The organism is Mycolicibacterium duvalii (genome assembly GCF_010726645.1).
GTDB lineage: Bacteria > Actinomycetota > Actinomycetes > Mycobacteriales > Mycobacteriaceae > Mycobacterium > Mycobacterium duvalii.
The window spans coordinates 4,717,285-4,774,160 of sequence record NZ_AP022563.1 but is presented as its reverse complement, the minus strand read 5'-3'; the positions used below and the strand labels follow the sequence as shown (position 1 = coordinate 4,774,160).

Annotated in this window: 55 protein-coding genes and 1 pseudogene (2 of these 56 only partly in view); 29 read left to right on the top strand and 27 right to left on the bottom strand. The window is 69.0% G+C overall.

Going from position 1 to position 56,876, the window contains the following annotated elements; genetic code table 11:
* Positions 1 to 310, bottom strand: the beginning of a protein-coding gene (locus tag G6N31_RS22585; RefSeq protein WP_098005256.1) for a lysophospholipid acyltransferase family protein. The gene continues 467 nt to the left of window position 1, outside the view; the window shows 310 of its 777 coding nt (coding positions 1–310); the start codon lies at positions 308 to 310; its stop codon lies off the left edge, out of view.
* A gap of 106 nt (positions 311 to 416) precedes the next feature.
* Between G6N31_RS22585 and G6N31_RS22580 the strand changes: the two genes are divergently transcribed.
* The 3 genes from G6N31_RS22580 (at position 417) to G6N31_RS22570 (ending at position 8,342) form a co-directional block, all read left to right on the top strand.
* A complete protein-coding gene (locus tag G6N31_RS22580) occupies positions 417 to 1,979 on the top strand; it encodes an MBL fold metallo-hydrolase (RefSeq protein WP_098005257.1) in 1,563 nt (520 codons plus the stop codon).
* Positions 1,976 to 2,317, top strand: coding sequence for a hypothetical protein (locus G6N31_RS22575; RefSeq protein WP_098005258.1), 342 nt, complete (start codon positions 1,976 to 1,978; stop codon positions 2,315 to 2,317). Before G6N31_RS22580 ends, G6N31_RS22575 begins: the two co-directional genes overlap by 4 nt.
* Positions 2,318 to 2,522: 205 nt before the next feature.
* Positions 2,523 to 8,342 (top strand): cadherin-like domain-containing protein, encoded by a 5,820-nt coding sequence (locus G6N31_RS22570; protein ID WP_163722320.1) that lies wholly within the window; start codon positions 2,523 to 2,525, stop codon positions 8,340 to 8,342.
* Positions 8,343 to 8,351: 9 nt separating this feature from the next.
* On the opposite strand, the gene serS is transcribed toward G6N31_RS22570, so the two are convergent.
* The gene (gene serS / locus G6N31_RS22565) at positions 8,352 to 9,608 is read right to left on the bottom strand and encodes a serine--tRNA ligase (RefSeq protein ID WP_098005267.1); all 1,257 of its coding nucleotides are present in this window, start codon (positions 9,606 to 9,608) and stop codon (positions 8,352 to 8,354) included.
* 116 nt (positions 9,609 to 9,724) lie between these two features.
* On the opposite strand from serS, the gene G6N31_RS22560 reads away from it, so the two are divergent.
* The 3 genes from G6N31_RS22560 to G6N31_RS22550 all read left to right on the top strand — a co-directional run bounded on the left by G6N31_RS22560 (position 9,725) and on the right by G6N31_RS22550 (position 11,752).
* Positions 9,725 to 11,122, top strand: a complete 1,398-nt coding sequence (locus tag G6N31_RS22560) for a septum formation family protein (protein WP_163722319.1) — start codon at positions 9,725 to 9,727, stop codon at positions 11,120 to 11,122.
* A gap of 3 nt (positions 11,123 to 11,125) precedes the next feature.
* Positions 11,126 to 11,476, top strand: coding sequence for a metallopeptidase family protein (locus G6N31_RS22555; RefSeq protein ID WP_098006753.1), 351 nt, complete (start codon positions 11,126 to 11,128; stop codon positions 11,474 to 11,476).
* Positions 11,477 to 11,545: 69 nt separating this feature from the next.
* The gene (locus G6N31_RS22550) at positions 11,546 to 11,752 is read left to right on the top strand and encodes a hypothetical protein (RefSeq protein ID WP_098006755.1); all 207 of its coding nucleotides are present in this window, start codon (positions 11,546 to 11,548) and stop codon (positions 11,750 to 11,752) included.
* On the opposite strand, the gene G6N31_RS22545 is transcribed toward G6N31_RS22550, so the two are convergent.
* Complete coding sequence (locus tag G6N31_RS22545; protein WP_098006761.1) at positions 11,732 to 12,424, bottom strand: histidine phosphatase family protein; 693 nt, start codon at positions 12,422 to 12,424, stop codon at positions 11,732 to 11,734. The two genes, G6N31_RS22550 and G6N31_RS22545, sit on opposite strands and share 21 nt — an antisense overlap.
* Complete coding sequence (gene pheA / locus G6N31_RS22540) at positions 12,421 to 13,359, bottom strand: prephenate dehydratase (RefSeq protein ID WP_098006757.1); 939 nt, start codon at positions 13,357 to 13,359, stop codon at positions 12,421 to 12,423. Before pheA ends, G6N31_RS22545 begins: the two co-directional genes overlap by 4 nt.
* Before the next feature lie 116 nt (positions 13,360 to 13,475).
* Between pheA and G6N31_RS22535 the strand changes: the two genes are divergently transcribed.
* From G6N31_RS22535 to G6N31_RS22520, 4 genes and pseudogenes are all read left to right on the top strand, one after another.
* Positions 13,476 to 14,249, top strand: coding sequence for a DUF2470 domain-containing protein (locus tag G6N31_RS22535; protein ID WP_098006763.1), 774 nt, complete (start codon positions 13,476 to 13,478; stop codon positions 14,247 to 14,249).
* A gap of 10 nt (positions 14,250 to 14,259) precedes the next feature.
* A complete protein-coding gene (locus G6N31_RS22530) occupies positions 14,260 to 15,027 on the top strand; it encodes a CPBP family intramembrane glutamic endopeptidase (RefSeq protein WP_098006759.1) in 768 nt (255 codons plus the stop codon).
* A gap of 18 nt (positions 15,028 to 15,045) precedes the next feature.
* Positions 15,046 to 16,299, top strand: a complete 1,254-nt coding sequence (locus G6N31_RS22525) for an LCP family protein (RefSeq protein ID WP_244962247.1) — start codon at positions 15,046 to 15,048, stop codon at positions 16,297 to 16,299.
* Positions 16,298 to 16,525 (top strand): annotated as a pseudogene (locus tag G6N31_RS22520) (ferritin-like domain-containing protein); the annotation flags it as partial. The gene G6N31_RS22525 and the pseudogene G6N31_RS22520, both read left to right, overlap by 2 nt.
* A 14-nt stretch (positions 16,526 to 16,539) precedes the next feature.
* Here the strand turns inward: G6N31_RS22520 and G6N31_RS22515 are convergent.
* The 3 genes from G6N31_RS22515 to G6N31_RS22505 form a co-directional block, all read right to left on the bottom strand.
* A complete protein-coding gene (locus tag G6N31_RS22515; protein WP_098006441.1) occupies positions 16,540 to 17,361 on the bottom strand; it encodes a glycerophosphodiester phosphodiesterase in 822 nt (273 codons plus the stop codon).
* Positions 17,362 to 17,365: 4 nt separating this feature from the next.
* Positions 17,366 to 18,421: a DUF4328 domain-containing protein gene (locus G6N31_RS22510; protein ID WP_098006443.1), complete on the bottom strand. Its 1,056-nt coding sequence runs from the start codon at positions 18,419 to 18,421 to the stop codon at positions 17,366 to 17,368.
* A gap of 61 nt (positions 18,422 to 18,482) precedes the next feature.
* A complete protein-coding gene (locus G6N31_RS22505; protein ID WP_098006445.1) occupies positions 18,483 to 18,833 on the bottom strand; it encodes a rhodanese-like domain-containing protein in 351 nt (116 codons plus the stop codon).
* A gap of 395 nt (positions 18,834 to 19,228) precedes the next feature.
* Here G6N31_RS22505 and G6N31_RS22500 point away from each other — a divergent pair, with 395 nt between their 5' ends.
* Positions 19,229 to 19,384 (top strand): hypothetical protein, encoded by a 156-nt coding sequence (locus tag G6N31_RS22500; RefSeq protein ID WP_163721968.1) that lies wholly within the window; start codon positions 19,229 to 19,231, stop codon positions 19,382 to 19,384.
* On the opposite strand, the gene G6N31_RS22495 is transcribed toward G6N31_RS22500, so the two are convergent.
* Positions 19,371 to 19,679, bottom strand: a complete 309-nt coding sequence (locus G6N31_RS22495) for a S24/S26 family peptidase (protein ID WP_098006487.1) — start codon at positions 19,677 to 19,679, stop codon at positions 19,371 to 19,373. The genes G6N31_RS22500 and G6N31_RS22495 overlap by 14 nt on opposite strands.
* 100 nt (positions 19,680 to 19,779) lie before the next feature.
* Between G6N31_RS22495 and sodN the strand changes: the two genes are divergently transcribed.
* From sodN to G6N31_RS22475, 4 genes are all read left to right on the top strand, one after another.
* Complete coding sequence (gene sodN / locus G6N31_RS22490; RefSeq protein ID WP_098006447.1) at positions 19,780 to 20,202, top strand: superoxide dismutase, Ni; 423 nt, start codon at positions 19,780 to 19,782, stop codon at positions 20,200 to 20,202.
* Positions 20,203 to 20,369: 167 nt separating this feature from the next.
* Positions 20,370 to 20,903, top strand: coding sequence for a peptidase (locus G6N31_RS22485; protein ID WP_098006449.1), 534 nt, complete (start codon positions 20,370 to 20,372; stop codon positions 20,901 to 20,903).
* Between the two features lie 250 nt (positions 20,904 to 21,153).
* Entirely contained in the window at positions 21,154 to 21,870 is a 717-nt protein-coding gene (locus G6N31_RS22480; RefSeq protein ID WP_098006489.1) for a TMEM165/GDT1 family protein, read from the top strand.
* 419 nt (positions 21,871 to 22,289) lie between these two features.
* A complete protein-coding gene (locus G6N31_RS22475) occupies positions 22,290 to 22,685 on the top strand; it encodes a helix-turn-helix domain-containing protein (protein ID WP_098006451.1) in 396 nt (131 codons plus the stop codon).
* Between the two features lie 6 nt (positions 22,686 to 22,691).
* Here G6N31_RS22475 and G6N31_RS22470 read toward each other — a convergent pair whose 3' ends face one another.
* The 3 genes from G6N31_RS22470 to G6N31_RS22460 are packed head-to-tail and all read right to left on the bottom strand — an operon-like array spanning position 22,692 to position 25,254.
* Entirely contained in the window at positions 22,692 to 23,900 is a 1,209-nt protein-coding gene (locus G6N31_RS22470; protein WP_098006453.1) for a hypothetical protein, read from the bottom strand.
* On the bottom strand, positions 23,897 to 24,388 hold the full coding sequence (locus G6N31_RS22465) for an ImmA/IrrE family metallo-endopeptidase (RefSeq protein WP_098006455.1): 492 nt from the start codon (positions 24,386 to 24,388) through the stop codon (positions 23,897 to 23,899). Before G6N31_RS22465 ends, G6N31_RS22470 begins: the two co-directional genes overlap by 4 nt.
* Before the next feature lie 59 nt (positions 24,389 to 24,447).
* Entirely contained in the window at positions 24,448 to 25,254 is an 807-nt protein-coding gene (locus tag G6N31_RS22460; RefSeq protein ID WP_098006457.1) for a hypothetical protein, read from the bottom strand.
* A gap of 200 nt (positions 25,255 to 25,454) precedes the next feature.
* Here G6N31_RS22460 and G6N31_RS22455 point away from each other — a divergent pair, with 200 nt between their 5' ends.
* From G6N31_RS22455 to rraA, 5 genes are all read left to right on the top strand, one after another.
* Positions 25,455 to 26,111, top strand: coding sequence for a DUF6474 family protein (locus G6N31_RS22455; protein WP_098006459.1), 657 nt, complete (start codon positions 25,455 to 25,457; stop codon positions 26,109 to 26,111).
* Positions 26,108 to 26,647, top strand: coding sequence for a copper resistance CopC family protein (locus G6N31_RS22450; RefSeq protein WP_098006461.1), 540 nt, complete (start codon positions 26,108 to 26,110; stop codon positions 26,645 to 26,647). The genes G6N31_RS22455 and G6N31_RS22450 overlap by 4 nt, the downstream gene beginning before the upstream one ends.
* Entirely contained in the window at positions 26,644 to 27,567 is a 924-nt protein-coding gene (locus G6N31_RS22445) for a CopD family protein (protein ID WP_234815491.1), read from the top strand. Before G6N31_RS22450 ends, G6N31_RS22445 begins: the two co-directional genes overlap by 4 nt.
* A 76-nt stretch (positions 27,568 to 27,643) precedes the next feature.
* The gene (locus tag G6N31_RS22440) at positions 27,644 to 28,081 is read left to right on the top strand and encodes an Rv3852 family protein (RefSeq protein WP_098006465.1); all 438 of its coding nucleotides are present in this window, start codon (positions 27,644 to 27,646) and stop codon (positions 28,079 to 28,081) included.
* A 12-nt stretch (positions 28,082 to 28,093) separates the two neighbouring features.
* Positions 28,094 to 28,579 (top strand): ribonuclease E activity regulator RraA, encoded by a 486-nt coding sequence (gene rraA / locus G6N31_RS22435; protein WP_098006467.1) that lies wholly within the window; start codon positions 28,094 to 28,096, stop codon positions 28,577 to 28,579.
* A gap of 11 nt (positions 28,580 to 28,590) precedes the next feature.
* On the opposite strand, the gene G6N31_RS22430 is transcribed toward rraA, so the two are convergent.
* The gene (locus G6N31_RS22430) at positions 28,591 to 30,066 is read right to left on the bottom strand and encodes a flavin-containing monooxygenase (RefSeq protein WP_098006469.1); all 1,476 of its coding nucleotides are present in this window, start codon (positions 30,064 to 30,066) and stop codon (positions 28,591 to 28,593) included.
* Positions 30,067 to 30,142: 76 nt separating this feature from the next.
* Here G6N31_RS22430 and G6N31_RS22425 point away from each other — a divergent pair, with 76 nt between their 5' ends.
* Together G6N31_RS22425 and dinB are read left to right on the top strand one after the other, a co-directional pair.
* Entirely contained in the window at positions 30,143 to 30,784 is a 642-nt protein-coding gene (locus G6N31_RS22425; RefSeq protein ID WP_234815492.1) for a TetR/AcrR family transcriptional regulator, read from the top strand.
* 24 nt (positions 30,785 to 30,808) lie between these two features.
* The gene (dinB, locus tag G6N31_RS22420) at positions 30,809 to 32,020 is read left to right on the top strand and encodes a DNA polymerase IV (RefSeq protein WP_098006473.1); all 1,212 of its coding nucleotides are present in this window, start codon (positions 30,809 to 30,811) and stop codon (positions 32,018 to 32,020) included.
* A 12-nt stretch (positions 32,021 to 32,032) separates the two neighbouring features.
* Here dinB and G6N31_RS22415 read toward each other — a convergent pair whose 3' ends face one another.
* Positions 32,033 to 33,037: a PHP domain-containing protein gene (locus G6N31_RS22415; RefSeq protein WP_098006475.1), complete on the bottom strand. Its 1,005-nt coding sequence runs from the start codon at positions 33,035 to 33,037 to the stop codon at positions 32,033 to 32,035.
* 132 nt (positions 33,038 to 33,169) lie between these two features.
* Between G6N31_RS22415 and G6N31_RS22410 the strand changes: the two genes are divergently transcribed.
* Together G6N31_RS22410 and G6N31_RS22405 are read left to right on the top strand one after the other, a co-directional pair.
* Positions 33,170 to 33,547: an ArsR/SmtB family transcription factor gene (locus tag G6N31_RS22410; protein ID WP_098006477.1), complete on the top strand. Its 378-nt coding sequence runs from the start codon at positions 33,170 to 33,172 to the stop codon at positions 33,545 to 33,547.
* On the top strand, positions 33,544 to 35,181 hold the full coding sequence (locus tag G6N31_RS22405) for a SulP family inorganic anion transporter (RefSeq protein ID WP_163722317.1): 1,638 nt from the start codon (positions 33,544 to 33,546) through the stop codon (positions 35,179 to 35,181). Before G6N31_RS22410 ends, G6N31_RS22405 begins: the two co-directional genes overlap by 4 nt.
* 1 nt (position 35,182) lies before the next feature.
* On the opposite strand, the gene G6N31_RS22400 is transcribed toward G6N31_RS22405, so the two are convergent.
* A complete protein-coding gene (locus G6N31_RS22400; protein WP_098006479.1) occupies positions 35,183 to 35,752 on the bottom strand; it encodes a TIGR03086 family metal-binding protein in 570 nt (189 codons plus the stop codon).
* Between the two features lie 52 nt (positions 35,753 to 35,804).
* On the opposite strand from G6N31_RS22400, the gene G6N31_RS22395 reads away from it, so the two are divergent.
* On the top strand, positions 35,805 to 36,662 hold the full coding sequence (locus G6N31_RS22395; protein ID WP_098006481.1) for an LLM class F420-dependent oxidoreductase: 858 nt from the start codon (positions 35,805 to 35,807) through the stop codon (positions 36,660 to 36,662).
* A 435-nt stretch (positions 36,663 to 37,097) separates the two neighbouring features.
* Here G6N31_RS22395 and G6N31_RS22390 read toward each other — a convergent pair whose 3' ends face one another.
* From G6N31_RS22390 to gltB, 3 genes are all read right to left on the bottom strand, one after another.
* Complete coding sequence (locus G6N31_RS22390; RefSeq protein WP_163722078.1) at positions 37,098 to 38,471, bottom strand: IS30 family transposase; 1,374 nt, start codon at positions 38,469 to 38,471, stop codon at positions 37,098 to 37,100.
* A 132-nt stretch (positions 38,472 to 38,603) separates the two neighbouring features.
* On the bottom strand, positions 38,604 to 40,070 hold the full coding sequence (locus tag G6N31_RS22385) for a glutamate synthase subunit beta (protein ID WP_098004301.1): 1,467 nt from the start codon (positions 40,068 to 40,070) through the stop codon (positions 38,604 to 38,606).
* Entirely contained in the window at positions 40,063 to 44,673 is a 4,611-nt protein-coding gene (gene gltB / locus G6N31_RS22380; protein WP_098004312.1) for a glutamate synthase large subunit, read from the bottom strand. Before gltB ends, G6N31_RS22385 begins: the two co-directional genes overlap by 8 nt.
* Before the next feature lie 656 nt (positions 44,674 to 45,329).
* Here gltB and G6N31_RS22375 point away from each other — a divergent pair.
* A complete protein-coding gene (locus G6N31_RS22375; RefSeq protein ID WP_098004300.1) occupies positions 45,330 to 46,130 on the top strand; it encodes a PaaI family thioesterase in 801 nt (266 codons plus the stop codon).
* A 4-nt stretch (positions 46,131 to 46,134) separates the two neighbouring features.
* On the opposite strand, the gene G6N31_RS22370 is transcribed toward G6N31_RS22375, so the two are convergent.
* The 7 genes from G6N31_RS22370 to G6N31_RS22340 all read right to left on the bottom strand — a co-directional run bounded on the left by G6N31_RS22370 (position 46,135) and on the right by G6N31_RS22340 (position 51,861).
* On the bottom strand, positions 46,135 to 46,686 hold the full coding sequence (locus G6N31_RS22370; RefSeq protein ID WP_098004299.1) for a Dps family protein: 552 nt from the start codon (positions 46,684 to 46,686) through the stop codon (positions 46,135 to 46,137).
* Between the two features lie 74 nt (positions 46,687 to 46,760).
* On the bottom strand, positions 46,761 to 47,672 hold the full coding sequence (locus G6N31_RS22365) for a DNA-3-methyladenine glycosylase family protein (RefSeq protein WP_098004298.1): 912 nt from the start codon (positions 47,670 to 47,672) through the stop codon (positions 46,761 to 46,763).
* 39 nt (positions 47,673 to 47,711) lie between these two features.
* A complete protein-coding gene (locus G6N31_RS22360) occupies positions 47,712 to 49,082 on the bottom strand; it encodes an NAD(P)/FAD-dependent oxidoreductase (RefSeq protein WP_098004297.1) in 1,371 nt (456 codons plus the stop codon).
* A 1-nt stretch (position 49,083) separates the two neighbouring features.
* Complete coding sequence (locus G6N31_RS22355) at positions 49,084 to 49,902, bottom strand: class I SAM-dependent methyltransferase (RefSeq protein ID WP_098004296.1); 819 nt, start codon at positions 49,900 to 49,902, stop codon at positions 49,084 to 49,086.
* On the bottom strand, positions 49,899 to 50,912 hold the full coding sequence (locus G6N31_RS22350) for an NAD-dependent epimerase/dehydratase family protein (protein ID WP_098004295.1): 1,014 nt from the start codon (positions 50,910 to 50,912) through the stop codon (positions 49,899 to 49,901). Before G6N31_RS22350 ends, G6N31_RS22355 begins: the two co-directional genes overlap by 4 nt.
* Complete coding sequence (locus tag G6N31_RS22345) at positions 50,909 to 51,415, bottom strand: nuclear transport factor 2 family protein (protein ID WP_098004294.1); 507 nt, start codon at positions 51,413 to 51,415, stop codon at positions 50,909 to 50,911. Before G6N31_RS22345 ends, G6N31_RS22350 begins: the two co-directional genes overlap by 4 nt.
* A 44-nt stretch (positions 51,416 to 51,459) precedes the next feature.
* The gene (locus tag G6N31_RS22340; RefSeq protein ID WP_098004293.1) at positions 51,460 to 51,861 is read right to left on the bottom strand and encodes a hypothetical protein; all 402 of its coding nucleotides are present in this window, start codon (positions 51,859 to 51,861) and stop codon (positions 51,460 to 51,462) included.
* A gap of 84 nt (positions 51,862 to 51,945) precedes the next feature.
* Between G6N31_RS22340 and msrA the strand changes: the two genes are divergently transcribed.
* A complete protein-coding gene (gene msrA, locus G6N31_RS22335; protein ID WP_098004292.1) occupies positions 51,946 to 52,461 on the top strand; it encodes a peptide-methionine (S)-S-oxide reductase MsrA in 516 nt (171 codons plus the stop codon).
* A 48-nt stretch (positions 52,462 to 52,509) separates the two neighbouring features.
* On the opposite strand, the gene G6N31_RS22330 is transcribed toward msrA, so the two are convergent.
* Positions 52,510 to 53,850, bottom strand: a complete 1,341-nt coding sequence (locus G6N31_RS22330; protein WP_098004291.1) for a cytochrome P450 — start codon at positions 53,848 to 53,850, stop codon at positions 52,510 to 52,512.
* A 109-nt stretch (positions 53,851 to 53,959) separates the two neighbouring features.
* Between G6N31_RS22330 and G6N31_RS22325 the strand changes: the two genes are divergently transcribed.
* On the top strand, positions 53,960 to 54,565 hold the full coding sequence (locus tag G6N31_RS22325; RefSeq protein WP_234815375.1) for a TetR/AcrR family transcriptional regulator: 606 nt from the start codon (positions 53,960 to 53,962) through the stop codon (positions 54,563 to 54,565).
* On the opposite strand, the gene G6N31_RS22320 is transcribed toward G6N31_RS22325, so the two are convergent.
* On the bottom strand, positions 54,542 to 55,111 hold the full coding sequence (locus G6N31_RS22320; RefSeq protein ID WP_098004289.1) for a TetR/AcrR family transcriptional regulator: 570 nt from the start codon (positions 55,109 to 55,111) through the stop codon (positions 54,542 to 54,544). The two genes, G6N31_RS22325 and G6N31_RS22320, sit on opposite strands and share 24 nt — an antisense overlap.
* 64 nt (positions 55,112 to 55,175) lie before the next feature.
* Between G6N31_RS22320 and G6N31_RS22315 the strand changes: the two genes are divergently transcribed.
* Positions 55,176 to 55,853 carry a class I SAM-dependent methyltransferase gene (locus G6N31_RS22315; protein ID WP_098004288.1) on the top strand — a complete coding sequence of 226 codons (678 nt, stop codon included), beginning with the start codon at positions 55,176 to 55,178 and terminating at the stop codon, positions 55,851 to 55,853.
* Here the strand turns inward: G6N31_RS22315 and mmpH are convergent.
* Positions 55,850 to 56,876, bottom strand: the 3' portion of a protein-coding gene (gene mmpH, locus G6N31_RS22310; protein ID WP_098004287.1) for an MMP endo-(1,4)-3-O-methyl-alpha-D-mannosidase. 38 nt of this gene lie beyond the right edge of the window; the window shows 1,027 of its 1,065 coding nt (coding positions 39–1,065); the start codon falls outside the window, past its right edge; its stop codon occupies positions 55,850 to 55,852. The two genes, G6N31_RS22315 and mmpH, sit on opposite strands and share 4 nt — an antisense overlap.

Here is a 56,876-nt window from a genome sequence, read left to right as displayed (position 1 = left end):
ATGCCTCCTCGAACGATGCGGCGCCGCTGTCGCGGTCAACCTCGATGTGGCGCAGGCTGCGCATGATCGGGCCGGTGATCTTGTGGTCGAAGACCTCGCGCTTGGCCATGAACCGCACCTTGCGGCCCAGGCCCTGCCGGTAGGCGGGCAACCCCGCGAAGGTGAAGTCGAAGTAGCTGGTGTGGTTGATCGCGATGACGGCCCCGCCGCTGCGCGGCAGGTTCTCCACTCCGGTCACGGTGAACTTGAGCCCTTGTACCCGCCACGCCAGGCGAGCGAGTTGGATCACTGTGCCGTATACCGGTTCCACAGCCCCTCAGCGTAGTGCTCGCGCGCGCGGCGTTGCGCCGGACCGACCGACCGGCTGCGCGCGGCTAAGCTGCTTACCGGTACCGCAGTCACCGGGAAGGATCTTTGTGCAGGTCACAAGCGTTGGACATGCAGGCTTCCGGATCGACACCAGGGCCGGGAGCATCCTGTGCGACCCGTGGGTGAACCCCGCGTACTTCGCGTCGTGGTTCCCGTTTCCGGACAACAGCACCCTGGATTGGGCGCAGCTCGGCGACGTCGACTATCTCTACGTCTCCCACCTGCACAAGGATCACTTCGATCCGGAGAACCTGCGCGACCACGTCAACAAGGACGCCGTGGTGCTGCTGCCCGACTTCCCGGTGCCCGACCTGCGCCGGGAGCTGGAGAAGCTTGGATTTCACCGCTTCTTCGAAACCACCGACTCGGTCAAGCACCGCGTCAGCGGGCCCAAGGGTGACCTCGATGTGATGATCATCGCGCTCCGGGCACCCGCGGACGGTCCGATCGGGGACTCGGGGCTGGTCGTCGATGACGGTGACACCGTCGCGTTCAACATGAACGACGCGCGCCCGGTCGACCTCGACGTGCTCCACGCCGAGTTCGGTCAGATCGACGTGCACATGCTGCAGTACTCGGGCGCGATCTGGTACCCGATGGTCTATGACATGCCCGCCCGCGCCAAAGAGGCGTTCGGCACCCAGAAGCGCCAACGGCAGATGGACCGCTGCCGCCAGTACATCGCCCAGGTCGGGGCGCCGTGGGTGATTCCGTCGGCCGGGCCGCCGTGTTTCCTGGATCCTGAGCTTCGCGATCTCAACGACGACCACGGCGATCCCGCCAACATCTTCCCGGACCAGATGGTGTTCCTGGGCGAGATGAAGGTGCACGGGCACGACGGCGGGTTGTTGATGATCCCCGGGTCGACCGCCGACTTCACCGGGTCAGCGCTGAACTCGCTGACCCACCCGCTGCCCGACGACGAAGTCGAGGCGATCTTCACCTCCGGCAAGGCCGACTACATCGCGGCCTACGCCGACCGCATGGCCCCGGTGCTCGCCGCCGAGAAGGCGCGCTGGGCGCCGGCGGCCGGCGAGCCGTTGCTCGAGCCGCTGCGGGCGGTCTTCGAGCCCATCATGCTGGCCAGCGACCAGATCTGCGACGGCATCGGTTATCCGGTCGAATTGCGGATGCGGGGCGGCGGCCATGACGAGACGGTGGTACTGGACTTCCCCAAACGGGTTGTCCGCGAACCCATCCCGGACGAGAAGTTCCGCTACGGGTTCGCGGTCGCACCGGAGCTGGTTCGCACCGTGCTCCGCGACCAGGAGCCGGACTGGGTCAACACCATCTTCCTGTCCACCCGGTTCTCGGCCTGGCGGGTCGGCGGCTACAACGAGTACCTCTACACATTCTTCAAATGCCTGACCCCGGAACGGATCGCCTACGCCGACGGCTGGTTCGCCGAAGCGCACGACGACAGCGCGTCGATCACCCTGGACGGCTGGGAGATTCAGCGCCGCTGCCCGCACCTGAAGGCCGATCTGTCCAAGTTCGGCGTAGTGGACGGCACGACACTGACCTGCAACCTGCACGGGTGGCAGTGGAACCTGACCAATGGCAGGTGTCTGACCACGAAGGGCCACGAGCTGCGGTCGGAGAAACTGTGACCGGTACGCAGGCCTTGTATTACGACGACGGACGCATCCAGCTCGACAAGGAAGCACTGACGTTGCGGCGCTACGACTTTCCGTCCGGTACGTCGCGCATCATCCCGCTGCGCAACATCCGTGGCTACGCCACCGAACCGCTGGGCACCCTCCTGCACCGGTTCCGGGTCTGGGGCACCTCGGATCTGCGGCGCTGGCTGCCGCTGGACATGACCCGCCCGTGGAAGTCGACGCTGGTGACGCTGGACGTGGCCGGTACCCGCCTCAAGCCGGCGTGCACCCCTGCCGACCCCGACGAGTTCATCCGGGTGCTCGACGAACTGCTCGCCGCGCGGTAGTCCCGGCCGCCGGCACACCGCAAAGCCACACCTGAACAGCCGGTCGGAGTGACCCGCAGGAAATTGTCGCTCCGGCAGTTATAGGGAAATCCCTGATTACTCGGACCGCGCCCGCACCTAGCGTCGGTACCGCAGCCGGTTCCTGACACATTTCGTGGCCAGGACGGGCTTCGGCATGTTCATCGACGTGAATGGCGGGGACGCAATGAGTGCGACACGTAATGACCGGCTGTATCCGAGTGCCGTCCCGGGCGGAGCCCACATCGGACGGGTGGGCGCGCTGGCGGCCGCTCTCGGCGTGGGAGCGGTCCTGTTCGTCCTGCCCTGGTCCGCGTCGGCCGACACCGGTGAATCCACGACCTCGGGGGACAGCAGCTCGGCGTCGGCGTCGACCGCTTCGGCGGGCTCCCCGTCCAAGCGGAGCCGAGACGGCGGATCCACCACCCAGCGTTCCCTGACCAGGACGTCAGCCGGTACCGCGGACGCGCAGACGGACGACTCTGACGAGCCTGATCTCGAGGCCGAGGGGGAGCTCGAGGTCGAGGTCGAGGAGGTCGATGACGAGGTCGAGGTGGAGGCCGAGGTGGAGGTCGAGGTCGAGGTCGAGCCCACACCGGCACGTACCGAGCGTTCCCGCCGCGCCCCGGCCTCATCCGGCGCGGCGCCGATCGGGACCCGCGGTCGGGACGACTCCGAGGTCGAGCGCACCGCGGAGTCGGAGGTGCCGGCCGACAGCTCACCACCCGCGCCCGCGCCACGTTCGGCATCGGTGAGCCTGTCCTCGCCGGAGGGCCGGATGGACAGTCGGGTTACGGCCGAGCGGGCCCCGGTCAAGGCGCTGCAGGCTGCGCCGGGCACCTTCATCGGCGTCGCGTCGTCGATGTTGACCACGGCCATGGCGCCGTTGACCACCTCGACGCCGCCCGCGGGGCCGTCGGCCACGCCGATCATGTGGGGCGTGCTGTCGTGGCTGCGCCGCGAAATCGAGGACACCTTCGCCAACTTCAGCATCTCCGTCGGCGGCCGCCAGCTCGTGCAGAACGGCACCGCCTACGCCACCTCAGACGGGTTCGGATCCTTCGCGATCGCGTTCGGCGAGAACGCGGTGGCCACGGCGTCGGGTCTGTTCAATGCGGTCGTGGTGCGCGGTGAAAACAGCACCGCCACCTCGGAGGGCAACTTCACCCGGGTGCGGGTCCGCGGCGACGACAACACCGCCGGGGCCTCAGGAGCGGGCAACCGAACCTCCGTCTACGGCGCCGAGAACTCCGCCACCGCCGGCGGCCACCACAACACCGTCTACATCCGAGGCAACGCCAACACCGCCGACGCTCCGGGCATCGCCTACAACACCGTTCGGATCATCGGTGACGGGAACACCGCCGTAGGGTCGGGCTACGGGAGCTCCCTGCGGGTTCGCGGTGACGGCAACGAGGTCGAGAGCGCCGGGGTCGGTAACCGCGCCTCGATATGGGGCACCGACAACGACGTCGAGCTCGCCGGCCTGGACGGCCCCGCCGCAGCCCGGGTGATCGGCCACCGAAACGGGGTCACTGCCGTCGCCGACGACGGCCGGGCCCGTGTCGTGTTGACCGGCAATGACAGCGACGCCACCGCGCTGGCCACCGACGGCTCGCGAGCCGAGATCACCGTGCGCGGCGACGAGAACAGCGCCGCGGCGACGGCCGACCAGGATTCGACCGCGCGGGTGCGCATCGTCGGCGACGGAAGCACCGCGGTCGCCAATGCCGGTGCAGACGGCTACGCTGCGGCGCAAATCACCGGCGACTCCAATGTGGCCTCCAGCGAGGCCGTCGGTGCGACCTCGATCGCCCGGATCGTCGGCGATAACAGTGCCGCCAGCGGCAACGTGACCCAGGCCCGTGCCGAGGCCACCATCCTCGGAGACGGCAACGCCGCCGAGGCAAACGACGGCAAGGCCGTGATCGTCGGTGACAGCAACTCGGCCACCGCCACCGGGCCGGGTAACGTCGCCCGGATCTGGGGCGACACCAACAGCGCCACCGCGCAAGGCGAGGACAACACCGCGTTCGTCTGGGGTTCGGAGTCGATCGCGATCGCCGGTCCCGGCACCGACAACACCGCGATCGTGCTGGGCGACAACCTGGTCGCGAACACCGGTCCCGGCGACGGCATCACCGTCTACGGCCGACCGTTCGACCCCGACAACCAGGCTCCGGTCGCCGGCACCCCCGGCGAGCAGACCGTGACCCCCGAAACCGGTTCTGTCACCGGCACACTCGGCTTCACCGACCCCGACGGCGACGAACTGACCTACACCGTCACCGACGGACCCGACAACGGCACCGTCACCTTCGACCCCGAAGCCGGCACCTACACCTACACCCCCACCACCCGGCCCGCAGCGGGCGAACCCAACGGCGAAGACATCTTCACCGTCAGCGCCTCCGACGGTCAGGCCACCGCAACGGTCACCATCGACGTACCGGTCGCGGCCCTTCCCGAACCCGGCAACCAGGCTCCGGTCGCCGGCACCCCCGGCGAGCAGACCGTGACCCCCGAAACCGGTGCTGTCACCGGCACACTCGGCTTCACCGACCCCGACGGCGACGAACTGACCTACACCGTCACCGACGGACCCGACAACGGCACCGTCACCTTCGACCCCGAAGCCGGCACCTACACCTACACCCCCACCACCCGGCCCGCAGCGGGAGAACCCAACGGCGAAGACAGCTTCACCGTCGCAGCCACCGACCCCGCCGGCCTGTCCGCCGGCACCGAGATCACCGTCCCGGTCACCGCCGTCACCGACGACCTGCCGAACACTGTCGTCGGCACGGTCGACGTCGGCGAGAACCCCAACGCGGTGAGCGTCACCCCAGACGGCACCCGCGCCTACGTCGTCAACGGCGGCAATCTGTTCAACGAGGACAACGCCTCGGTCACCGTCATCGATGTGTCCGATCCCGACAATCCCACAGTGCTGCAGACGATCCCGTTCGAGATCTACGGACCGGACGACATCGAGATCAGCCCGGACGGCCTTCGTGCCTACGTCGCCTACGACAACGTCGTCGGCGGCAACGGCCACCTGCTGGTCATCGACACCGACCCCACCAGCGCCACCTACAACACTGTCGTCGGCGAACCGATCGAGGTCGGCGACGGGCCCACCGATATCGAGTTCACTCCCGACGGCAACCGCGCCATCATCCTCAACCAGTCCAGCCTTGACGTGGTCGTCGTCGACACCGACCCCGACAGCCCGACGTTCCACACCGTGATCGGCAGCCCGATCAGGGTCGCGAACTCCTCGCCGCGGGCCATGGCGCTCACCCCCGACGGCAACCGGGCCTACATCACGATCCCCAGGTTGGGTGCTGACACCGTGGCAGTACTCGACATCAACCCGGACAGCACGGGTTACGGCACCCTGATCGAGGCCGGGATCGCAGTCGGGGACACCCCCAGCGACATCGCGATCTCGCCCAACGGCGCGCGCGCCTACGTCGTCAACGCGGGCGACGACACCGTCTCGGTCATCGACACCAACCTGTTGAGCGCCACCTACAACACGGTGATCGGCGACCCGATTCCGGTCGGCGACCTTCCGCAGGCCATCGCATTCACCCCGGACGGCACCCGCGCCTACGTGGTCAATGCTTTCGACGGCGAGGTGGTCGTCATCGACACCGACCCGAGCAGCGTCACCTTCAACTTCGTGATCGGCGACCCGATCGACGTCGGAGCCCGGCCGGACGCGCTGGCGGTCGACGCCGACGGCACCCACCTCTACGTCGTCAACGACAACGACGAAACCGTGTCGGTAATCTACCTCGGCGCGCCCACGAACCCTTTCAACAACGCCCCCAGCGCGGAGGACGACACCTTCGTCACCAACGAGAACACGGCGCTCATGGGCGATGTGCTGGCCAACGACACCGACTCCGACATCGACAGCCTCACTGCGCAACTCGTCAGCGGACCCGGAAACGGCACCCTGTCCTTGAGCGCCGACGGCACCTTCACCTACACACCTGACGCGGGCTTCGCCGGCACCGACAGCTTCACCTACACGGCCAGCGACGGCGACCTGACCGATACGGCGACGGCGACCATCACGGTCACCGCGGTAGGTTCCGACCCTGTCGCGCTAGGGACGGTCGCACTACCGGGCGAAGCCGTCGGGCCGCTGGTGATCGGCGCGGATGGCCTGGCCTACCAGACCGCCGAAACCGACGAGGCCACCCACGTGACGATCGTCGACCCGGCCGACCCGACCAGCGCCACCACCATCGAACTGCCTGGGACTGCAACGGGCCCAGTGCAGTTCGGCGCTGACGGCACCGCCTATCAGATCAGCGACAGCGGCGATGGAACCTATGTGGCCGTGATCGACCCGGCCGCGCCCGCCGACGCCACCATCCTCGAGGTTCCCGGTGACTTCGAGCACACCGTGTTCGCCGGCGACATCACCTACCTGGTCACCGGAACCGGAAGCACCACCACCCACGTGACGGTCATCGACCCGGCCGACCCCACCGACGCCTCCACCGTGGACCTGCCCGGTCAACCCGCCGACCCGTTGGTGCTCGGGCCCGACGGCCTCGTCTACCAGACCACCCGCAGCGTCTCGGGAAATGATGACGTCACCCACGTGACAGTCATCGACCCGGCGAACCCGACAACCGCCACCACCGTCAATCTGCCCGGATTCTCCACCGAGCCGGTGGTTTTCGGTCCCGGCTTCGGCTATCAGACCACCTCCGCCGGTAGCTTCTCGACGGGTGACATCACTCATGTGACGCGGTTCGATCTGGGCAGCCTCGCCAGTCCCACCACCATCACACTGGCCGAATATCCCGATGGATCGGTGGTGTTCGGCCCGGACGGCACCGGCTACCAACTCCACGGCGACTTCGACGCGTCGTATGTAACGGTCATCGATCCGCAGGACTTCACCAACCCGACCACCGTCGAACTACCCGGTGATCATGTGGGAGAGGTCGCCTTCGACAGCAACGGTGCCGCATATCTGACCAGTAGGACCGGAACCACCGCGACTCATGTGACGGTGATCGATCCGACCGATCCGGGCAGCCCAACCGACATCGATGCGCCCGGAATGCCGGACGAGTCGGTGAGGTTCTTCCCCAACGGCACTGCCTACCAGTTCAGCGAAACCCGCACCCCGGGCACCGACGAGTACGTCACGCATCTCACCGTGATCAATCCGGCCGATCTCGCCGACTACACCACCGTGGACCTGGCCGGCGAGTCAATCCTGCCCAGCGTTGTCGCCGCCGACGGCACTGTCTACCAACGCCTTCGGACCGGCGACGGCACCGGCACCGACATTTTCCGCGTGGCGGTGATCGACCCGGCCGACCCCACCGACCCCACCGTCATCGAGCTACCCGGTTACCCGGTCGGTGAGCTGTTGATCGGTAGCGACGGCACCGCGTATCAGACGAGCTACTCCGGCGGAGAGGACAACGTCTACACCGTGCATGTGACGATCATCGATCCGAACGATCCCGCCACTCCCGCGACCGTGGAGCAGACCCAGTACGACCCGTTCTTCGAATACTCGCTCACCAACGGCTATGACCCGGGTCTACGGGTCGGGACGGACGGCACGGCCTACCTGACCACCACTGCCACGGACGTCGACGGCATCGACTACCCGGTGGTGACCCGGGTGACGGTCATCGACCCGACCGATCCCGCCAACGCCATGACCGTCGACATCGCGGGGAATCCGGACGGCGCGGTGGTCACCGCCGCCGATGGCACGGCCTACCAGACCGTGGGCACCAACACCAGTGACTTCATCCCCACGTTCTTCACCCACGTGGTGGTGATCGACCCGAACGACCCCGGCAACCCCGTTGTCGTCGACGTGTCCGGTTCCGCGGTAGGGCCGGTGACGGTCGGCACCGCCGGCGTTGTCCATCAGTTCACCGAGGCCGTCGAAAACGGCTCACGCACACTGCGATTGACCACCATCGGCGTCGCAGGTGCCGCCCTGGAGGTCTGACCGGCCCGGTCAGCGCGGCGCCAGCACATCCGTCCCGACATAGGGCACCAGCGCTGACGGCACCCGCACGCTGCCGTCGGGCTGCTGGTGGTTCTCCAGGATGGCCACCAGCCATCGCGTGGTGGCCAGCGTGCCGTTCAGCGTCGCCGCGGTCTGCGGTTTGCCGCTGTCGTCGCGGTAGCGCACCGACAGACGCCGCGCCTGGAACGTGGTGCAGTTCGACGTCGAGGTCAGCTCGCGGTAGGTGTGCTGCGTCGGCACCCATGCCTCGCAGTCGTACTTGCGCGCCGCCGAGGAACCGAGGTCGCCGGCGGCGATGTCGATCACCCGGTAGGGCACCTCGATGGCCGCCAGCATCTGGCGCTGCCAGTCCAGCAGCCGCTGGTGTTCGGCCTCGGCCTGCTCGGGCCGGCAGTAGACGAAGCCCTCGACCTTGTCGAACTGGTGCACCCGGATGATGCCCCGGGTGTCCTTGCCGTAGCTGCCGGCTTCCCGGCGGAAACACGTCGACCAACCGGCGTAGCGCAGCGGCCCGGCGGACAGGTCCAGGATCTCGTTGGCGTGGTAGCCGGCCAGCGGGACTTCCGAGGTGCCGACCAGATAGAGGTCGTCGGCCTCGACCCGGTAGACCTCGTCGGCGTGTGCGCCGAGGAAACCGGTGCCGGCCATGATCTCCGGGCGCACGAGCACCGGCGGGATCATCAGCGTGAAGCCGTTCTCGACGGCCGTGCGCACGGCGAGCTGGAACAGGCCGAGCTGCAGCAGCGCGCCGGGGCCGGTCAGGAAGTAGAACCGCGAGCCCGACACCTTGGCGCCGCGTTCCATGTCGAACAGGCCCAGCGATTCGCCGAGCTCGACATGATCTTTTGGATTCTCCAGCGCGGGCGGTTCGCCGACGGTGTCGAGCACGACGAAGTCGTCCTCCCCGCCGGCGGGGACCCCGTCGATGATGACGTTCGAGATGGCCAGGTGCGCGGCGGTGTAGGCCTGCTCGGCATCCAGCTGAGCGGCTTCGGCGGCCTTGACCTTCTCGGCGAGTTCTTTGGCCGCAGCCAGCAGCGCCGGTCGCTCGTCGGGGGAGGCTTTGCCGACGAGCTTGCTCGCCGATTTCTGTTCTGCCCGCAGGTTGTCGGCGGCCGATATCGCAGCCCGGCGGGCTGAGTCGGCCTCGGCCAGCGCGTCGACAAGGCCCGGGTCCTCACCACGGGCCCGTTGCGAGGCGCGTACGGCATCGGGGTTTTCTCGCAGCACCTTGAGGTCGATCACGGCCACACCCTACGGGGTGACCGGGCGCTCCGAAGCAGCTGTCGCCGCCACGGCTGCTGCAGCCGCATGACATTACAACTGCAACACTTGTCACAGCACCCGACACGCCTGTCACAATGGAGCGGATGTCCGAACCGAGTCCTGATTCCGTGCGCGACGCGCCCGCACCTTCTTCGCGTGGCGCCTCGCGCGGATGGTGGCGCAGCCTGCAAGCCGAAGCGACCCGGCGCGCGCTGCTGCTCACCGCGCTCGGCGGCCTGCTGATCGCCGGGGTCATCACCGCCCTGCCGCAGACCGATCGGGCCAGCGGACTGACCGCGAACTCGATCTCGCTCGGGCCGCGCGGCAATGCCACCTTCGACAACGCCACCAGCGGTGACTGCCTGACCTGGCCCGATCGCACGCCGGACGCGGCCGAGATCGTCGACTGCGCGGCCGAGCACCGGTTCGAGGTGGCCGCGTCGGTGGACATGCGGACCTTCCCGGGCAGCGAGTACGGACCGGAAGCCCCGCCACCGTCACCGGCGCGCATCCAGCAGATCAGCCAGGAGCAGTGCACCGCCGCGGTGAAGCGCTATCTCGGTCCGCGCTTCGACCCCAACAGCCGCTTCACGGTGAGCATGCTGTGGGCGGGAGAGAAGGCCTGGCGGCAGTCCGGCGAGCGCCGCATGCTGTGCGGGCTGCAGCTCCCCGGACCGAACAACCAGCAGATGCTGTTCACCGGCCGCGTCGCCGAGATCGACCAGTCCAAGGTGTGGCCGCCGGGGACCTGCCTGGGCATCGACCCGGGCACCAATCAGCCCACCGACATCCCGGTCGACTGCGCCGCCCCGCATGCGATGGAGGTCACCGGCGCCGTCAACCTCGCCGAGCGGTTCCCGGACGCGCTACCGCCCGAACCGGAGCAGGACACCTACATCAAGGACACCTGCACGAAGCTGACCGACGCGTACCTGGCGCCGATCCAGCTGCGCAACACCACGCTGACGCTGATCTACAGCACGATCTCGCTGCCCAGCTGGGCGGCGGGTAGCAAGCAGGTGTCGTGCAGCATTGGCGCCACCCTCGGCAACGGCGGGTGGTCGACGCTGCTCAACAGCGCCAAGGGCCCGCTGCTGATCAACGGTCAGCCGCCGGTGCCCCCGCCCGACATCCCGGCAGAACGCCTCAACCTGCCGCCGATCCCGATGCCGGACGACTCGGAATCGTCGTCGTCGTCATCCTCGTCCTCGTCCTCGTCCTCGCAGTCGGGCAGCTCGTCCGGATCGTCGAGCCAGAGCGGTTCGTCATCCAGCCAGAGCGACACCGGCCAGGACACCCAACACATGCCACAGATGGCGCCCCCGCCACCGGCCCCTGAGCCGCCGCCCGGCGCCGCGCCGCCGCCCCCGCCGCCGGCTGCACCGCCACCCCCGCCGCCACCGCCTTTCGGGCTTCCGCCGCCCCCACCGCCGCCCGCGCCCGCGCCGGCGCCGCCGGCCGATCCGTTCGCGCCGCCCCCACCCGCCCCGTAGCCGATGGCCGTGCGGATGAGTTCGCGGCGGTTCGACGAGTTGGTGGGCGACGCACTCGATCTCATCCCGCCCGAGCTCGCCGCGGCGATCGACAACGTGGTGATCCTGGTGGCTGAGCGCCACGACGAGGAACCCGACCTGCTCGGGCTCTACGAAGGCGTCGCGCTGACCGAGCGGGACTCCTGGTACGCCGGCTCGCTGCCCGACACGATCACCATCTATCGGGATGCGCTGCTCGACATCTGCGACACCGAGCAACAGGTCGTCGACGAGGTCGCCATCACCGTGATCCACGAGGTGGCCCACCATTTCGGCATCGACGACGAGCGCCTGCACGAGTTGGGCTGGGCCTGAATCCGGTCGCTGACCAGCCGGCGCGCGCGGCAACCACAAGGTGTCCGCCGCGGATGCTATGAACGGAACATGACCACAGCGTGCCGCGCCTGTCAGGCAGGTCTGGAGCACTGCCACGGGGCCCTCATCCACCACGCCTACCAGCGCGACGAATGCACGGAGCCGGACTGCTTCGCCGCGCATGCCGCCCACGACGTCCATCTGGACTGCAGCAGTGTCGGATGTGTCTGCGACGAGGTGCTGACCGGGTTCGGCTCAGCCCATCGGGTCAGCTGACGACGGCGGGTCGGTGACCACCACCGGCTCCGGGTCGAACGGCGGCACCAGCGCGCCCCACTGCACACAACTCCACCGGCCCGCGCCGGTCGGCGTCAGCACGACCGCCTCGGTGTTGGCCAGATGGTGGTCCACGGCGAATCGGCTGTCCAGGCCGGCCAGCACGGCCGACACCAACCGGATCGCCGCACCGTGGCTGACCACGACGATGTCGTCGTGCCACGTCTCGTGGGCGAGGTACTCCGCGCGGAGCTCCTCGAGCACCGGCACATAACGGTCGAGCACGTCGCGCCCGGACTCGCCACCGGGCAGCGCAACATCGAGCTCGCCGGCGTGCCAGCGCCGGTAGATCGCGTTGAACTCGTCGTGGGCTTCGTCGTCGTTGCGGTTCTCCAGCGCACCGACCTGCACCTCGTGGATGCCGTGCACCTCGCGGGCGGCCGTCCCGGCGGTCACACTGATCATCTGATGGATCTCGGTGGCGGTCTGCACCGCCCGCGTCGCGATCGAGTGGGCGATCAGGCCCGGCCGCCGCGCCAGCCCCCGCGCGAAAGTGCGCGCCTGCTCACGGCCCAGGTCGGTCAGCTCGGCTCCCGGGGGCAGGGTGTCGAGCCGGCGGTCGACGTTGCCGCGCGACTGACCGTGCCGTACCAGCACCAACCGTCCGCTCACGGGGTACCGTCCCGCAGCCGCCGCAGCCATGCCGACGCCTCGTCGAACGCCGGCGGCGCGGCACCCGCCAGGGCACCGGTGGGCCAGGACCCGAGATACCGCAGATCGGCGCAGCGCCGATGCAGTGCACGCAGCGCTTCGGCCACCGGCTCGTCGTCGATGTGACCGACGAAGTCCAGGAAGAAGACGTAGGTGCCCATCTCGGTGCGGGTGGGACGGGACTCGATCCTCGTCAGGTCGATGTCGCGGATCGACAGCTCGGTCATCGCCGATACCAGCGCACCCGGCACGTTGTGCAGCCGCAGGACCACCGAGGTGCGGTCGGCGCCGGTGCGGGCCGGCGGCGGGCCCGGCGGTCCGATCAGCACGAAGCGGGTGCGCGCGTTGGCTTCGTCGACGACGCCGGCCGCCAGCTCGTCGAGCCGATAGCGCGCCGCGGCCAGTGCCGTGGTCACCGCGGCATCGGCCCGGCCCGCCGCGACATCCTGCGCAGCCGCGGCGTTCGAATTCGCCGGGACCAGTTGACTTTCCGGCAGATGCTCGGCGAGCCACCGCTTGACCTGTGCGGCCGCGACGGGAAACGCGGCGACCGTGCGCACCTGCGTCCGGTCCAACTGCGGCCGCGTCGCGATGGTGAAGGACACGTCGAGGGTGAGCTCGGCGTAGATCTGCAGCGGTGTGCCCTCGGCGAGGCTGTCCAGGGTCGGCAGCACCGAACCCTCGATCGAGTTCTCGATCGGCACGCAGGCGAAGTCGGCCTCGCCACTGCGCACCGCGGCCAACGCGGCGTCGGTGCTGTCCTTGGTGATCGGAGCGACGGGCGCTGGTCGACCTGGCGCGGCCCCGTTGACCGGGATCAGTCCGTCGGCCTCGATCGCGCGCAGCGCGGCCTCGGTGAAGGTTCCCTCGGGTCCGAGATAGGCGATGCCGGGCACCGCAACAGCCTATCGGTAGGCCCCGGTAATCCCATTCCCCTGCGAGGAAGGGGTTGCGCGACACCTTGCGAGCTAGTTAAGTTAGGCAAACCTTACCACTTATGAAAGGCGGCGAGATGGCTTCCCCGGTACCGAACAAGGCACCGAGCACGGCAGAACGAATCCGCAGCCTGTGCGCACGGCCGTGCAGCGCGATCGTCGCGGTCGAAGGACTCGACCCGACCCCGACGCCGGTGCACCATCTGCTACGGGATGGGTCGTTCGCGATCACCGTCCCCGTGGGCGACGCGTTGCACGAGCGGGTCATCTCCGCTGGGCACGCCGGTATCCAGGCGGTGCTTGAGATGACCGACTACGCGCCCCTGCCACTGCGCGAACCGGTGCGCTCCCTGGTGTGGATTCAGGGCAGGGTGCGCGAGGTGCCCGGCAGCGAGGTGTCCGTCATGCTCGACCTCATCGCCGCATCGGACCCCAACCCCGCTCTGCTACAGGTGAACTCGGACCACGCTTTGATGCGCCTGGAGATCGAGTCGGTCGTGGTGGCCGATTCCACCGGCGCCGAGTCGGTGCCCCTGTCCCGGTTGCTCGGCGCGCGACCGGACCCGTTCTGCGCCATGGAGTCCGGCTGGCTGCAGCACCTGGATTCGGCACACCGGGAGATCGTCGACCGCCTCGCAGCCCGCCTGCCCCAGCCGTTGCGGCGGGGCCGGGTCCGGCCGCTGGGACTGGACCGCTACGGCGTGCAGCTGCGTGTGGAGGGCCAGGACGGCGATCACGATGTCCGGTTGCCGTTCACCAAACCCGTCGACGACGTCTCGGGGCTGAGCCAGGCCATCCGCGTGCTGATGGGCTGCCCGTTCCTGAACGGATTGCGCGCCCGCGGGGTCTAGCCTGGCTCCGATGAGCGGCGGCCCCGACGACCTCGACGCGACGGCGCGGCGTGCCCTGCGCATCGAGATCGTCGTCGTGCTGGCGGTCACGTTCGCGCTCAGCGCATACACCGCGTCGCTGCGGCTGATCGAGGGCGTGCTGCTGGGCCTGTCGGAGCAGACGGTCGCGATCAATCCCCGCCGCTCCCCGTTCGACCTCATCGATCTCGGATTGAATCTGGCCGCGCTGTTCCAGCTGCTGGCCTGGGGTGCGCTGGCCGTGTATCTGTTGTGGCGCAGCGGCCACGGCCTCAGTCGCATCGGCCTGGGCCGGATCCGGTGGCGCAAGGACGTCCTCGGCGGGGTGGGCCTGGCCCTGGTCATCGGCGTGCCCGGCCTGGCGCTCTACCAGATCTCCCGAATTCTCGGTGTCAACTCCGCGGTCGAGGCCGCCGAGCTCAACGACACGTGGTGGCGCATCCCGATGCTTTTGCTGCTGTCGTTCGGTAACGGCTGGGCCGAGGAAGTGGTCGTCGTCGGGTTTCTGTTGACCCGGTTGCGGGAGCTGCGCGTCAATCCGTGGATCGCGCTGGTGGCGTCCAGCCTGCTGCGCGGGGTCTACCACCTGTACCAGGGGTTCGGCGCCGGACTCGGCAATGTCGCGATGGGCCTGGTGTTCGGTTACGCATGGCAGCGGACGGGCCGGCTGTGGCCGCTGATCATCGCTCACACGTTGATCGACGCGGTGGCTTTCGTCGGCTACTCCCTGCTGGCGGGGCAACTGGGTTGGCTGCGCTGAGCCGACTAACCTTTTTCTGTGACCGGAGACGGTGCGCCCGACCGGCGCGAACCACCGCAGGCGATCCGGCGCGACCCGAACCACCGGCCGGCGTGGCCGCCGAACCCAGCCACCCCGCCTCGCCGGACGACGTCCCCGCCTCCGGCGCCGCCGCGCCGCGAACCGCCCCGTCAGCAACCGCCGCCCCCACCGCCCCGACGGCCCGTCCCCCCGCGTCGCCCCGCGCCTCCGCGTCAGCAACCGCCGCCTGCGCCGCCCCCGCCGCGCCGTCCGGCGCCACCCCCGTCTCCGCCGTCGCGAGCGTCCCGACGCCGCCGGCGGCGCTGGCCCCGGATCGTGCTCGTCTGCCTGCTACTGCTGGTCGCCGGTTTCGTCGCGACCGGCGTCTGGCTTGATTCGTCGTTGCAGCGGGTCGCCGCCCTACCCGACGCGGCGGACAGACCGGCCTCGGCGGTCGGGACCACCTGGCTGCTGGTGGGCTCGGACAGCCGCAGTGATCTGACCCCTGAGCAGCAGGCCGCCCTGACCACCGGCGGCGACCTCGGCAACAGCCGCACCGACACCATCCTGCTCGTCCACCTGCCCGGCCTGGGTTCATCGACCGCACCCACCGTGGTGTCGATCCCCCGCGATTCCTACGTCGAGATACCCGGCTACGGCAGCGACAAAATCAACGCCGCGTACACCGTCGGCGGCGCACCGCTGCTGACCCAGACCGTCGAGCAGGCGACCGGCCTGCGCATCGACCATTACGCCGAGATCGGCTTCGGCGGGTTCGCCCGCCTGGTGGACGCGGTGGGCGGGGTCACGATCTGTCCCGCCGAACCCATCGACGACCCGCTGGCCGGCATCGACCTGCCGGCCGGCTGTCAGCGCGTCGACGGTCCCGCCGCCTTGGGGTTCGTGCGCAGCCGAGCCACGGCCCGCGCGGATCTCGACCGGATGATCAATCAACGCCAGTTCGTCTCGACCCTGGTGCAGCGCGCTGCCAGCCCGGCGGTGTGGCTCAACCCGCTGCGCTGGTATCCGATGATGCGCGCAGTGGTCGACACGCTGACCGTCGGAGAGGGTGAGCATGTCTGGGACCTGGGCCGGCTGGCCTGGGCACTACGCGGCGACGTGGTCACGGTCACCGTGCCGATCGGCGAGTTCACATCCAACGGCTCCGGCGCCATCGTGGTGTGGGACGACTCGGCCGCCGGCCAACTCTTCGCGGCCCTGGCCTCGGACTCACCAATCCCGCAAGCCGTGCTCGACGCCGCGACCCCCTAGCGGCCTCGCCGCAACCGCCCGCGACGAGGGCGACTACCTCGACGAGCAATTCGTGCAGTGGTTCCTCAAGGAGCAGGTCGAAGAGGTCGCGTTGATGACGACTCTGGTCCGGATCGCCGAACGTGCGGGCGCCGACCTGTTCCATCTCGAGGACTTCGTCGCCCGGGAGATCGCCATGCCGTCGGCCGATCCGACCGCACCCAAGGCCGCCGGCGGAGCGCTGTAGGACCCAGGCCGGGGTCAGTCCCGGCCGGCGCCGGTCAGGCCGTCCTGCAGCCAGGCTTTCGTCCGGCCCGGGTGATTCGTCGCGATCCACCCGACCCCGAGGTCCCGGCAGTACTGCACGTCCTCGTAGTGGTCGACGGTCCAGCAGTACAGCGCCCGGCCCTGCGCCGCGGCGCGGTCGACCAGCTCGGGGTGCTCGCGCAGCGTCGCGATCGAGGGTCCCACTGCGGTGGCACCGACGGTGGTGGCCGCGCTGCCCCCGACGTAGCGCGAAGTCTCCCCCAGCAGAACCGTCGGCAGCAGCGGCGCGGCGCGGCGGATCCGCCACACCGCGGCCGCCGAGAACGACATCACCACCGCGCGGGACAAATCCGCCGACGGCGGTGCGGCGATGCCGTAGCGGTGCAACAGCGCCAGCACCTTGGTCTCGACCAGCGCGCCGTAGCGGACCGGATGCTTGGTCTCGATGAAGATCTTGACCGGGCGGTTCCAGTCGAGCACCAATGACACCAGGTCGTCGAGCGTCAGCAGACCGGTGTCGCCGTGGCTACCGTCTTCGCGCCAGCTCGGATGCCACGCGCCATAGTCCAGCTCCCGGAGCTGATCCAGGGTCATCTCACTGACCAGCCCGGTACCCGTCGAGGTCCGCTCCAGCCGACGGTCGTGCACGCAGACCAGGTGGCCGTCGCGGGTCAGGCGCACATCGCATTCGACCCCGTCGGCGCCTTCTTCCAGAGCGCGCTCGTAGGCCGCGCGGGTGTGTTCGGGAAGGTCCCCCGAGGCACCGCGGTGGGCCACCACGAACGGGTGGCCTCCGCCGGCCTGGGCAGGACTCATAGGCCTATGCTGCCGGGTTCCGGTCTCGAGCCTCAAGCGCCTCGCCGTCGTCGGCCGGTTCTTCCGGACCCGCCGGGGTGTGCGCTGATTCGCGGTCCGGGCCCGGGTCGACCGCGACCGGCACCCACCGCTTCGACGGTCGTTCCACCGGCTGACGCTCGAACCCGAAGAACACCTGCAGCGCCAACAGCACGGCCGCGAGCCCGAACAGATAGGCCACGATGGCGGTCACCGTGTTGTCGGCGATCCCCTGCGCATCCGAGGTGAAGCTGGTCGCGATCGAGAAGATCGACAGCGCGGTGGCGGCCACCCACACCAGCCACCACGCCAGGATCGGACCCCGCAGCCACTTCTGCCGGGACTCGGCGGCGGCGAGCTCGATGACGAAGACCGGCGCCCAGGCCAGATTGACCACCGGGATCAGGCAGCCCGCGCGCAACATCCACACCGACCGGGGCTCCTGCTGACCGAGATGCGCGAACGCGGCGGCCCGCCGGGCAATGAGCCAATTCGTCAACACCACCGCGGCGGCGACCACCATGAAACCCGCGACCACGCTGACGACGACGCCGCCCCAGGTGGCCGCGCCCGCCACCCACGGGTTGAGCAGCACGGTGCGATTGATGATCAGCAAGATGTAGCGCACCAGGTGAACGAACGCCGCCGCGCCCAGCACCGCCATCGCGGTCACCAGGGTCATCCGGACCACCGAGAGCGACGGCCCGGTCCGCACCGGTTCCTGCGCGGCGGGCTGTTCGAACTGCTCGACCAGACCCCACCGCGGGATGCTCGTGTAGCGCGGTGTCGGGCCGAGGTCCCGACGCCGGCGGCGCGGCGGCGGCGGGGCGCCCGGGCGCACCGCGACCCACCGCAGACCGGGAGGAAGCGATGGGCGACCGCCGGCTCGGGGGGCGCCGGTGGGTTGAGGGGGCCGTCCCCAGCCCGCGGTCGGGGCGCTGCCCGTCGGCGCCAGCAGGGTGCCGCGGCAGCGCGGGCACCACACCCGCTGCCGGTCCCGCACGTTCCACCGCGTCCCGCACTGGGAACACACTTGGATCATCGGACCAGGATAGAGCGAGGGCACTTGTCGGTGACCGGTCAGCGGCTCGCGCGGGGTCCGGTCACACCGTGCCCGCGACGCCGTCGTCGGTGACCACCGCGCGTCCGGCGCCGGCCCACGCCAACATGCCGCCTGCCACGTTGATCGGCTCGAAACCGCGCTGGGCCAGGTACTGCGCAACCCGGTGGGAGCGGCCCCCCACGTGGCAGATCACGAACAGTTGCGCGTCGCGGTCGATCTCGTCGAGTCGTGCCGGGACCTCACCCATCGGCATGTGACGGGCCCCGGGGGCGTGACCACGCTGCCACTCGTCGACCTCACGCACGTCCAGCAGCGTCACCGAGGCACCGAAATCGGTCGGCACCTCGCCGATCTGCGCCTGCACCACACCTGTTTCGTCGGGCCCGTCCATGACGTCATGCTGACACGCCCGACGTGGCCCAGGCCACACTCCCCGGCAGCAATTGTGTGCCCGGCCCGAACCTATCCACAGTTTCCACAGGTTCATCCACAGGATGACGAGCCGGTGGGCCGACGGCGGTGCCGGTCAGCGGTGCCTGGGGATTGCTTCGTTGTGGATAAGGACAAATTGACGCGGGCTGTCTTTCACAACCGGGAGCCGGAACCGAGCGAAATCGCTTGCTCACCTAACCAACAAGTCGGCGGTCCGCAACGTCGCGCCACCGATTTCACCGCGGCTCACCGATGGGGTTATGATCGGCGCCACTCGAGTCAATGTGTGATTGATCTCACTGAATCTCGGGCAAACTGGGGGAGGTAAGTAAGCGTGCAGGTGAGGAGCTTTTGATGTCGTCATCGATGGGTTCGGGGTCGGCTTTCCCGCCCTCGGAGTGGCAATCGTCCTCGCGCGCCTACACCCGCAGCCAGCTGATGGCACTGCTGCGGGCCGGCCTGATCGCCCTGGTGCTGCTGGGGATTCTGGCCCTGATCATCCTGTTCTGACCGGTCGGGTTCGCACGACGCGGACCCGCCAGCCGCGCACCGCCAAGACCACGCGATACGAGTCGGCGGCCGGCACCCAGCCGAAATGCCGCGAGTCGGTGACGCCCGGCGCCCCCGGGTTGTCCGACCGGGCCTCGAACGTCGCTGAATCCCCGGCACGCCGCACCGCGCCGACCCGCTTGACCAGATACCTCGCGCCGTCCCGGGGGTCTGCGAACACCCGCACCTGACCGGGTTCGACGTCGCGTGCACGCACTGCCAGCAACCCGTCGCCGGGTTGCAGCAAGGGCACCATCGAGTGCTCCACGACCACGAAGCGGCGTGGCGACCACAGGGGCCATCGCAAGGACCGGAGCCCATGGTGCCGACGCATACGCTAAGGGTAAGTTGGGGTCATGCTGCATCGACTGTTCAACAACGCGACCCCCGCCCATGCCCACTGCGATTTGTTCTGCGGTGTCTACGATCCCGCGCAGGCCAAGATCGAAGCGCTGTCCTGCCTGAAGACGATCCAGAAGTACCACGACTCCGACGACGAGCACTTCAAGACCCGCGCGATCATCATCAAGGAGCGCCAGGCCGAAGAGGTCAAGCACCATCTGATGGTGCTGTGGGCCGACTTCTTCACCAAGGACCACTTCGAGCAGTTCCCGAACCTGCACCAGTTGTTCTGGGAGGGTGTCAAGGGCGCCGGTGACGTCAAGAAGTCGCTCGACGCCGCGGTCGCCGAGAACCTTCTCAAGACCATCGATCAGATCGCCGACATCTTCTGGCAGACCGATAAGGGCAAGCAGATGGGCGTCTACCCGCCATCCTGAGCCCTCTCCCCCGCCGTTCGACGAACCCGGCTCGGTCTCTAGACCGAGCCGGGTTTTGTTGCGTTAGCAGTCATGTCCACTTGCGTGCCAGCGGGCACCTACCGCATTCTGAGCAAATCGACCCATAGTCGTGTCGGGCATTGCGGACAGAATGCCGGGAGGCGAAAGTGGATTTCGAGTCCAGCCGGGCGATCGGTATCGCCCCGTTTCATTCGCGTGGATCCCTGAAGGGTTTCGTGGTGTCGGGGCGGTGGCCGGATTCCACCAAGGAATGGGCGCAGTTGCTCATGGTCGCGGTGCGAGTCGCCTCCCTGCCCGGGTTGCTCTCCACCACAACGATTTTCGGTGCACGGGAGGAGCTGCCCGACGACCCCGAACCGGGAACCGTCGGCTTGGTGCTCGCCGAGGGTCCGGTGGTCGGCGAATCCGCCGTGCCACCCGGGCATTTCGCCGAGTGCCAGCCCCCGGCACTGCTGATGTTGCATCCGCCGTCGGAGACCACGCCGTCGCTGCCCGAATGCAACGGCGCGGCGTCGGGATGTGTGTTGCTTCCCGGACTCCCCCACCTGGGCCTGGAACACCGTGCGGCGTGGGTGGAAGCCGAGGCCGACGGCACGGTGACCTCGATGGTCAGCCGTGTCGGCGTCGATCCGATCAGCCACCCCGACACCGCGATCCTGGCGATGCTGCTTGCCGCATAAGGGTATTCGAAGTGTTCGATTCGCCTCTCCGAACCAGTTGTTCGGGTACCCGAAATCGGCTCGCCCACTGGCATTCTCGGCCGACACTGGTTAGGCTCGGTTAAGTAAGCGAAGGGGAGTAGCCGCCAATCGCCGTGTCGACATACTGGCGCAAGCCCGGCCGGCGAACCACAGACCGTGGTGGGCGAGACCTTCGACCGAAGTCTGACAGGACCGCGGTCCTGTCGGCGGCGTGTCGAAAGGTCCTGCCGTGCTTCCTGCAGTTCTCGTCAGCCTGGTGGTGGTGTTCTTCGCCGAGCTCGGCGACAAATCCCAGTTGATCGCGATGACGTACTCGTTGCGGCATCGCTGGTGGGTGGTGCTCTCGGGAGTGGGCATCGCGGCCATGCTGGTACACGGACTGTCGGTGGCCATCGGGCATTTCCTGGGCCTGACGCTGCCGCAGCGTCCCATCGCGTTCGCGGCCGCCATCGCGTTTCTGCTCTTCGCGGTGTGGACGTGGCGAGAAGGGCGCGATGACGGCGACTCCGACGAGGAGCCCCGCATCGCCGAGCCCCGCTTCGTCGTCGTCGCGATCGTCTCGTCGTTCGTGCTCGCCGAGCTCGGCGACAAGACGATGCTGGCCACTGTCGCCCTGGCCAGTGACCGCAACTGGCTGGGAGTCTGGATCGGCGCCACGATCGGCATGGTGATCGCCGACGGGGTGGCCATCGCCGTCGGGGCGCTGCTGCACAAGCGCCTGCCCGAGCGCTTTCTGCACGCGCTGGCCAGCGTGCTGTTTCTGCTGTTCGGTTTGTTCCTGCTCTTCGACGGCGCACTGGGCATGCGCTGGGTGGCGTTGGGCGTCACCGGCGCGACGGCGCTGACGGCGCTCGTGATCGCGGTTGTCGTCTGGCGCCGCCACCGACGCAATCTGTCACCGGTGCGTGACCGAACTGACACCTGTCGGTCCGCCACTGGCTACTGACAGTCTCCTCCACCCCCGATTACCTGCCCAGGCTGGGAGTTTGCCGCGCGACATGGCGTGGAGCCTGTCCGAGGGGGGCGTGCGGGGAGGGGCGCGACCTTCTCTCAGCAAATTTTAAGGCAGCCGCTTCCGTCGTTACCTGGCATTGCCGGGTGAACCGCCGGCCCCAGCTCGGTCCGGGCCGCTCAACTGGCGCAACAGTCCCGTCTGCCCAGCCGTTATTATTTGCCTAGCTGCACCTCGTATCGAAACTGTGAGATGCGCATATCGACGTCGTCGACAACACAGCGGCGTCGCCACGTACAGACCGGAGGAACAATTCCACCGTTTGCACTTGGTTGTCGACCTAACTGTCGCTACCATAATCAGCAAATACGCCGCCCCTAGCACCCGCTCAGCTTCACCTGGAGGTCGCCCCGATGAGCAATACGTTTGCCGCTCGCTTGAACCGCCTGTTCGACACCGTCTACCCGCCCGGACGTGGTCCGCACACCTCCGCCGAAGTGATCGCTGCACTGAAGGCCGAGGGCGTGACGATGTCCGCGCCGTACCTGTCGCAGCTGCGATCCGGCAACCGCACCAACCCGTCGATGGCGACAATGGCTGCGCTTGCCAACTTCTTCCGCATCAAACCGGCGTACTTCACTGACGACGAGTACTACGAGAAGCTCGACAAGGAGCTGACCCTGCTGGCGGGCATGCGCGACGAAGGGGTCCGGCGGATTGCCGCGCGCACCGTCGGGTTGTCCGCCGAAGCCAAGCAGGACATCGTCCAGAAGGTCGACGAGCTGCGTCGGCGCGAGAACCTCGATTAGCTCGGGTCAACCGCGCTGCGGTAACGGCGAACGCTTCCGCACCGGCGGGGCCGGCTGACCTTTTCCGCGGTCGATCGCCCGGTACTGGCGGGCGATCTCGAGAATCCACTCGCGGTCGGAGTAGTCGGACGGCTGACGCAACCACGCCAGACCGGGGAAACCGCGGTGCCGTGCGGCGTCGTCGCCGGAGCGGCCCTGATGTATCCACCCGGCGACCGTTGCGGCCTGGTCGCGGGCCGACACGTCGGGCTCGTCGGATACGTCGGGCTCGGGGCGCCCGGCCGACTCCCCGGCGTCTTCGGGGGCAGCGGCGGCCGACGGGGCGTCCTCATCGGTATCGGCGACGTCGTGGTCCAGCCGGCGGGCTCCCGCCGCGGCGGTGGCCTCCAGGTAGAGCGCGTCGGAGATCAACGACATCCGTTCGGCCACCCGGAAGACCAGGGGTCCGCGCGGGCGCACCCCGATGCCGACGTCGGGATGCCGACGGCCCAGTTCGTCGAGCAGCGGCGCGATCGCGCGCAGCTCCCGTCGGGCCCCGAACCAGTCCTCCAGGCTCGGCAGCAGTGATCCCGCAGCGACGATGAGCATCGCGATACCGAGCATCGTGGCACCGGTACCCACGGCACGCAGCAGGAAGAACGCCAGCGCCAGCGCGATCAGCACGATGCCGATGGTGAAGACGAACAGCGCCCGGCCGCGGCGTGACCGGTTCGAGTGCCGCAGCCCGGCCCACACCACCAGGCTCAGCGCCAACAGGACATAGAGCAGCGGCAGCAGCCACGACACCGAGATCGCGTCGGCCCCGACGTTGTGCCGCAGGTACTCCTGCGGCGACATCTCGGCCTGCCGACCGGCCGACAGGAACGCGGCCAGGCTGGCCGTCGCGATGACGGCGGCGACGCTGTACTGCACGATCGCGATCTTGCGCGCGGCTGCCGGGCTGCGCACCGACGCCACGGTGGTGATCATGACGCAGCTGCCCGCCGCACACCCGATCAGCGCCACCTGGCTCAGGCCCATCGAGATGTTGGGCCACCCCAGGGCGGTGTCGACGAGCAGCGTCAAGGGCTGCCAGTTCAGGGCCGCCACCGCGCCGAGGCTGCCCAGCGCCAGAATCATCGCGGTACTGACCACGGACTGCTTGTTCACCAGTGCCCACCCGATGCGCAGGCCGGTGGCCAGCCCGAGGAGTCCGGCGATGACCCAGACGATCAACCAAATGCCTCTCCGAGGCGCACTTGCACGATCGACGCCCGATCCGACGGCAACCGTCCCAGCCGGAAGATCAGCAGCGCCGCGAAGTCCTCGGCTTCCTGCTCGAGGTCCTCACCGTTGGGACCCATGCACCCCGTGCGCTGATTGAGCATGTAACCGATCAGGTCGGAGGTGGCGAGTTCGGTGCTCTCCCGCGCGGCCTGCGCCACCGGGATGCCCTCGTGCCCGAGCACCAGATGACCCAGCTCGTGGGCCAGCGTGCGGTCCCAGGCGGGCAGTCCCTCCTGGATCAGGAACACGTCGTGGTCGTTGTACTGCCGCCATTGCCCGCAGACCCCGGCCGGGAGTTCTGCGGTGGTGAGTTCGATCGGTCGGCCACGGTCCTCGCTGACCGCCTGCACCAGCCGTGGCAACGTGATCTCGCCGTGCCGCGGGGCCAGATCCAGTACCTCGCTGACCGCGCGGGTGACGCGTCGGCTCGCAGGCATCAAACCCCCTTCCTCGGGTCCACTATGCGCCGCTCACCGCTCGCCGGTGCGCGGTTTGGTCAGTTCATGAAACGCGTGGCGCCGCGGACGGCGATCACGCGTCCCGCTTTGGCCTGGCGGTATCCGAGCAGTCCGCCTGCCCCGGTGAGCACCAGTATCCCGGCCAGGCCGGGCAGCGCGATCGCCGCGATCTGCGGCAACCCGGCGCCGCGCAGATAGTCGGGATAACCCACGCGAAACGACGGCGGCCCGGACACCGGTCCCGCGGCCGGGGTGGCGCCCGGTGCCGTGGCGGGTTCCGGGGCGCGCGCGGGTCGCGGGTCGCCGGCGCTCTGCCGGGGCGGCGGCGCCTGGGGCCGCGGGCCCGGCCCCGCCGGCGCCGCGGGACGGGGCGCGGCCAGCGCGGGGACAGGCAGCACCGGCACGCTGATCGGGGCTCCGACGGGGGAATTCAGCGGCAGACCGACCCCGGGGACGGTGTCGATGAGGTCCGGGACCTGCGGCTCGCCGAGGGGCGGCGGGATCCGCGGCATCTCGGGCAGCGGGGCAGGTCGACCGGGCAGCACGCCGGGCAGACCGCCGCCGTCATTGCTGTCCGACGACGGCGGCGCCTCGGGCGCAGGTGGGGTGCCGAGCCCACCGCATTCCGGGTCCCGGCGTTTGCAGCGCGGCCGACGGGGTTGGTCGCCGGTCGGTTTCTCGGCCCGGGCGGCGCTTCGACGTTCGGACACCGTATCCGCGGTGTCGCTGCCGGTGGCGCGGTCGGTTCCCGGCTGCGGGTCGGCGCCGGCGGTGCCTCCGGTCAGCCCGGAGAGGGTGCCCGCTGCCAGCAGGGCCGCCGCAGTGAAGCGCGCTCGCGAAGCCACGTCCTCACCGCCCTTCCGGGATAGGGCCCTACACAGCGGTTGTCCGACGATTCTCGCACAGGCCGTTTTGCGCAGGGAAGGTCGATTCAGGCCCGGGGCCGGGGACGAGCGCATCCGGTCCGGGCGACGAACGATACTGTTGGCGGCGTCCCCCGGATCATGGGCGGGGACACCGACGAACCAACCGGGAGGCTGTAGGGATGGGTCTGTTCAAGCGACGCAAGTCCCGCGCTACCCGCAAGGCCGAAGCTCGCGCGCTCAAGGCCAAGGCCAAGCTCGAGGCCCGGCTGTCGGCCAAGAACGACGCACGTCGGTTCAAGGCCGAACAGAAGGCCCAGTCGCGGGCGCTGGCAGCGCAGTTGAAAGCCCAGCGCGACAGTGACCGCGCCGCACTGCGGGTGGCACAGACCCAGCTCAAGGCCGCTCAAGAGGGGAAGTTGCTCTCCCCCAGCCGCATCCGCCGCACGCTGACGGTGACCCGACTCCTGGCCCCGGTGGCGGTACCGCTGGTGTACCGGGCCTCGATCGCCGCGCGCGGGCTGGTCGACGAGCGTCGTGCCGACAAGCTGGGCATCCCGCTCAGTCAGCTCGGGCAGTTCTCCGGGCACGGTGCCGGATTGTCGGCGCGGATCGCCGGTGCCGAGCAGTCGCTGCAGGTGCTGACCGAGAAGAAGCCCAAAGACAGCGAGACCCGTCAATTCGTCGCCGCGGTCACCGAACGGCTTGGCGAGCTCGCCGCTGCCGTCACCGCCGCCGAGAACATGCCATCGGCCCGCCGCCGCGCCGCCCACGCCGCGATCGCCGAACAGCTCGACGGAATCGACGCCGACCTGATGGCGCGGCTCGGAGTGTCATGAGCACGGTGGCAGCACCACGCTTCCTGCTCGCCGCGCTGGCGGCGGCCGTGCTGCTGGTCACCGCCGGCGCCACCGCCGGACCCGCGTGGGCGCACGCCGCGCTGGTCGGCACCGACCCGGCCGCGGACGCCGAGGTGGCACGGCCGCCGGCACGCGTCAGCGCGACGTTCAGCGAGACCATGCAGCCGCAGTTCGCGGCGATGACCGTGGTCGGCCCAGACGGCGCGCAGTGGGGCGACGGGGAACCCCGGGTCGACGACACCGTGATCAGCGTCGGGATCCGGGCCGGCGCCCCGGCCGGCGAGTACACGGTCAACTATCGCGCCACCTCCGCCGACGGCCACGTCGTCAATGGGTCGTGGTCATTCCGGGCCAACGCTGACGCACCCGGTTCGGCGACGGCGGCACCGCCGCCTCCGGACGCTCCCCCGGTCGACGACGCCTCCGGTGACGGGCTCCCGGTGTGGCCTTTCCTGGCGGCGGGCGCGGTGGTGATCACCCTCGGCGCTGCATGGGCGGTCCGGCGCCAGCGGTGACCCGACCCCGCGCGGTGGCCGGCGCCGCGCTGGTCGCCGTGGTGACATGCCTGACGGCCTGGGCGCTGGCGTACCCCGCCGCACCGCTGGGTGCGACGGTGGTGCGGGCGGTGGCCCTCGGCGCGGCGGTGACGACGCTCGGACTGGCGGTGGTGCCGGCACTCGACACCGGCCGGTACCGCGCCGAACTCCGCCGGCGCGCCGCCGCACCGCTGGTCGTCGCTGCAGCGGTCTGGCTGGTCGCCGAACTGGCGCGGGTCCTGACCAGCACCGCTTCCGCGGCCGGCACACCGGTTCTGACTGTCGGCTGGCACACCGCCGCCGACTTCCTGGCGACCACGTCGGCCGGGCGGGCCGCGTTGCTCACGATCGCCGCCGCGGCACTCGTCGTCGCGCTCGCGGTGCTGGCTCCGGTGCCGGGGCCCGCCGGTGCCGTCGTCGCCGGAGCCGCGGCCGTCGGTCTCGTCGGGCATTCGGTCAGCGGGCACCTGGCCGGTGATCCGGTGGGCAGCGTCGCGGTGGCCGGTCACACGCTGGCGGCGGCGCTGTGGTGCGGTGCCCTGGCCGCGCTCTCGCTGACCGTCGAGCACCGGGGTCAGTGGTCGCGGGTGCTGCCGCGCTTCTCGCAGCTGTCCCTGTGGTGTGTGATCGCGCTGTTGGCCGCCGGCGTGACGGCCGCAGCCATCCAATTGCCTTCAGCCGGAGCGCTTTTCAGCACCGGCTATGGACGCGTGCTGACCTTGAAGGTGGTGTGCACCGCGGTGTTGCTGACCCTGGCCTGGCGCCATCGCAGCGTGTGGGTGCCCGCGGCGCGGGGACACCGCAGCACGGCGGCGCTGTCGCGACGCCGAGCCGTCCTCGAGCTCGCGGTGATGGCGGTGGCGCTGGCGGCAGCCGCGACGCTGGCCGTGACGGGTTGAGCTGATGCCGCCCCCGGCAGGTCGCCTGGCATGATGGGGGCCACTGCCGGGTGCAGAAACTCAAAGGAGCAACGACATGGCAGAGCAGCCGGATGGGCCAGAGGAACGGCCGGACGCCGCGACCCCGCAGCCCGATCCGCCGGCCCCGCCGGTGAAGAAGACCCCGGCCAGGAAGACTCCTGCGAAGAAGACACCGGCCAAGAAAGCGCCGGCCAAGAAGACTCCGGCGAAGAAAGCGCCGGCCAAGAAGTCCGTCGCCAAGAAGGCACCGCCGGCGAAGAAGGTCGTCCCTCCGGCCACCGAGGACGCGGTGACCTCAGCCGCCAGAGAGGCTGCCGCACAAGCCAAGTCGACGGTGGCCACGGCGAGCAACGCGATCTCGGCGCCGGTCGCCGCGCCGGCCGAGCCGTCTTCGTCACGGCTACCGGTGACCGTCGCCGTGGTGACCGGACTGCTGGCGCTGATCGTGGTGCTGCTGGCCGCCCGCCGCGCCGGCGGTCAGGCCGACGACTGAGATACTGACGCGGTGACTGTGCACCCGCGTCCGACCGCTGACCTCGTCGACGACATCGGCCCCGACGTCCGCAGCTGCGACCTGCAGTTGCGGCAGTTCGGCGGGCGGGCAGAGTTCGCCGGCCGGATCACCACTGTGCAGTGCTTTCAGGACAACGCGCTGCTGAAGTCCGTGCTCTCCGAGCCGGGCGACGGCGGCGTGCTGGTCATCGACGGCGCGGGCTCCCTGCACACCGCCCTCGTCGGTGATGTGATCGCCGAGTTGGGCCGGTCCAACGGCTGGTCGGGTCTGATCATCCACGGCGCTGTGCGCGACGCGTCCACACTGCGCACGCTCGACATCGGCATCAAGGCCCTGGGCACCAATCCGCGTAAGAGCACCAAGACCGGCCAGGGGCAGCGCGACGTCGCCGTCGAGTTCGGCGGGGTGGTTTTCACCCCCGGCGACATCGCCTACAGCGACGACGACGGGGTTGTGGTCGTCGCCGCAGACGACTAGTCGGCCTCGTCTCAGGCTGACGTCGCCACCGGCGCACGGTGTCTGGTGAACTGCAGTGCCTTGTCGTCGACTTTGCCGCGGCGGATCAGCGCGATGTCGAGCAGGTAGTTCTGCTTCAGTCGCCACGGTGCCTTCGACCCCGACTTGGGGAGCCGGTCGATGGCGCGCTGGATATAGCCCGAGGTCAAGTCGACGAACGGGAGGCGCTCCACGTCGGCGCCCGGCTCGCGCGGCACCACCGTGGTGTAGCCGTGGCCGTCCATGTAACGCAGCAGTCGGGCGACGAACTCGGAGGTCAGGTCGGCCTTCAGCGTCCATGACGCGTTGGTGTAGCCGAAGGTGAACGCCATGTTCGGCACGCCGGAGAGCATCATGCCCTTGTAGGCGACGCTGTCGGCCAGGTTGACCGGCTCGCCGTTGCGCCGCACCTCGGCACCACCGAAGAACTGCACGTTCAACCCCGTGGCCGTGATGACGATGTCGGCTTCGAGCACCTCACCGGATGTCAGCAGGATGCCTTCGGGGGTGAAACGTTCGATGGTGTCGGTCACCACGTCGGCTTTGCCTTTGCGAATGGCCTTGAAGATGTCGCCGTTGGGCGCCAGGCACACCCGCTGATCCCACGGCTTGTAGTCCGGTGCGAAGTGCCGGTCGTAGTCGAAGCCCTCGGGGAGACGGCGCTCGGCCATGGTGCGCAGTGTCTTGCGGAAGACGTCCGGGAAGGTCCGCGCGGTCTGGTATTGCGCGGTGGCCTGCAGGATGGCCTTCCAGCGCGCGGCGGCATAGGCCGCCTTCTCCGGCAGCAGCTTGTACATCCGCGCCGCGAACGGGTCCTTGTCCGGCAGTGAGCCCACGTAGGTGGGCGTGCGCTGGAGCATGGTGACGTGTCCGGCACCGGTGTCGACCATGGCCGGGATCAGCGTGATCGCGGTCGCGCCGCTGCCGATCACCACGACCTTCTTGCCCTGGTAGTCGAGATCCTCGGGCCAGTGCTGCGGGTGCACGACGGTGCCGGCGAAGTCCTCGAGGCTCGGGAACTCCGGCGCGTAGCCCTTGTCGTAGTTGTAGTAGCCGCTGCAGGCCCACAGGAAGCCGGCGTGCAGTTCGACCTGCTCGCCGCCGTGCTCGACGGTCAGTTCCCAGCGCTGGTGCTCATCCGACCAATTGGCCGCCACCACCTTGTGGCCGAAGCGCATGTGCTTGTCGATGCCGTTCTCGACCGCGGCCTCGTTGAGGTAGTTCCAGATCGACGGTCCGTCGGCGATCGACTGGTCGGTGGCCCACGGCTTGAAGTGGAAGCCCAGGGTGTACATGTCGGAATCGGAGCGGATGCCCGGGTACTTGAACAGATCCCAGGTGCCGCCGAGCTGGTCCCGGCGCTCCAGGATCAGGTAGCTCTTGTCCGGGCAGGCACCCTGCAGATGCCAGGCGGCACTGATGCCGGAGATGCCGGCTCCCACGATGACGACGTCGACAAATTCGGTCATGGCGTCAAGTTATCAACGCAGTGTCGAACTAGTCAACACCCTGTTGAAACTTTCAACACCATGTAAAGTCGTCACCGTGACTGCCGCTAGCCAGGCCCGCCCCGCCCGCGGACGGCGCGCCGCCCGCCCCTCCGGCGACGATCGGGAACTGGCGATCCTCGAAACCGCCGAGCGCCTCCTCGAAGACCGCTCCCTGGCCGAGATCTCGGTCGATGACCTGGCCAGAGGCGCCGGCATCTCACGGCCCACGTTCTACTTCTACTTCCCGTCCAAGGACGCGGTACTGCTGACGCTGCTCGAACGGGTGATCGCAGAGGCCGACACCGCCCTCGAGGAGTTGATCGCCAACCGGCCCGCCGACCGGCGCGCGATCTGGCGGCGGGGTATCGACGTCTTCGTCCGCACCTTCGGGGCCCATCGAGCGGTGTGCGCGGCCACCGTCAGCGTGAAGAACACGAATTCGGCGGCCCGCGAGGTGTGGTCGCGCTCGATGCAGCGCTGGATCGATCACATCGCCGCGGTGATCGAAGCCGAGCGCGCCGACGGACACGCTCCGGTGACGGTGCCGGCGATCGAGTTGTCGACGGCCCTGAACCTGATGAACGAGTCGGTGATGACGGCGGCGTTCGCCGGCCACGAACCGGCCATTCCCGATCACCGAGTGCTCGACAACCTGGTGCACATCTGGACGACCAGCATTTACGGCGACTGCCGCTGAGATGTCCCCCGCGGATGCGAACATGTGTTCGTGTCCGGTGGTGATCCGGCGAGCATCCTGCACGCCGACCTCGACTCGTTCTACGCGTCGGTCGAGCAACGCGATGACCCGTCGCTGCGCGGGCGGCCGGTGATCGTCGGCGGCGGCGTCGTGCTGGCCGCCAGCTACGAGGCCAAGGCCTTCGGAGTTCGCACCGCGATGGGCGGCCGGACCGCTCGTGCGCTGTGCCCGCACGCCATCGTGGTGCCGCCCCGCATGTCGGCCTACACCCAGGCCAGCCGCGCCGTGTTCGACGTGTTCGCCGACACCACCCCGCTGGTGGAGGCGTTGTCGGTCGACGAGGCGTTCCTCGACGTGTCCGGGCTGCGCCGGGTGGCCGGCACACCGGTGCAGATCGGTGCGCGGCTGCGCGAGCAGGTCCGCGACCGCGTCGGACTGCCGATCACCGTCGGCATCGCGCGCACCAAGTTCCTCGCCAAGGTCGCCAGCCAGCAGGCCAAGCCGGACGGGCTGCTGTTGGTTCCCCCGGATCGTGAGCTGGCGTTCCTGCACCCACTGCCGGTGCGCGCGCTGTGGGGGGTCGGCGCCAAGACCGCCGAGCGGCTGGGCGCGCACGGTATCGAGACCGTGGCCGACGTCGCCGAACTCAGCGAAGGCATGCTGGCCACCCTGGTCGGCGGCGCGATGGGCCGCCAGCTCTACGCCCTGGCCCACAACATCGACCGGCGCCGCGTCGTCGCCGGAGCCCGCAGGCGCTCCGTGGGTGCGCAGCGCGCGCTCGGCCGTGGAGGCAGCGCGATGTCGGCCGTCGAACTCGACGCGGTCGTGGTCAACCTGATCGACCGGATCACCCGCCGCATGCGCGCCGCCGGCCGATCGGGACGCACGGTCGTGCTGCGGTTGCGGTTCGACGACTTCAGCCGCGCGACCCGTTCCCACACCATGCCGCGGGCCACCGCGTCCACCGACGTCGTTCTCGGGGCCGCGCGCCGACTGGTGGCCGCCGCCCGGCCGCTCATCGCCGAGCGTGGCCTGACGTTGGTGGGTTTCGCGGTCGGCAACATCGACCGCGACGGCTCCGAGCAGCTCGAGCTCCCGTTCACCGATCGCCCCGACACCACCGGCATCGACCTGACCGTGGATGCCATCCGGGGCCGCTACGGCAACGCAGCGGTGACCCGCGGAGTGCTGGTGGGGCGCGACCCCGGCCTGGAGATGCCGATGCTGCCGGACTGAGTCAGGACTGATTCACGACGAAGCCCAGGCCAGCAGCTCGTCGGCCGGCCAGGTGTTGACGATCCGCTCGGCAGGCAGGCCCGCATCGAGGGCGCGCTGCGCGCCGTAGCCGAGGAAGTCGAGCTGCCCGGGCGCGTGCGAGTCGGTGTCGATGGCGAACACGCACCCGATGTCGATGGCGAGCTCGAGCAGGCGCGTGGGCGGGTCCCGGCGCTCCGGGCGGGAATTGATCTCGACGGCGGTGCCGCTGTCGCGGCACGCCGTGAACACCTTCTCGGCGTCGAACTTCGACTCCGGGCGCATCCCGCGCCCGCCGGTGACCAGTCGGCCGGTGCAATGCCCCAGCACATCGGTGTGCGGATTGGCCACCGCCTTGAGCATGCGCCGGGTCATCGCCGAGGCGTCCATGGCCAGTTTCGAGTGCACACTGGCCACCACCACGTCGAGCCGCTCGAGCAGATCGGGCTCCTGGTCGAGCGACCCGTCTTCGAGGATGTCGACCTCGATGCCGGTGAGGATCCGAAGCGGGGCGACCTTCTCGCGGATCTCGTCGATGACGTCGAGTTGCTCGCGCAGTCGATCGGCCGACAGTCCGTTGGCGATCTTGAGCCGCGGTGAGTGATCGGTCAGCGCGCAGTACTCGTGACCGAGGTCGCGGGCGGCGGTCATCATCTCCTCGATCGGCGCCGAACCGTCCGACCAGTTGGAATGGACGTGCAGATCACCGCGCAACGCGGCCCGCAGTTCACCGCCGCCGAGGTCCTGCGCGCCCTCCCGAAGCTCGACCAGTACGTCGGGTTCCCGGCCCGCCCAGGCCTGGGCGATCACCGTTGCCGTCTTCGGGCCGATCTTGGGCAGGGACTGCCAGCTGTTGGCCGCGCCGTGCCGCGCGCGCTGCTCGTCGGTCAGCGCGGCGACGACATCGGCGGCGTTGCGGTAGGCCATCACCCGTCGGGGATCCTCGCGGGCGCGGTCCTTGTAGTAGGCGATCTGGCGCAGCGCGGTGACCGGGTCCATGACACCAGTGTGCCGGGCAGCTCCAGGCGCTGGGCGCGCCGTGAGTCTCGGCACATTCGTCGGCTTTCGGGACTTCGCGAGGCTACTCTGATTGAGAAATCATTCAATCCGTCAAATCATAAAGGTCTGCCGATGCCCGATCGCTTCCCCGCCGACGCGCAGCGGCCGCTCTACGAGATCAAGGCCAATCTGTTCAAGGCGCTCGCCCATCCCGCGCGCATCCGGGTGCTCGAGATCCTCTCGGCCGGCGCCGGCCCCACCCCGGTCAGCGACATCCTCGCCGAAACCGGAATCGAGGCCACGCTGCTCTCCCAGCACCTCGCGGTCCTGAAGCGTCACCACGTGGTGACGGCCCGGCGGACCGGCAACGCGGTGTTCTACGAGCTCGCCCACCCTCTGCTGTCCGAACTCCTCGTCATCGCCCGCACCTTCCTCGCCGACACCCTCGCCGGTCAGCGTGAACAGCTGAAATCCCTCCAGGCGCTGCCGCCCCTGGAGAACAGTCCGTGATCGCCCGCACCCTGGGCCGGCTGCTCCCGAGCCGGCGCGACTACGCCGACCTCCCCCGGTCCTGGCGGCGGGACATCATGGCCGGCGTCACCGTCGGCGTGGTGGCCCTGCCGCTGGCCCTGGCCTTCGGCATCAGTTCCGGCGTCGGCGCGGCCGCCGGGCTGGTCACCGCCGTGGTCGCCGGTCTGGTGGCCGCGGTCTTCGGCGGCTCGTCGGTCCAGGTCTCCGGACCCACCGGCGCGATGGCCGTCATCCTCGCGCCGATCGTGGCGAGCCACGGTCTCGGCAGCATCGCCCTGGTGACCGTGCTCGCCGGCGTCATCGTGCTCGTCGCCGGCGTCACGGGACTGGGCCGGGCGGTCACCTTCATCCCGTGGCCCGTCATCGAGGGGTTCACCCTGGGCATCGCCGCGATCATCTTCCTGCAGCAGATCCCGGCGGCGTTCGCCGCCACCGCCTCACCCGGGCAGCGCACCCTGCCTGCCGCGTGGCATGTCGTCACCCACGCCGACTGGTCCCAGGCCGCGAAGACGCTCGGCGTGATCGCGTTGGTCGCCGCCCTGATGCTCGGGCTGCCGCGACTGCACCGCGCCATTCCGGGATCGCTGGCCGCCGTCGTCGCCGCCACGCTCGCCGTGACGGTGCTCGGGCTCTCGGTCGCCACCATCGGCGAGCTGCCGTCCCACCTGCCGGCCCCGGCGCTGCCCGGCGTCGACCTGGGCGCACTGCGGGATCTGATCGGCGCGGCGCTGGCGATCGCGGCGCTGGCCGCCATCGAATCGCTGCTCTCGGCGCGGGTCGCGGCCACGATGTCGCCCACCGGCCCCTACGACCCGGACCGCGAGCTCGTCGGCCAGGGTCTGGCGTCGATGGCCTCCGGCGTCTTCGGCGGCATGCCGGCCACCGGCGCGATCGCCCGCACGGCCGTCAATGTGCGCTCCGGCGCCCGCACCCGCGTCTCGGCGATCGTGCACTCGCTGCTGCTGCTCGGCGTCGTCTACCTGGCCACCGGCCCGGTGGCGGCCATCCCGCTGGCGGCGCTGGCCGGGGTGCTGATGGTGACCTCATTCCGGATGATCTCGGCGACGACGATCCGCCGGATCCTGACCTCGACCCGGTCCGATGCCGTGACGTTTCTGCTGACGGCCGCGGTGACGGTGTGCTTCGACCTGATCGAGGCAGTCGAGATCGGCGTGCTGGTGGCGGCGTTCTTCGCGCTGCGCAGCGTGGCCCGCCGTAGCAGCGTGGTCCGCGAGGAGCTGCCGGCGCCCTACCGTCCCGGCGACGAGGAGATCGCCCTGCTGCGGCTCGACGGCGCGATGTTCTTCGGTGTGGCCGAACGGATCTCGAACGCGATCATCGACGCCGACCATCCGCGGACCTCTGTCGTGATCATCCGGATGTCCCAGCTCGGGATGCTCGACGCCACCGGCGCCAACACCCTGGCGCAGATCTGCACCGAACTGGAGTCGCGGGGCATCACCGTGATCATCAAAGGGGTGCGGCCCGAACACGCCGCGCTACTGGCCAACGTCGGCGTCTTCGAAACCCTGCGCCACGAGAACCACCTGGTGGACACCCTTGATGAGGCGATCACGCACGCCCGGACGCACGCCCGGGGTCAGCCGCACTGAGTCAACCGGCAGACCACGCCGGGTCCCGGCCGGTCAGCGCCAACACCCGGTCGAGCAGCGGCGCGTCGTCGGGCACCGGGACCGGGGCGTCGAACAAGCCCTCGACGGGATCGGCGGCGAAAGCCGACACATGGGGCAACAGCACCTGGAGTACCCCGTCGTCGACGGTGTAGGGCAGCCCGGCCGCGGCGGCGACGTCCCACCCGTGCACCACGACTTCGCTCAGCGCGATCAGCCCGCCGAGCTCGGCGGGAAAATCGACGCCACCGGCACGCGACATCCCCTCCCACGCGGCCGGATCCCGCCACGCCTGCGCCAGCTCGGCCAGCCGCGCCGGGTAGAGCTGCCGCCACCCCTCGTCGGGCTGTTCCACCAGGTGCGGCGGTGTGTCGGTGAGCGGTCCGAACTCCTTGCGGGCGGCCGCGGTGAACGCCGGCGCCAGACCACCCACGTGAGCTATCAGTGCGGCGAGATCCATGTCGGAACACGGCGTCGCAGCGCGCAATTGGTGCTCACCCACCTGCCCGAGTACGGCGGCGGTGCGGGAACAGGCCTGCGTCAGATCGATCATGTCGGTACTGACCGCCGCCGCCCGCCGAACTCATCGGCCTACAGTCGATGAAGTGAGATTCGCGTTCAAGACCTCGCCGCAGAACACCACCTGGAAAGACATGCTTGCAGTGTGGCAGTTCGCCGACGACATCGACGTGTTCGATTCGGGCTGGACCTTCGACCACTTCTATCCGATTTTCTCCGACCCGGCAGGCCCGTGCCTGGAGGGTTGGGTCACGCTGACCGCGCTGGCCCAGGCCACCGCGCGGCTGCGGATCGGGGTGTTGGTGACCGGCATCCACTACCGGCATCCCGCGGTGCTGGCCAACATGGCGTCGGCCCTCGACATCGTCTCCGACGGCCGCCTGGAACTGGGCATCGGCGCCGGCTGGAACGAGGAGGAGTCACAGGCCTACGGGATCGAACTCGGCACGGTCAGAGACCGCTTCGATCGCTTCGAGGAGGCCTGTCAGGTGCTCAAGGGGCTGCTCGCGGAGGAGACGACCACATTCCACGGCAGGTTCTATCAGCTCACCGACGCCCGGAACGAGCCGAAGGGGCCACAACGGCCGCACCCGCCGATCTGCATCGGCGGCAGCGGAGAGAAACGCACGCTGCGGATCACGGCGCGATACGCCGATCACTGGAACTTCGTCGGCGGCACACCAGCGGAGTTCGCCCACAAGCGCGAGGTCCTGGCCCGCCACTGCGCAGATGTGGGGCGGGATCCGGCGGAGATCATGACCTCCGCGCACGTGCGGTTGAGCGCCGACCTGGATGTCGGCCGGGCCGTCGACGAGGCGGCCGCGTTGGGCGCTGAAGGTCTGGACCTGGCGATCATCTACCTGCCCGCGCCGCACCACGTGGCGGTGCTGGAACCGCTGGCCGCGGCGATCAGCCAGTCAGGCCTGCTGAGCAAACCGTCGTAACCGGGTCACAGATCGATAACAGTTGGGCAAACCCGCCGTCACCCGTGTGACTGATCGCGGTCAGCGTTCGCTAGACGCCGTATCTGAGCAGTTCGTCAGCGGTGATCAGCCGCTCCGCCTTCGCGGGGAACTCACGGCTTTTGACAGGATGACGAAGCAATGACCAGGCAATTCGACCCATTCGGGTCCGAGCTATCGGGTTGATATACACGGTGATAACTCCCGAGGTTTACCAGATTGCTGAACCGTGGAGCCACCTTACCGCAGCCCCCTCACCGAAGTCATTAGACACCTGCGAGCTGGCAAACTACCCACGACTCGCCGGTTCGAGTTGCGAAAGTTTCTGATGTGGCCTATGGGGCAGAAGTGACTGGAGTGATTTAAACCGGCCCACGCCCGCGAGCGTGCGGCCAGGGCGGAAACCGGCGCTTGGATTCAAGCGGTCGTTGCAACAAATGTGGACGGGTCTGAGAGTAGCCGGTTAAGTTCCTCGGCGGGGGTGCGCCAGTTGTGGCGTTTGCGGGGTCGGGCGTTGAGTTCGGCGGCGACCTCGTCTAGCCAGCCGGGGCCGTAAAAGGACAGGTCGGTGCCTTTGGGAAAGTACTGCCGCAAGAGTCCGTTGGTGTTTTCGTTGGTGCCGCGCTGCCAGGGGCTGTGCGGGTCGCAGAAGTAGATCGGCAGGCCGGTGGCTTCGGTGATCTTGGTGTGCAATGCCATCTCGCTGCCTTGGTCCCAGGTCAGTGAGCGGCGCAGGATTTCGGGGATTTCGGGGATCTTGGCCGACATGGCCTCGGCCAGGGTGGCTGCGGTGCGATCGGCGGGCAGATGCAGCAGCACCACGAACCCGGTGGTGCGTTCGACCATGGTGCCGATCGCTGAGCCCGAGGCGGTACTGCCCAGGATCAGATCGCCTTCCCAATGACCCGGGATCGCGCGGTCGTCAGCTTCAGCAGGTCGCTGGCTGATGTTGACCATGCCCTTGAGCTTTCCGGTGCCAGTAGGGGTGCGGCCCTGTGGTTTTCGTTGAGTGCGGCCGGTGCGTAGCGCGGTCTTGACCAGCCGGGCAAGCTCCCCGCGAGGCTGGACATACATGGACTGATAAATCGTTTCGTGCGACACCCACATCTCCGGGTCGTCGGGGAACTCTTCGCGCAGCCGGCCCGCGATCTGCTCGGGGCTGTGCCGATGCTTCAAGCGTTGCACAACCTGGTCGAGCAGGACGGGGTTGGTGTCGAGTTTGCGTGGCTTGGGACGTTTGGCGTGGGCCTCAACGCTGCCCTGCCCGACGCGCGCCCGGTATCCCGAGGCGGTCTGCCCGCGACGGGTCTCACGACTGATCGTGGACCGATGTCGCCCCAGCAATGCTGCGGCCCGAGCCGGTGAATGCCCCGTCTCCAGCAGTTCTTCTAACCGACAGCGTTCAAGAAACGACATCGGCCCTGCCGGTGATGACGCGGTGTCGAGATCGCTAACCACAGCAAGAGGTGTTCTGGGCACGTAACCAGCCTGTTGGACCCACCGCAGGGCCGTGTGCTCCGACACGCCGGCGAACACCGCGGCCTGCGTCGGCGAGGACCCCGACCGCAACGCGGTCCAAAACGCGTCCCGAGCCTCTTGCGAATACCGTGTGCCGTAATGCTTCTTAGTGGTCTGATAACCGGCGTCTCTGGCCCATTTGCGACCCGTGGCACCAGCCACCCCGGCCACTGTCGCCGCCGCCGTCGGCGACACCCCCGACCTCAACGTTGCGAAGAACACCTCGCGGACAGACTCTGGCACTTGTTTGCAGCCATGCATCCGAAACCCCATCGAGCAACAACCCTCCATAAGCTCAGGTGTTGCAGCGACCACTTGAGATCAAGGCGCTTCAGACCGCCCTCAGCTCACACTCGGCGCGCCAGACCGCCCCCAGCGCACACTCGGCGCCGAGGAACGGCGCGTTCAGCGCTGCGGGACGGCCGTCGGCTTGATCGGCGCGGGCAGTGCGGAGCTGCCCATCAGGTACTCGTCGACCGCCGCGGCCGCAGCCCGGCCCTCGGCGATCGCCCACACGATCAGCGACTGACCGCGGCCCATGTCACCGGCGACGTAGACGCCCGGCACTGAGGTGGCGAATGCGTCGTCGCGGGAGACGTTGCCCCGCTCGTTGATCTCGACCTTGAGGTCGGTGAGCAGACCCTCGCGCTCCGGGCCGGTGAAGCCCATCGCCAGCAGCACCAGATCGGCTTCCATCTCGAAGTCGGTGCCCTCGACCTTCTCGAACTTGCCGTCTTTCATCACGACCTCGTGCCCGCGCAGGCCCTTGACGTGCCCGTCCTCGCCGAAGAACGCTTCGGTGTTGACCGAGTAGACCCGCTCGCCGCCCTCTTCGTGGGCGGAGCTGACGCGGTACATCAGCGGATAGGTCGGCCACGGCGTGGAGTCCGCGCGGGTCTCCGGCGGCCGCGGCATGATCTCGAACTGGTGCACGCTGGCCGCGCCCTGGCGGTGCGCCGTGCCCAGGCAGTCCGCACCGGTGTCGCCACCGCCGATGATGATGACCTTCTTGCCCTTGGCCGTGATCGGCGGCTGGCCGTCGGCGTCGACGACCGGGTCGCCCAACTGCACGCGGTTGGCCCACGGCAGGTACTCCATCGCCTGATGGATACCGGTGAGCTCGCGGCCCGGGATGGGCAGGTCCCGACGTGCGGTCGCACCTCCGGCCAGCACCACCGCGTTGAAGTCCGCGCGCAGCTGCGCCGCGGTGATGTCGACACCGACGTTGACGCCGGTGCAGAACTCGGTGCCCTCAGCCCGCATCTGGTCCAGGCGCCGGTCGATGTGGCGCTTCTCCATCTTGAACTCGGGGATGCCGTAGCGCAGCAGCCCGCCGATGCGGTCGTCGCGCTCGAACACGGTGACCTGATGTCCGGCCCGGGTCAGCTGTTGAGCCGCGGCCAGTCCGGCCGGCCCCGAACCGATGACGGCGACCTTCTTGCCGGTCGGCCGGTCGGGCGGCAGCGGCACGACCCAGCCCTCGTCGAAAGCCCTGTCGATGATCTCGACCTCGACCTGCTTGATCGTGACCGGATCCTGGTTGATGCCCAGGACACAGGAGCCCTCACACGGCGCGGGACACAGCCGGCCGGTGAACTCCGGGAAGTTGTTGGTGGCATGCAACCGCTCGATGGCTTCGTGCCAGCGATCGGTGCGGACCAGGTCATTCCACTCCGGGATCAGATTGCCCAGCGGACAGCCGTTGTGGCAGAACGGGATTCCGCAGTCCATGCAACGGCTTGCCTGCACCTTCAGCGTGTCCGGGCTGAACTCTTCGTAGACCTCTTTCCAGTCGCGCAACCGCAGGTCGACCGGACGCCGCTGCGGCGTCTCCCGGTGGGTGTACTTCATGAAGCCGCGGGGATCAGGCATTGGCGGCCGCCATGATCGCCTCGGCAATACCGTCCTGGTCGGCGCCCTTGGCTTCCGCCTCCGCGATCGCTTCCAGTACGCGCCGGTAGTCGCGCGGCATGACCTTCTTGAAGTTCGCCAATTCGCTGTTCCATCCTGCCAGGATCCGTTGACCCACCGCAGAATCGGTGGCGTCGACGTGCGCCTGGATCATGTCGTGGACGTACACGGAGTCCTCGGACTCCACGCCGCCCATGTCTTCGATGTTCACCATCTCGGCGTTGAGATTGCGTTCGAGCGTGCCCGCGGGGTCGTAAATGTAGGCGATCCCGCCCGACATGCCGGCGGCGAAGTTCCGACCGGTTTGGCCGAGGATCACCACCCGCCCGCCGGTCATGTACTCGCACCCGTGGTCACCGACGCCCTCGACCACGGCGTGCGCCCCGGAGTTGCGGACCGCGAACCGTTCGCCGACCTGTCCGCGCAGGAACATCTGCCCGCTGGTGGCGCCGAACAGGATCACGTTGCCGGCGATGATGTTGTCCTCGGCGACGTAGTCCGCCGGTGCGCTGTCCGACGGCCGGACGACGATCCGCCCGCCGGAGAGTCCCTTGCCGACATAGTCATTGGCGTCGCCGTAGACCCGCAGCGTGATGCCCTTGGGCAGGAAGGCGCCGAAGCTGTTGCCTGCCGAGCCGTCGAAGGTGATGTCGATGGTCCCGTCGGGAAGCCCCTGACCGCCATAGGCTTTGGTGACCTCGTGACCCAGCATCGTGCCGACGGTGCGGTTGACGTTGCTGATCGTCGTCGAGAAGCGGACGGGCGACTCGCTGTCGAGTGCCTCGCGGCACTGCACGATCAGTTGTTGGTCGAGCGCCTTGTCCAGCCCATGGTCCTGCCGGGAGCTGCAGTACAGGTCCTGGTTCATGAATGCCGACTCGGGCTCGTGCAGCACCGGCGAGAGGTCCAGCTTGTGGGCCTTCCAGTATTCCGCCGCCTGGGTGGTGTCCAGCGCGCCGACCTGTCCGACCATCTCGTTGACGGTGCGGAAGCCCAACTGCGCCATCAGTTCCCGGACTTCCTCAGCGATGAACATGAAGAAGTTCTCCACGAACTCGGGCTTACCCGCGAAACGCTGGCGCAGGATCGGGTTCTGCGTGGCCACGCCCACCGGGCAGGTGTCGAGGTGGCACACCCGCATCATGATGCAGCCCGACACCACCAGCGGCGCCGTCGCGAACCCGAATTCCTCGGCGCCGAGCAGTGCCGCGACAACCACGTCGCGACCGGTCTTGAGCTGCCCGTCGACCTGCACCACGATGCGGTCGCGCAGCCCGTTGAGCAGCAGCGTCTGCTGCGTCTCGGCCAGCCCCAGCTCCCACGGCGCGCCGGCGTGCTTCATCGACGTCAGCGGCGTCGCGCCGGTGCCGCCGTCGTGCCCGGAGATCAGCACAACGTCGGCGTGGGCCTTGGAGACGCCGGCCGCGACCGTGCCGACGCCGTTCTCGGAGACCAGCTTGACGTGCACCCGAGCCTGCGGGTTGGCGTTCTTCAGGTCATGGATCAGCTGCGCGAGATCCTCGATCGAGTAGATGTCGTGGTGCGGCGGCGGGGAGATCAACCCGACTCCGGGCGTGGAGTGCCGCACCTCGGCCACCCACGGATACACCTTGTGCCCCGGAAGCTGTCCGCCCTCACCGGGTTTGGCGCCCTGGGCCATCTTGATCTGGATGTCGGTGCAGTTGCTCAGGTAGTGGCTGGTGACACCGAAGCGACCCGAGGCCACCTGCTTGATCGCACTGCGCCGCCAGTCCCCGTTCTCGTCGGGGTCGAAGCGGTCGACCGCCTCGCCACCCTCACCGGAGTTGGACCGCCCGCCCAGGCGGTTCATCGCGATCGCCAGGGTCTCGTGGGCTTCGGCGGAGATCGAGCCGTAGCTCATCGCACCCGTGGAGAACCGCTTGACGATCTCGCTGGCCGGCTCGACCTCGTCGAGGGGCACCGGCTGGCGGACACCGTCACGGAACTTGAGGAGTCCGCGCAGCGAGGCGATGCGCTCACTCTGGTCGTCGACCAGCGCGGTGTACTCCTTGAAGATCGAATACTGTCCGGTGCGGGTGGAGTGCTGCAGCTTGAACACCGTGTCGGGATTGAACAGGTGGTACTCGCCCTCGCGGCGCCACTGGTACTCGCCGCCCACCTCGAGCTCGCGGTGGGCGCGCTCGTCGGGCCGGTCCAGGAAGGCCAGCGCATGGCGCGCGGCGACGTCGGCGGCGATGTCGTCGAGATCGATGCCGCCGACCGGGCAGGCCAGCCCGGTGAAGTACTCGTCGAGCACCTTCTGGCTGATGCCGATGGCCTGGAACAGCTGGGCACCGGTGTAGGACGCCAGCGTGGAGATGCCCATCTTGGACATCACCTTCAGCACGCCCTTGCCGGCGGCCTTGACGTAATTGTTCTTGGCTTGATCACTGGTCAGGCCGCTGCCATCCCCGCCGATCACGCCGCGCTCGATCATGTCCTCGATCGACTCGAAGGCCATGTACGGATTGATCGCCGCGGCGCCGAAGCCGCACAGCGCGGCCATGTGGTGCACCTCGCGGGCGTCACCGGCTTCGACGACGAGCCCGATCTGGGTGCGGGTGCGCTCCCGCACCAGGTGGTGGTGCACGGCCGATACCGACAGCAGCGACGGGATCGGCGCCAGCTGCTCGTTGGACTCGCGGTCGGACAGCACGATGATGCGCGCACCGTCGCGGATGGCCGCCGAGACCTTTGCGCGCACGTTGTCGAGCGCTTCCTTGAGGCCCTGGCCGCCCCGGTTGACCGGGTACAGGCAGCGGATGACCGCGGCGCGCATCCCGTGCTTGTTGCCGCGGATCTCATGGTCGGGGTCGACACAGATCAGCTTGGACAGCTCGGCGTTGCGCAGGATGGGCTGTGCCAGCACGATCTGCCGGCACGACTCGGGACCGGGGTTGAGCAGGTCGCCCTCGGGCCCCACCGCCCCTTGCAGGCTGGTGACCACCTCTTCGCGGATGGCGTCCAGCGGAGGGTTGGTGACCTGGGCGAACAGCTGCTGGAAGTAGTCGTAGAGCATCCGCGGACGCGCCGAGAGCACCGCGATCGGGGTGTCGGTGCCCATCGAGCCCAGCGCTTCGGCGCCGGTGCGCGCCATCGGGGCGACCAGCAGGTTCAGTTCCTCGTAGGTGTAGCCGAAGATCTGCTGGCGCAGCACCACGCGGTGGTGCGGCATCCGGACGTAGTCCCCGGGCGGCAGCTCGTCGAGGTCGAACAACCCGGCGTCGAGCCACTCCTGGTACGGGTGCTCGGCGGCCAGCTCGGCCTTGATCTCCTCGTCGGAGACGATCCGGCCCTGCGCGGTGTCCACGAGGAACATCCGGCCCGGCTGCAGCCGCAGCTTCTGCACCACGGTGGCGGGGTCGATGTCGAGCACGCCGGCCTCCGACGCCATCACGACCAGGCCGTCCGCGGTCACCCAAATGCGCGACGGACGCAGACCGTTGCGGTCGAGCACGGCGCCGATCACGGTGCCGTCGGTGAAGCACACCGAAGCCGGACCGTCCCACGGCTCCATCAGCGAATCGTGGAACTCGTAAAAGGCGCGTCGCGCCGGATCCATGCTCTCGTGCCGTTCCCACGCCTCGGGGATCATCATCAGCATGGCGTGCGGCAGGCTGCGTCCGCCCAGGTGCAGCAGTTCGAGCACCTCGTCGAAACGTGCGGTGTCCGACGCACCCGGTGTGCAGATCGGGGTCACCTTGTCCAGGTCCTGACCACCGAAGACGTCGGTCTTGATGAGCGCCTCGCGGGCGCGCATCCAGTTCTCGTTGCCGGTGACGGTGTTGATCTCGCCGTTGTGCGCGACGCGGCGGAACGGGTGGGCCAGCGGCCAGGACGGGAACGTGTTGGTGGAGAACCGCGAGTGCACGATGCCCAGCGCGCTGGTCAGCCGCTCGTCCTGCAGGTCGAGGTAGAACGCCTTGAGCTGCGGGGTGGTGAGCATGCCTTTGTAGACGAACGTCTGCCCGGACAAGCTCGGGAAGTAGACGGTCTCGCGACCGGGTCCGTCCTGACCGGGGCCCTTGGTGCCGAGTTCGTGTTCGGCCCGCTTGCGGACCACGTAGGCGCGGCGCTCGAGATCCATCCCGCTGGCGCCGCTCAGGAACACCTGCCGGAAGGTCGGCATCGCGTCACGAGCCAGCGCCCCGAGCGACGAGTCGTCGGTGGGGACGTCGCGCCAGCCGAGCACCTGCAGCCCCTCGGCCTCGGCGATCTTCTCGACGGACTCGCAGGCGGTCGCGGCGTCCTTGGACGACTGCGGAAGAAAGGCGATGCCGGTCGCGTAGCTGCCCGGCTCCGGCAGCTCGAAGTCGCAGACGGCGCGGAGGAACTCGTCGGGCACCTGCAGCAGAATGCCGGCGCCGTCGCCGGTGTTGGGCTCGGCGCCCTGCGCCCCGCGGTGTTCGAGGTTGAGCAGCGCGGTGATCGCCTTCTCGACGATGTCCCTGCTGCGGCGCCCGTGCATATCGGCCACCATCGCCACGCCGCACGAATCGTGCTCGAACGCGGGGTTGTAGAGCCCTTGCTTTTCGGGCGCCATTCCCACCTACCTTATTTGTGTGCACACACCCCGATGGAGACGATGAACACGACATCCATGAACGGGAGCGCTGGCCGGTCTTGGCGATGGAGCGCCTTCGTGCAGCACTGAACGACGGCCCTTGTCCCACACGCCTCAAGTGCTGAAAACGATATGACAAAACGCCGCCGACATGCCAACTTAGCACTACCTAACTTGGTTCGCCGGTTCTCATACCCGGGGCGTACGCCAATGCCGCCGTTCCGGACGAATAACTCTGGCACGCTTCGTTTTTCAGCGGACCGCCGCAGCCCGCGCGGTGATGAGCGATGGATCACAGTATGAACCGTACCGGCATCCATGTTTGCTGAGGTCCTGCTTACATCGACGTTTTCATGGTTAGATAGAGCGCTGAGAATTTGCTGAAAGCTTATTCGGATTCTTAGAAAAGTGGTTCGCGCCACAGTGCCGCCCTCCACCGGGCGCCGACCACCGCAGCAGCTCCGGGACCGCACCGCGCCGGCACCGTCAGATCACGTTGCCTTATTGTGCGACAACATCTTTCGGATTCCACGCCAGACACCGGGAGAGGCGCCTCCACCACAGGCCCGGACGGGAACACCGACGCATACCCGCCGGGGGTATAGCGAAAGGTTTGCGGGCGTCACTCTGATCGGGTGCCCTACCCCCTGAATACGCCCCTCGGCCGGTTCGGCGTCGAAACCCTCGAGGACGGTGCCGAGCGCTGCGTGGCGACGATTCCGGCCGCCGGGTTGACCAACCCGCTGACCGGTGCCGCCACCGTCGCTCCGCTGGCCATGTTGGTCGACCACGTCTGCGGCCTGGTCAACCATCGTCGGCGAGGAACAGACGAATGGACGGTGTCGAGCGAACTGAGCCTGGAGATCGCGCCGGACGCCGCCCACGCGATCGCGGCCGCCCCTCAGGAGCGGGTCACCGGTATCGCGCAACCGCTGGGCGCCAAGTTCGACGTCGCACTGGCACAGTGTCGACTGTCGGTGGCCGGACACGACGTCGCGACTGCGACGGTGCATTCGTTCTACATCACTGCGCCGGCCGGGCTGTCGGCGTGGCCCGAGGAGTCCCACGGCAGCCTGCCGGGGCCCGACCTCGCGTCTCTGATGAGCTTGGAGCGCGGCGAAACCGGCGGAGCGGCAGTCGTTCTCATGCAGAAGACAGATGACGCCCTGAACAACAGTGTCGGAGTTGTGCACGGCGGTGTTTCGGCGATGGGCCTGGAGCTGGTGGGCTCGGCGGCCGTGTGCGCGGCCGCCGATGCGGCGTTTCGCACGGCGTCGTTGCGGGTGAATTACCTGAGGCCGTTCCACAGCGGAAGCGGCGCACACTACGAGGCCACCACGCTGCACGTCGGGCGGAGCAGCGGGGTGGCCGAGACACGGGCGGTGGGCCACGACGGCAGGGACGCCCTCGTGGCCCGACTCACCGCGTACCGCTGAGGTTCTAGTCCTTCTTGGCCTTGCTGGCCGCCGCCTTCTCGGACGAGGCGCCGGCACTGACGAGTTCGCCGCCGGCGTTCTCGAGGTGTGCGCGCACGAACCACTGGAACTTCTCCAGCTCCGCGGCATGACCGATCAGCATGTCCTCCGAGACCGGGTCGATCTCGCCGAGGCGCTCGATCGACTTGCGGGTGTCCTCGATGACCCCGTTGTAGACGAGGTTGAGGGCCGCCAGGTGCGCCTGGGCGGTGTCGCGGTTGACGGAGTAGTCGTCCCAGGTGCGATCGCTCTCGATCGCACCGGGAGTGCCCTTCGGCGACGCCCCCAGCGCCGCGATGCGCTCGGCCGCCTCGTCGGCGTAGCCGCGGACCAGCTCGACCTGCGGGTCGATCATCTCGTGCACACCGATGAAGTTCGGGCCGACGACGTTCCAGTGCACGTGCTTGAGCGTCAGGTGCAGATCGTTGTAGCGGCTCAAGGCCTTCTGCAGCAGCTCGGCGACTTCGGCGCCTTCCTTGTCGGACAGGCCGGGAACGGTGTAAGAGGACTTGGGCATGACTGTGGACTCCTTCGCTCGTCTCGGGCGTCGGGTACCCGGCGCCGCATCCCGATAATCATGATCAGAAAGCGTCACATTTTGGCCAGATTCGGGATCGGCACCCGCGGACCGAACCGCGCATAGACCGCCATCCCACTGGCTTCGAGGACGCGCACCGCCCGATGCCGGTGCGGGGCGAGCGGCGCCAGCAGGTCGAGCATCTGCGCATCGTCGATCGGGTGTCCCAGCAGCGTCCGGCCCACCACCTTGGCCAGGTGGTAGTCGCCGACCGACAGCGCATCGGCATCCCCGAACGCGCGCTGGGCCGTCTCCGCGGCGGTCCACACCCCGACACCGGGAAGGCTGGTCAACGCTGTTCGCGCCTGCTCGGGCGTCCGGCGCACCAGCCGCTCCAGCGAGTCGGCACGCTGGGCGCAACCGAGCACCGTACGCGCGCGGCCCGGATCGACATTCGCACGCTGGAACTCCCAGGACGGGATGCGTTTCCACGCTTCGGCGGTGGGGGGCACCCGCATCCGCTCCGGCGCCGGGCCGGGCGCCGGAGCACCGTAGCGGGTGACCAGGCGGCGCCACGCGCGGTGGGCGTCGGACCCGTAGACCCGCTGCTCGAGCACCGCGGGCACCAGCGCCTCCAACACCCGGCCGGTGCGCCCGAGGCGCAGATGCGGCACCCTTCGGTGTGCGCGGGCGAGGACGGGATGCTGCGGGGCGAACGACGAGGCGTCGTCGTCGACGCCCAGCAGCGCCGGCAGACCGTCGGTGAACTCCACCGCACCCGGTCCCCAGGCCTCACAGTCCACGGTCGTCGGCCCACCCCGGCTGATCCGTGCGGTGACCGGCCCGCTGGACATCAGGCTGGTGCGCCAGACGGTGCCGTCGACGTCGTCGCGGTAGCACGGGTCTGCGGGGCCGCGCCGCAGCGGCGCCAGTGTCAGCCGATAGCTGACCGGTCCGGTGAAACTCACGCTGACCGAGCTACGCACGCCGCCAGCTTAGGCGCCTGCACCGACACCCGCCCCGCGTCAGTGCGGGCGCCCGGCGATCCTGTCGGCGAGCACGGCGATCGGTGACGTCGAACGGCGATTGCGCGCTTCGTGCCGGTCGGCGGCGCGGTAGGCGAGGTACATTCCGCGCACCCCGAGCCAGCGCAGCGGCTCGGGCTCCCAGTCCCGGCACCGGTGCCCGACCCACGGCAGCGCGGTCAGCTCGCCGGCGCGGTCCAGGACCAGATCGGTCACCGTGCGTGCGGCCAGGTTTGTCGCGGTGACGCCGTGGCCCACGTATCCCCCGGCCCAGCCGAGTCCGCTGGCCCGATCGAACCCGACGGTGGCAGTCCAGTCGCGGGGCACCGCCAGTACCCCGCACCAGGCGTGGGCGACCGCGACGTCGGCGGTCTGCGGCAGGATCGTGCGTAACGTGTCGGTCAGGCTGCGCAGCGTCCGATCCGGGACCCGGCCGTCGCGGTCGATGCGCGAACCGAAACGGTACGGGACGCTGCGGCCGCCCAGAGCGATGCGGTCGTCGACGGTGCGTTGCGCGTAGAAGAAGCCGTGGGCGGTGTCGCCGAGGGTTTCCCTGCCCTCCCAACCGATCCGGTTCCAGAGTCGGTCCGGGAGTCGCTCGGTGACGATCATCGAGCTGTTCATCGGCAACCAGCGACGGCGCAGTCCCGGCAGGCGCGCGGTGAAGCCTTCGGTGCCGCGCAGGATCACCGGCGCGCGCACCGTGCCGTGCGGGGTGACGGCGCGTCCCGGGGTGAGCTCGGTGACCGGGGACCGCTCGTAGAGATCGACGCCGAGCCGGCACACGGTCGCGGCCAGCCCGCGGACCAGACGCGCGGGCTGGATCCGCGCGCAGTGCGGGTTGTGGTATCCCGCCAGCACTCCGTCCAGCGCGATCCGTTGCGTCACCTGCGCTGCGCTCAGCGGCTCGATACCGGGGACCTGCCAGCGGCGCTCGGCCGCGATGGCGGCGTGCAGCCGCTCGGCCTGGGCGGCGTTGCGGGCGACCTCGAGAGTGCCTCCTTTGACGATGCCTGCGTCGATCCCTTCCCGTGCTGCCACCGCGATGACCTCGTCGACGGTGTCGTTGAGAGCGCGCTGCCAGGCCAGGACGCCGTCGCGACCGTATCGGCGCGCCACGCGCTCGCGGTCCCCGGGCACCAGGCCGGACAGCCAACCGCCGTTGCGCCCGGACGCGCCGTAGCCGGCAAAGCGCGCTTCCAGCACGACGATGCGCAGCGCCGGCTCGGCCCGCTTCAGGTAGTACGCGGTCCACAGCCCGGTGTATCCGGCGCCGACGATGCACACGTCGGCATCCCGGCTGCCCGGTAACGGCGACCGGGCTGCCGGCACACCGTCGAACCAGTGCGATACGTGGCCGTTGACCGGCATGTCAGAATGCGTAGCGGTGGAACTGGGCGACGGTGCGCAACAACGGGACCCGGTTCAGCATGGCGGCCAGGTGCCGGTACCGGGGCGGCGCGGGAGCGAACACCTCGCGCTGGAACACCGGAACCCACTGCAGCAGCCGGGTGTTCGGCACTGCCGCCAAGATGTCGTCGGGCCGGTCGACACCCCAGGACAGGGTCGCTCCCGACCGGCGAACCACCGCGTTGCCCCATTGGGTCGCGATCCCGAACCGGCTGAACGCGTCGAATTGGATCTCGCCGCCGCCGAATCGGTCCACGACACCACCGAACAGCCGCAACCCGTCGTCGCGGGTGAGGTACATCGTCAATCCTTCGGCCAGGACCAGCGTGGGCCGGTCATCGGGAATCTGCGCGAGCAGGCCGGGGTCGGTCACCGATGCGGCGATGATGTGGTTGCCGGGTGCGGGCGGGTACACCTTCCGGCGTAGGTCGGCGACCTCGGGATAATCGATGTCGAACCACTCCACGCCGGGCCCGGGCTCGGTCCGCCAGAAGCGGCTGTCCAGGCCGCAACCCAGATGCACGACAACGGCTTCCGGGTGGGCAGCCAGGAACTGCCGGGTCCAGCCGTCGAAGTACGCCGAGCGCAGGGTGACCGACGGGGCGTTGCGTCGCGTCATCGAGGTCGCAGTCCAGTCGTAGTCGATGCGCTCCACGGCCTCGACGGCCCACGTGTCGTGCAGGATCGACGTCGGCGCCTCGGCGTCGAGCGCCTTGGCGTGCAACGTCGCGAGCATCGTCACCGGGGCACCGTGCAGGTCGACACGCACCTTCGCGCTCATCCGGCACGCTGACGGCGGGCCGCGCGCAGACCGACCCAGAACCGGGCGGCCTCGCGGATGGAATCCTCGACAGGCGCCGGGCGCCAGCCCAATTCGTTCCTGGCCTTGCTGCAGTCGACCGGCGCCTCGGCGCGCATCAACCGCAGCGAGCCCAGCGACAGCCGCTCGTCGGTGCCCCGGATCCGGCCCCGGAGGCTGCCCACCGCCGCCATCACCCACGACACCGGCAGCGGCACGGTGCGCGACGGCGGCTCCACCCCGGCGGCCTCGGCCGCGATCCGCACCACCTCGGTGTTGGGAATCATCTTCTCCGACACCAGGTAACGCTCGCCGACCCGTCCGCAATCGGCGGCCAGCAGCAGGGCGCGCGCGGCGTCGTCGATACCGACGGCTTCGAGTTCGATCCCACCCATGACGAACGGCAGCTTGCCGAATGCGGCGCCGGCGATGATCGCGCCATGCGGTGTGCGGCCCCAGTCCCCCGCCCCGTACGTGGTCGACACGCACATCGCGACCGCCGGCAGCGCACGGCGGTGGGCGTAGTCGAGCACCAGGTTCTCGGCCTGCACCCGTGACCGCACGTACGGCGTCAGCCCGCGCTCGGAGATGATGTCGGCCTCGGTGGCGACACGACCACGCTTACGTCCCACGGTGACATAACTGCTGGTGTAGACGAACTTTCGCAGCCCGGTCGCCACGCCGGGCTCGGTGGCGACCTCGCAGACGTTGCGGGTGCCCGCGACGTTGGTGCGGAACAGCGGCGCCGGGTCACGCAGCCAGCCGCGGGTGTCGACGACGCAGTAGTAGACCACCTCGGCTCCGGTCATCGCGTCGCGCAGCACGTCGGAGTCGAAGATGTCGCCGGTGAATCGGGTGACCGGCAGGTCGTCGATGCCGACGGTGTCGGCGCCGGGACGCACCATCACCCGCACCTCCTGGCCGTCGGCGACCAGCTGCCGGGTGACGTGGCTGCCCAGAAAACCGTTGGCGCCGATGACCAGTGCCGTCATCGCTGCCGTCCATAGGTGGCCAGCCACTCGGCGGCCTCGTCGGTCAGGGTGCCGCATGCTTCGGCCTTCTTGCACCACTTGACGGCGGCCGCGATGAAGCGCAGCGGGTTGTAGACGTCCTCCTGGCGCGACCACTTCCCGTCGCCGGCGTAGGTGAGGATCGAGATGTTGGTGGCGCTGATGACCGAGCCGTCACCGGGATCGCGCATCGGGTTGTCCAGCTCGCAGATGATGCGCCCGGTCGCGTCGTCGACGACATGCCACAGCGACGGGAACGAGGTCATGTAGCTGCCCGGAAAGCTCTCCATCGTCCGCCAGATCCACGGGCGCACTTCCTCACGGCCGCGCATGGTCCCGGCCGCGTGCTCGATGTAGAGAACGTCGTCGGTGTACTGGTCCACCCACGGATCCCAGTCGCGGGTGCGCGCGGCGCGGTCCACGGTGGCCTCGAACGCGGTGAACGCGTCGACGAGTTCGGCTCGGGTGAAAGTGTTGGCCGTCACAGACAAAAATAGAACACGTTGCAGCGCGGCTTGTCGAGAGCGGTTCAGACCGCGCTGCGCACGATCCGACCACCCAGCGGCTCCCGCAACTGCACGTCGATCGCCCCCACCAACGCGATCAGGATGCAAGCCCGGTCGACGGCGTGCGGCACCGTGCCGCTGCGCACGGTCACGACGACCTCGTCGGAACGCTCCTCGGCTGTCGCGCTCGCGCCGTAGCACTGCGGCGTTCCGCTGGTGAAGTACAGCCGCACCCTCCGGTCCTCGGGCAACCGACTGAAAGCCTGGGGGCGGGTCGGGTAGACGTTGACGATCGCCGGATCGTCGGCGAAGACCGTCACCGCCGGATCCGGCGGTACCTCCGGCACGACCACGGCGGGCTGCGCAGCGACGGGTGAAGCGCACGCCACGACAAGGATCGAGGTCACCAGCACAGACGACCGCATCTTCCGAGGCTAGCCCGCGCATCTGCCCGACGTCGGTAGCCTGGCTCTACAGCTTGGCCACGGCTCGAGAGGAGCACACGAGAGATGAGCGACCATAAGCGAGCGGTACTCGCCGGCGGCTGCTTCTGGGGCATGCAGGACCTGATCCGCCGGCAACCCGGCGTGGTGTCCACCCGCGTCGGCTACACCGGCGGCCGCAACGATCACCCCACCTACCGCAACCACCCCGGCCACGCCGAGGCCATCGAGATCGTCTACGACCCGGCCCAGACCGACTACCGCGCGCTGCTCGAGTTCTTCTTCCAGATCCACGACCCGACCACCAAGGACCGGCAGGGCAACGATGTCGGCACCAGCTACCGGTCGGAGATCTTCTACGTCGACGACGAGCAGCGCCAGATCGCGCTCGACACCATCGCCGACGTCGATGCGTCGGGGCTCTGGCCCGGCAAGGTCGTCACCGAGGTGAGCCCGGCCGTCGACTTCTGGGAGGCCGAGCCCGAGCACCAGGACTACCTGCTGCGCTACCCGAGCGGATACACCTGCCACTTCCCGCGTCCGGGCTGGAAGCTGCCGAGGCGCAGTGAGGTCACCGGCTAGCGGCGGCAGCTCGATTCGCCGCTCAGCGGCGGCAGCTCGATTCGCCGCTCAGCGGCGGCGGCGCACCACCATGCGCCCGCCGTCGGCGGGCGTATAGGCCACCCCGCGTGAATGGGCCTTTTCCCCGGGGGCGGTCGTCGTCTCGATCGTGAAGTGGCGCAGCACCGTCCGCAGCACCACATCCATCTCCACGTTGGCGAACACGGCTCCGACGCACCGCCGGGTCCCGCCCCCGAACGGGATGTGGGAGAACGTGTTCGGCCGCTGGCCGTAGAAGCGTTGCGGATCGAACCGCTGCGGGTCCGGATAGTCGTCCGACCGCTGATGCACCTGGTCGATGGCCACGACGATCGAGAAGCCGCGCGGGATCACCCATTCGCCGAGCTCGAAGGTCGGTGCATAGACGTGGCGTCCGGCGAAATCGATCACGGTGCGGGCCCGCTGCACCTCCAGCAGGACCGCCTGCCGGTATTCGTTGCCGTCGGTATCCGCCTCGGCGACAAGCTTTTCCAGCACCTCGGGATGACGGCTGATGCGCTCGAACACCCACCCCATGGTCGCGGCGGTGGTCTCGTGTCCGGCGGCGAGCAACGTCAGCAGCTCGTCTCCGATGTCCTGGCGCGACATCGACGAACCGTCCTCGTAGGTGCTGCGCAGCAGCAGCGCGAGAACATCGTCGCGCTCGTCGAAGTTCGGGTCGTCGCGGACGTCGTCGATCAACCGCCCGATGACCTCGTCGTAGCGGCGCCGGTAGGCCGCGAGCCGGCCCCACGGGCTGAACCGGCCGTAGGTGCGGCTCGGCGTCGGCAGCACCGCCAGCCGAGAACCCAGCGTCACCCAGGGCGGGATGATCCGGCGCAGCTCATCCAGATGGGCCCCGTCGGCGCCGAAGACCGCACGCAGGATCGCGTTCAGGGTGATGCGCATCATCGGCTCGAGGGTTTCGAACGACCGGCCCTCCGGCCAGTTCGCGGCCTCGCGCAGCGTCTCCTCCTCGAAGATCCGCTCGTAGTTCTTGATGCTGCGGCCGTGGAACGGCGGGGTGAGCAGGCGGCGCCGGCGCTTGTGGTCAGCGCCGTCGAGGGCGAACACCGAACCGGACCCGAGCACTCGCGACAAATTGGGCTGAATGTTGCCCACCGCGTCGGTATCGGCCATGAACAGCTGCTTGGCCAGCGCCGGGTCGGCGACGATGACCGTCGGGCCGAAGACCGGCAGCTTCATCGTGAAGGCGCCGCCGTAGCGGGGCACGAGCTTGCCGACGATCCACTTGCGTGACACCGAGAAGCCCACGGCCTGCAGGAAGTGCGGGACCGCCGGGGCCGGTGGCAGACGGACCTGCGACACCGGCGTTACGGCGGGCGTTGCGGCGATCGTTGATTCACTCATGGGGGCCTCCCCGATCGGCTCGACGGTACTGCGGTGTACCGCCCGTGTTTCCGGTACGGTACCGCGTAGTACCAACACCGCACAAGACCCGGTTCACAAAGGTGGTGGCGTGACGACGAGCCCGACACCGCCCTTGGTCGCCGACCGCCTGCTCGACGGGCTGGCCACCGCGATCGGCGAGCGCGGCTACCGCGACACCACGGTCGCCGATATCGTCCGGCATGCCCGCACGTCCAAACGCACGTTTTACGAACAGTTCTCCGGCAAGGACGAATGCCTGGTCGAACTGCTGCGGCGCAACAACGCCGATCTGATCGCCGCGATCACCGGCGCGGTCGACGCCGACGTCGACTGGCGGACGCAGATCCGCCAGGCCGTCGAGGCCTACGTCGGGCACATCGAAGCGCGGCCCGCCATCACCCTGACCTGGATCCGCGAAGCACCCGCCCTCGGCGCCGCCGCGGCCCCGCTGCACCGGCATGCGATGACGCACCTGACCGAGATGCTGCTGACCCTCAGCGCCAACCCGGGGTTCACCCGCGCCGGGCTGGCGCCGGTCTCGGCGCCGATGGCCGTCATCCTGCTCGGTGGGTTACGGGAACTGACCGCACTTTTCGTCGAAGACGGCCGGGACGTCCGCGAGCTGGTGGAGCCGGCGACCGCGGCTGCCACCGCGATGCTCGGGCAGCACTCAGCGCAGCATCAGCCGGGCTGACTTCTCCAGTCGGACCGCGATCTCCTGAAAAGGCCCGTGCTCCATCCCCGCCCGCACGAGCGCACCGGCATAGAGCATCTCCAGCGACTCGATGACGTCGGGGTCGGTGTCGGGGCCCAGCGCGGCGCTCAACCGGTCCCGGATGTCGCGGCCGATCCGCAGCCGCAGCGCCTCCACGTCGGGGTCCTTGCCCAGCAGCGCGGTGGTCACGGCACCGGCGAACTCGGGCTCGTCGGCCACCAGCATCGCGATGTGCCACAGCACCTCGACGACCCGGGTCACCGCGTCCGCGGACTCATGCGCCACTTCCGGCGAGTGGGCCAATCTCCGCCAGAACACCTCGGCAACCAGATGTTCCTTCGAGGAGAAGTAGGTGTACGCGGTAGCGGCTCCCACGCCGGCCGCCGCTGCCACCCGGCGCACGGTCATCGCGGCGAAGCCTTCCCGGGCGATCAGATCGACGGCCGCCTGTCCCAGCCGGTCCACGGTGTCGGCCTGGCGGGCGGTCAACCTGCGCCGAGTCGACTCCAGCGCCGGATCGGACACATGTCCGGACGCTACTACAACCACCTGCGGCCAGCAACGGCGCGCACCGGTAAGTTCGGGTGCGATGACTGAGACAAACGCCGCGCTTCCGGCCGACGCCGCTGCGCTGTTCGATCTCGCGGACCGCGTCACCGGCTTCATGGCCGCCGACGAGGGGCGCGCGCTCTACGACACCGCCCTGGCCTACCTCGCCGACGGGGTGGGTGTCGAGATCGGCACCTACTGCGGCAAGTCGACCGTGCTGCTCGGCGCGGCGGCCAAACAGACGGGCGGTCTGATCTTCACCGTCGACCACCACCACGGCTCCGAGGAGCATCAGGCCGGCTGGGAGTACCACGACGATTCCATGGTCGACCCGGTCACCGGCCTGTTCGACACGCTGCCCACCCTGCGGCACACCTTGGACGCCGCCGGCCTCGACGACCACATCGTCGCCATCGTCGGGCGCTCCCCGGTGGTCGCCCGAGGCTGGCGGACCCCGCTGCGGTTCCTGTTCATCGACGGCGGCCACACCGAGGAGGCGGCCAGCCGTGACTTCGACGGCTGGGCCAAGTGGGTCGACGTCGGCGGCGCGCTGGTCATCCACGACGTGTTCCCCGACCCGGCAGACGGTGGACAGGCGCCGTACCACATCTACCGGCGCGCGCTGGAGTCCGGTGATTTCCGGGAGGTCCGGGTGGTCGGATCGATGCGGATCCTGGAGCGGGAGTCGGGGCTGCCGGGATCGCTGCGCAGCGGCTAACGCTCGGTGGCGGCGCACTCGCAGTCGTAGTCGCTCTCCAGACCGCGGGGCAGGTCGGCGCCACGGAACAAGCCGCTGCCCGGCGTCGCCGACGACAGTGCGTCGGCCGCCAGGATCACCGCAGCGCCCGTCCAGGTGGTGCGCTCCACCGGCCAGCGCTTGCCGTCGGCGTACACCAGGCCCGTCCAGTACGAACCGTCCTCCTCGCGCAGATGGTGCATGGCCGCGAACTGCTCGTGCGCCCGGTCGTGCTGGCCGATGGCCTCCAGAGCCAGGACCAGCTCACAGGTTTCGGCGCCGGTCACCCAGGGCCGGTCGTCGACGCAGCGGATACCGAGGCCGGGGACGACGAAGTCGTCCCACCGCTCGTCGATGCGGGTGTGCGCGCGGTCGCCGCGCAACGCCCCGCCCAGGATCGGGTAGTACCACTCCATCGACCAGCGGTCCTTGGCGGCGAACGCATCGGAGTGGTCGGCGATCGCGTGCCCGAGCCGACCGACCGCCAACTCCCATTCGGGCTGGGCGTCTCCGAGGTAGTCCGCCAGCGCCAGCGCGCAGCGCATCGCGTGGTGGATGCTGGCGCAGCCGGTCAGCAACGCGTCTTCGGTGGGCCCCCCGGGACCGCGGCCCCAGACGATCTCGCCGGTGTCGCACTGCAATTCGAGTACGAAATCGATCGCCTTGGAAACCACCGGCCACATGGCCACCGCGAAGTCGCGGTCCCCGGTGACCAGCACGTGATGCCACACTCCGGTGGCGATGTAGGCGCAGAAGTTGCTGTCGCTGTTGGCGTCCTCGATCACCCCGTCGCGCAGCTGGATCGGCCAACTACCGTCCGCGCGCTGGTTGGCCCGCGACCACTCGAACGCCTTACGGGCGGGCTCGAGCAACCCGGCCGCGGTCAGCGCCATCGCGTTCTCGATGTGGTCCCACGGGTCGGTGTGACCGCCCACCGACCACGGGATCGCCCCGCTGGACTCCTGCGTGGCCGCGATCGACTCAGCCGTCTGCAGACACTGAGCC

Bases quoted from the DNA above. Each gene is read 5' to 3' on its own strand.
- G6N31_RS22560 (WP_163722319.1), top strand. From the start codon at position 9,725: ATGGAGCGGATGTCCGAACCGAGTCCTGATTCCGTGCGCGACGCGCCC.
- G6N31_RS22505 (WP_098006445.1), bottom strand. From the start codon at position 18,833: ATGGACGGGCCCGACGAAACAGGTGTGGTGCAGGCGCAGATCGGCGAG.
- msrA (WP_098004292.1), top strand. From the start codon at position 51,946: ATGAGCGACCATAAGCGAGCGGTACTCGCCGGCGGCTGCTTCTGGGGC.
- G6N31_RS22535 (WP_098006763.1), top strand. From the start codon at position 13,476: ATGGCTTCCCCGGTACCGAACAAGGCACCGAGCACGGCAGAACGAATC.
- G6N31_RS22450 (WP_098006461.1), top strand. From the start codon at position 26,108: ATGAGCACGGTGGCAGCACCACGCTTCCTGCTCGCCGCGCTGGCGGCG.
- G6N31_RS22455 (WP_098006459.1), top strand. From the start codon at position 25,455: ATGGGTCTGTTCAAGCGACGCAAGTCCCGCGCTACCCGCAAGGCCGAA.
- G6N31_RS22385 (WP_098004301.1), bottom strand. From the start codon at position 40,070: ATGCCTGATCCCCGCGGCTTCATGAAGTACACCCACCGGGAGACGCCG.
- G6N31_RS22530 (WP_098006759.1), top strand. From the start codon at position 14,260: ATGAGCGGCGGCCCCGACGACCTCGACGCGACGGCGCGGCGTGCCCTG.
- G6N31_RS22390 (WP_163722078.1), bottom strand. From the start codon at position 38,471: ATGGGGTTTCGGATGCATGGCTGCAAACAAGTGCCAGAGTCTGTCCGC.
- G6N31_RS22500 (WP_163721968.1), top strand. From the start codon at position 19,229: ATGTCGTCATCGATGGGTTCGGGGTCGGCTTTCCCGCCCTCGGAGTGG.
- G6N31_RS22555 (WP_098006753.1), top strand. From the start codon at position 11,126: ATGGCCGTGCGGATGAGTTCGCGGCGGTTCGACGAGTTGGTGGGCGAC.
- G6N31_RS22355 (WP_098004296.1), bottom strand. From the start codon at position 49,902: ATGAGCGCGAAGGTGCGTGTCGACCTGCACGGTGCCCCGGTGACGATG.
- G6N31_RS22340 (WP_098004293.1), bottom strand. From the start codon at position 51,861: ATGCGGTCGTCTGTGCTGGTGACCTCGATCCTTGTCGTGGCGTGCGCT.
- G6N31_RS22410 (WP_098006477.1), top strand. From the start codon at position 33,170: ATGCCCGATCGCTTCCCCGCCGACGCGCAGCGGCCGCTCTACGAGATC.
- G6N31_RS22495 (WP_098006487.1), bottom strand. From the start codon at position 19,679: ATGGTGCCCTTGCTGCAACCCGGCGACGGGTTGCTGGCAGTGCGTGCA.
- G6N31_RS22330 (WP_098004291.1), bottom strand. From the start codon at position 53,850: ATGAGTGAATCAACGATCGCCGCAACGCCCGCCGTAACGCCGGTGTCG.
- G6N31_RS22510 (WP_098006443.1), bottom strand. From the start codon at position 18,421: ATGATCCAAGTGTGTTCCCAGTGCGGGACGCGGTGGAACGTGCGGGAC.
- G6N31_RS22430 (WP_098006469.1), bottom strand. From the start codon at position 30,066: ATGACCGAATTTGTCGACGTCGTCATCGTGGGAGCCGGCATCTCCGGC.
- G6N31_RS22515 (WP_098006441.1), bottom strand. From the start codon at position 17,361: ATGAGTCCTGCCCAGGCCGGCGGAGGCCACCCGTTCGTGGTGGCCCAC.
- sodN (WP_098006447.1), top strand. From the start codon at position 19,780: ATGCTGCATCGACTGTTCAACAACGCGACCCCCGCCCATGCCCACTGC.
- G6N31_RS22475 (WP_098006451.1), top strand. From the start codon at position 22,290: ATGAGCAATACGTTTGCCGCTCGCTTGAACCGCCTGTTCGACACCGTC.
- G6N31_RS22440 (WP_098006465.1), top strand. From the start codon at position 27,644: ATGGCAGAGCAGCCGGATGGGCCAGAGGAACGGCCGGACGCCGCGACC.
- G6N31_RS22350 (WP_098004295.1), bottom strand. From the start codon at position 50,912: ATGACGGCACTGGTCATCGGCGCCAACGGTTTTCTGGGCAGCCACGTC.
- G6N31_RS22550 (WP_098006755.1), top strand. From the start codon at position 11,546: ATGACCACAGCGTGCCGCGCCTGTCAGGCAGGTCTGGAGCACTGCCAC.
- G6N31_RS22370 (WP_098004299.1), bottom strand. From the start codon at position 46,686: ATGCCCAAGTCCTCTTACACCGTTCCCGGCCTGTCCGACAAGGAAGGC.
- gltB (WP_098004312.1), bottom strand. From the start codon at position 44,673: ATGGCGCCCGAAAAGCAAGGGCTCTACAACCCCGCGTTCGAGCACGAT.
- G6N31_RS22415 (WP_098006475.1), bottom strand. From the start codon at position 33,037: ATGGACCCGGTCACCGCGCTGCGCCAGATCGCCTACTACAAGGACCGC.
- G6N31_RS22315 (WP_098004288.1), top strand. From the start codon at position 55,176: ATGACTGAGACAAACGCCGCGCTTCCGGCCGACGCCGCTGCGCTGTTC.
- G6N31_RS22360 (WP_098004297.1), bottom strand. From the start codon at position 49,082: ATGCCGGTCAACGGCCACGTATCGCACTGGTTCGACGGTGTGCCGGCA.
- G6N31_RS22400 (WP_098006479.1), bottom strand. From the start codon at position 35,752: ATGATCGATCTGACGCAGGCCTGTTCCCGCACCGCCGCCGTACTCGGG.
- G6N31_RS22570 (WP_163722320.1), top strand. From the start codon at position 2,523: ATGAGTGCGACACGTAATGACCGGCTGTATCCGAGTGCCGTCCCGGGC.
- G6N31_RS22465 (WP_098006455.1), bottom strand. From the start codon at position 24,388: ATGCCTGCGAGCCGACGCGTCACCCGCGCGGTCAGCGAGGTACTGGAT.